Origin of the sequence: Neobacillus niacini (genome assembly GCF_023715785.1) — a bacterium.
Taxonomy (GTDB): domain Bacteria; phylum Bacillota; class Bacilli; order Bacillales; family Cytobacillaceae; genus Neobacillus; species Neobacillus niacini_E.
Genome location: NZ_JAMBOX010000022.1, coordinates 1 through 57,671 on the forward strand (window position 1 = coordinate 1; position 57,671 = coordinate 57,671).

Below are 57,671 nucleotides of genomic sequence, written 5' to 3' on the forward strand. Positions count from 1 at the left end.
CAGAAAAGCCTAATGAAAAATGGCTGACAGATGTGACCGAAATGAAGTACGGGGCCTCACAGAAGGCTTATTTGAGTGCGATTTTAGATTTGTACGACGGATCAATTGTAAGCTATGTTTTGGGCACATCCAACAACAATCCACTGGTATTTAAAACCCTGGATTTAGCATTGGAAGCGAACCCAGAAGCCACACCACTTCTCCACAGTGACCGAGGATTTCAATACACTTCCCCTGCATTCAAGAGGAAAATTGAGAAAGGAGAAATGATCCAAAGTATGTCAAGGGTGGGAAGGTGCATCGATAATGGGCCAATGGAGGCATTTTGGGGAACGTTGAAATGTGAGAAATATTATCTAAACAAGTACAGTACCTTTGAAGAGTTGAAAAAAGACATAGAGGAATACATATATTTTTATAATCATCAACGATTCCAAAAAAGACTAAACGGCCTTAGCCCTGTAGAATACAGGGCTAAAGCCGCCTAGTGTGCTTTATTTATTTCCACTGTCTACTTGACAGGGGGCAGTTCATTCAGTATGGTAGACTCTTTTGTAAAATTTAAGCCTTTTATATATTCTAGCAGAATCATGAAAATGAGTTCTACAGAATTTGGTAAAACTGAGAAAGAGATTCTAACCAACGCAGTAAAAAACAAATCGCATACTTTTATGGAAAGTACGGCAAAAGTTTTAAAAAATATGCAAGGATGATTATTAACATGGAGATGTACCATCCATGACATAGTTTTTACCACTGAATGACAAAAAGTGTACCTGAGAATGACAAACTGTTTCCACTTTGAATTGAAACTTTTTTGTTGCTATCGCTATTAATAGGTTATAATATAATTAGTAATTTCATAAATTAAAAAAGACCGAACATGCAGTAACATGTCCGGTCCAGCAATAGACGGTACCCTCAAAGGGGATCGGCTATGGGACGAAATAATCCGCCAAGAGCCGGTTAACTCAAGGGCGGATTATTTTTTATGGTTATGAAATGACAGAATCGCAATAACTAGACTAGCAAAAGATATCGCGAGCATCAATGCTTGAAAAACTGTCATTCAGCATCACCCCCTTTCTGTTTGGGAGTGTGCCGACCACCCTTGAGAAATCCTATTCTATTGCCATTATATTATACCATTTACCTCATTCCAAGAACATACGTTCCGAAAATATGCATATAATTTTTTTCGCAAATTACGTCTAATCTCTTTTAAAAAAATCAAACGATTGCCGCAACAACTTAATCAATAATCTTTTTGCTTAATCCGGGGATCCATTAATATAGCATAAAGATAGGATGGGGCTCTAAGATGTTGAATGACTGTTGTCTTTTGCAAAGGTACGTATTCTAAAGCCTTTTCAAACTGACTTTTTGCCACAATCTGATTGGTTGTCGTTAGCTTGATTGAATTTCCACTTACATCGTATGAAAATGGCTTGCCCGTTTTTTGAGTAAAAGTTTCTCCTTCATTAAGCAAAATTCTTTCCCATAATTTATTTATCATTCTTCCTCACCTTTGATTTGAAAGTAGCGTTTAGTACATCCTTCAACTTCGTAATTTATAATCCGACAAGGGCTTTGTCATCATTGTCAAATCCCAATTTTGGCCACCGTCTTTATTAGGTGGTCTTTTTTATAGTTTTTTATGCTTATTGTGGCTGATTCTTCCCCTGAAAAAAAGTCCAAAAATAAGTTTGTTGATTACATAATCATTTTCTTTGGCTTCCAAATGTCTGTAAAGCCATTTTCGAATGAGTAATGGTAAAGATCTTTAAGTTTATTACTTGTATAAACCTGCATATCTTCTCTTCTTCTTAACTCTGGTAAAGTAATTAACAGTTCATTCCGCTCAATGACCGTATCCAAGAATATTTTGCTGGCTAATTTATCGCTTTTTGATAAATTGCAAACGATACATGCAATCACTAGATTCCAAAGTTGGTCAGATTGAACAAAACTCCAGGGAATAAAGTGATCGACATGAGCCGTATCCTTTTTGATTGCTTTTCCGCAATAAAAACATTTTCCATTATAAAAAGAAGAAAGCACTTGGTAAAACTGATCAAGGGATGATCTTTTAGATACATTTTCTACTTTTAACAGCAGATGAGTGGTGTCTCCTTGTTCATTAAATTTTTCTAAAAATAAGGCAAGGTGATAGTTGGTTAAATAATTTAATACCTTTTGATACCGCTGCATAAAAGAGTAAAAGGTGCTATTCAATCTTATCTGTTCATTTCGATTATCAAAATCGTAAATAGTGCAGCTGGTATCACCATATAGGGCACCCATGACATTGATCTTACACTTACGCTTCACCTTAGTAATAATTTCTACCTGTAATTCATACGAAAGCTTATCAAACACAAGGGTATTTGGGATTTGATACTTTGATTGAACATCAAGCAGAATGTTTTGAACCTCAGCTTTTTTATCTGTCATATTAATCTGGTTTAAGTTATGGTGAATAACCAGATTCCAATATATTTTTGCAAAACTTGCAAAAAGACTGGAGTAACTTAACTCCAACTTATCATTTACATTGTATAAGTTTTCTAAAAGCGATTTAATTAACACAAATTTATAGGTGGTGGAATTCTTCGATTTGGATGAAAAAATATAATTAAAATGTCCCCATATTTCTTTATCTGTTAAATAAGCTGCTCTCATTTCACCAACTTGTAATTTATGGCTCATTACTTATCACCTGCAACATTAATTCAATACTCTTATTTATTTTCAACCTCGATTAAAAATATCCTCTCTTTAAAGCCCCCTCGCTTTTCAAACTTTATTTGACGGACTTTTTCAACCTCATCAATAGACGCGCCATGTGATTTTGCCAAAGCATGGATGATTTCCAACAAGTCAGCAAGCTCTTCAACAGCATCTTTATCATTTTCTGCATTCATGTATTCATTGAGTTCTTCAAAGCTCTTTCTTTTCAGTTCACTTATGTATTCTTCCTTATCTAGAATTCTAGTTGAACATTCCATACCCTTACCTGCAATTATCTCTGGAATACGGTCACGGACTAGTTTATTATAGGTAGGCATAGGGTAACCTCCAATCGAAGATTTCTCAAACTTAGAAAACGTATATTTGTTATATAAAACACTTACTGCCCGTTCCAATTGGAATCTATTAGCTGTCTATAAGGATACTATTTTTCATTAAACGAGGATTTGAGATCATCTATCCCCTGAATCCAAAATCCTCTTAACTTTAAAGAACTTGCAAGTTCGTCAATCACCACAATCCCAATTTCATTGTAAATAACTAAACTATACCTTTCCAATATTAATAATACTTAAACTACTCAAATATACTCTATTTAATTAATAGCAAATAAGTTGACAAAAAAACACACAGAAAAAAATCCTGTGCTAATTTACTATGTGCCATCCGCTTGTGTTATGGTATTTATGGATTAATTCATACCAAATCTTTTCAAATAAAAAATCGCTGTTTTTTGAGCAATTTCATCGTATAATTGCACTCTTTTATTTGCTTCTTCAACAACATCCTTTAATCCCCATTGTTCACCGTAATGAGCTATAAAATCTTCAATGGTTAATAAATTTGGATAACTTCTCAAAGCGTCAAATAAATAGCTTAAAGCGTCTCTACTGTTTACTAAACTTCTACAAACACTTGGTAATTCATTATTATGAACCCTAGTCATATTTCTAAAGCGATTAGGAGGATATCCCTCTCTTTGGTTATTTTTTATTACTTCCTCAACGGCTTCTCTTAAGTTATTAACTTTTGGTAATTTTTCCACCTTTACTCTCTCCTATTGCTTTAATTTCTAAAACTCCCATATTAAGGGTTCCCCCTCACCAGATTGTCCCTTACTTTCTTCAATAATTTCAATCACTTCTACTGAACACTCGAATAATAATTTAAGAAGAGCTAGCCCTTTAACTTGGTTTTCGTTAACTTTATCATGTGTATCCTGCCTTTTACATTCAGCGAAAAGAATTTCTGAGCAATCCGGTTTGTAAACCATCAAGTCAGGTTCTTCAATTCTAATATTGGGATAAAATGCAGGGTAAAAGTTCCTTCCTTTCTCAAACCTCTCATCGCCAAAATATTTGCGAAATATTGCCTCTGCCTTTGGATATTTCCCAAGTCTGTTCCCGCCAAATAAATTATAATTATGATGAATCCACTCGTAACCCAATGATTCGAAATACCTTCCAGCTATATATTCTCCAAACCCTCTCGAATGAGGCAAACCCTTACAATAAGAATCTATGCAGTCTTCTCTATTTCCTTCAACCCATTGATTAAGTTCATTTTTATTAAAAGTTAAAATTCGTGTTGGAATAATTACCTTCATTTAGTTGCTGACTCCTTTTTTCTTTATCGTTTAACAATAAGAAATGAAACGAAAATTTTATAATCAATGTGATATGTCACTCATTAATAGTTAAATGAACTTTTTTCTTTAATTCTGTTTTTAAGGTTTTTACATAAAACTCCAGATAGGTTTTAATTGGGTGCTGTACTAGTTAATCTTTTTGATTAAAGGTAACCCCATTATCTTTCTTATACTGTAATAGTGCTTTAATGGAAACAATAAGATATTCATCCGCTTGGTTCTCATTAATCCATTTTAAAATCACTTTACGCCAATATTGTTTGACTCCATTAATATATATTTCACCTGTGATTGGGTGAGAAAGAAGCATTTCTTTTACCTTTTGTTTTCTCTCTTTCTCTATCCTAGCGTCAATACTCTCGAAAGCAGATTCAGATGGCTTTTGACCATAATTAGAGTTACTGTAAAGATATTGTTTTGAATAGCGCTGTTCCCACCGATTCGGGTCAATCCCTATAGGACGTAGCGGCTAATCTAGCTCCTTCTCGCATTTCCTTTTCAATTTCTTCGTCTTCAATTTCTCTTGCTTTTTGTCTAAGTTTTAACCATTCTTCATGTTCCGCTTGTAAACGAGCCTGTTTCTTTTCTTCCTCTTCTCTTAATCTCGCTTGTTCCTCTTCCTTTTGGCGCTGCTCTAGCTCAAAATGTTGTTTCTTTACAATTAATATCTTTAGGAGATCATTTCGTTTATCTTCCTCATTCACATTAGAATAGGCAATTGATTATGTGTAGTATCCAATGTTAATGCTTTCTCTAACGGTATATTAGAAGAACTCAGCCTATAAAATGTCAAATTACGGTTATTATGAGATGTTTCTATAAAGCGATAAATCAATTCGATTAAAAATATCGACATAACACTCCTGTCCCTATTGATTCAAACCTGCGCAATCATTATATGTTGATTTATTTACTTGCATTATACCATTACAAATAATATTAAATAGAGCCAAAAAAAGCACCATTCGTTTCATGAATTTTTCGAAAGGAATAAGGAGTACATTGTCGAAATCCCGTTAATAAGGAGGTGAATTTATGACAACAAAACTAATAACCGCTCTTAGAGCCCAAACTGAGATTGGAAGGCTATAAAAATACGTAACTTTTGTAGAGGATTATCAAGCAGATACCTTGGAAAAATGGATTATCAAGGAGTTCGCATAAACGAACAGTATTACAAAAGTTGTAAAGATAGCAAACGCAAAAGGAATAACTCTTGACCAATCTTATGCAAAATCAGTTTTAAAAGGAAAAGCAAGTGACGACCTTCATAGAATGTTGAGGTGTGGCTACTTTGCGCGAATGAAACCTAAAAGTGACACTTTAATGATTTTGTCCGTTCTAAGAAATGAGACTTTCTTTGCTTTTTTTAATTGGCTTTGAAAATATAACCCTTCAAGGTATAAGAGTTTATTTCCACTTATTTTTAATACTTTGAAAAGTATTGATTGAATATATTTAATTTTCATTTATAATTATTTATGGATAATTTTGGATAAAAAATTTGAAACGGGTGATTTTAGATGTCTAATGAGAATTTCTTTCATGAACTACAAACCCATAGTGAAGCAAAACTAAAAATATTAGACAGCTACGTTGTACCTTGGATGAGGAAAATAACAATGGGGCCATTCGGTAAAAAAGCATTAGTAATTGATGGTTTTGCCGGAACCGGAAAATATAGTAATTCAGATGGGTCCTCTATTAGACTAATTAAACATGCCATTGAATTTTGTCATCAAGCTGACAGAAATGATTGGAAAAGACCTCAATTACTTATACTTCTAATAGAAGGAAATGAGGAAAACTATCTGCACCTACTGGAAAATATTCATGAAATTACATCATTAGACTTAAAAGGACAAGAAAATTACCTTCCTATACCAGATTATCCTTCAATACAGATAGCGTGTAGATATGGAAAATTTGAGGAGATATTAAAAGAAAGATTAGATAGAATAGAAAAAGGCTACACGTTGATACCAAGCTTTTGTTTTATTGATCCATTCGGATTTAAAGACACTCCATTTGATTTAATAAGGGCATATTTATCTAACCAAAAATCTGAAATTTTCTTAAACTTCATTTATGAAGAAACAAATAGATTTCTGACAGTGAAAAATGAGAAAGTTAAAGTACACATGCAAAGGCACTTTGGGGTCGATGAAATTGATTCTATTCAAGAGTTGGTGAAAGGAAAGCCTGCTCTTGAAAGAAAGCAGCTTATTGTAGACTTATACTCAAGACAATTGCTTGAAAATACTGATATTAAACATGTTCTATCTTTTGAAATTAAAAAAGATGGTCGTACAAAATTAATTCTTTTCTATGGCACAAAGAGCATAGAAGGTCTTAGGGTAATGAAAAATGCTATGTGGAAAGTCGATGATACAGGATTATATATGTTCGATGATAGAAAAGAGCCTGATCAAATTGAATTCCAATTTACAAAACAATTAAACGATGAAGTGCTAATGGATAACTTATGTCATATATTATCAAATTCCCTTTCTGGAAGAATTCTTAGTATAGAAGAAGTTGAAGTATTCGTATTAACTCAAACCATTTATCCACTTGAGAATTTCTGTAAAAAGGCTCTTAAGATAATTGAAAATAAAAATGGTTTTCACCAAGTAAAAAACTTGAGAAAAAAAAGAATTAAAGGTACTTTCCCTTCTGGGACAGTAATGCATTTCAAATAGAACATTTGTTCCCGCATTACTTCTATTGCATTATTTATCTGTTATAATATAGAAAAGGAGGGATAAATATGGTAGGAAGTTCTTCTATAGAATGGACCGAAGCGACATGGAACCCTGTAACAGGCTGTAACAAGGTTTCAGATGGTTGCAAACATTGTTATGCTGAAAGAATGGCTAAACGTCTTCATGCCATGGGTAATCGTAGATACAAAAATGGCTTTAATGTTACTCTTCATCATGACCTAATCGACGCTCCAAAAAAATGGATTAAGCCAAGAAAAATTTTTGTAAATTCGATGTCGGATTTGTTTCATGAACAAGTACCTTCAGAATTTATCGGACAAGTTTTCAAAACCATGAATGAAACTCCACAACACTCCTATCAAGTTCTAACTAAGCGTCCCGAAAGAATTTTAGAACTTTCTTGTGAGTTAAATTTCACCCCGAACATTTGGGTTGGAACCAGTGTTGAAAATGATAAAGCGAAGGGTAGAATTGATCAATTAAAAATGGTCCCTGCACATATAAGGTTCCTTTCCTGTGAGCCATTACTAGGTCCTTTAAATGAACTTAATTTAAAGGGAATCCATTGGGTAATTGTTGGTGGTGAATCGGGTCCTGGAGCAAGGTCAATGGAAGCTGATTGGGTAAGAACAATTAGAGATCAATGTAGTGAACAAAACGTTGCCTTTTTCTTTAAACAATGGGGTGGAGTTCAAAAACACCGATACGGAAGAGAATTAGACGATAAAACTTATGATGAATATCCAGTAAATACCCTTGCTAATTAGTTAAATTAGTTAAGGGTTTTTTTAATCAATTTATTTATTCTTTTCTCTTTAATTTGCTGATTAAAAAACCAGCTACTTTTTACATAGCTGAATGGCAACAACAATTCTGAAAACAAAAAAAGAGCCAACTATTCTTAGAATAATTGACAATTTTATTAATGATAATTGTGAGGAAATTCTGTGAAACAATTCTTTAGAGCGGTGACCAGACACGAGAGTAAGTTAGTATTCCTCCCCATCCTCAGCAACATATGACCATGAATAATATTTAGTGCTTTTTTCTGCGACTTCGCTTGCATTATTAAACCGTTCCTTAAGATATGCAGCAAGTGAAGGGTCTGTACAATACACAAAACACCCTTTTTGCCCTCGTGTCATTAATGTCCTATATGTATTCCGAATAATCTCATCGGCCAGATTAGCGGCTCTAATTGGATCTTCTTTTAGCATTTTTTTAATTCCTTTAAGGGAATTATCTGTCTTGGCACGTTTGGAGTGGTCAGTAATTACTCTACCATTCTGGTATCGTAGATCATCGCCAATAATAACCCCTACATAATCAAATTCCAATCCCTGGCAAGTATGGATACATCCACATTCATTAATCGAGTTTTCATCAATCGCCCAGGTATCCGAATTACCTAAGTTCCAACTCATCTTAAAATCAAATTTGGGTAATACAATGTCATAATAATTAGGATTACTCTTACCTTGCGTATCCCAGTTCCAGCAATATCCTGCGACTAAACGAGATTTATTGTTAATTTTGTTTAGTTGTGTAATTGTTTCTCGAAGATCATTTGGATTATCATAGACCCTAAAATCATATTGTCCTCCAATATCATTTACGTTCGCTGTTTCACGTATTTGAAGGACATCATCAATCCAAGCTAAATAGCCATCAGAACCATTACATCGAAACTGTGACTCTAATTCCATGATGCTCATATTGCCCCCAAATTCCCCCGCATATTTTTGTATATTAGCAATACTTCCCGCATCTTTTAAGGTTACCCGCTGACGTTCATCAATAAAAAAGATGGAGAATTTTGAGGCATTAATAATCTCTTTTGTTTGATTTTCACCCAAGTGTGAAAACATACCGGACTTCTCATTTAGGCGATGGGCTTCATCCACGATCAGGGCATCGAATTCATCCTTTGGAGCATCAACATAACTCCCAGATCCTTTAAACAGATTATCGATATGACCCTTTCTAAAATCCTGTTTTAGCTTCGTTGCATAAATATTCCTTGGTGCAGCATTCTTCGTGACATATTGACACACCATACTTTGACTTGTTAATTCAACCAATAAATTTATCGCCAAAACGGATTTGCCGGTGCCAGGACCACCTTTTACAACTAATACCTGCTTGGTATTTGTCCGTATCGCTTCTCTCGCAAGATACACGGCTTGTTCAAAGATCACTTTTTGATCATCAATCATAATAAACTCTTGATTGCCTTTAAGCATAGCACTTAAAGAATCCTGCAATGATTTTGAAGGTCTAATCCGCCCTTTTTCAATCTTATATAAATTTTCCTTATTGTCACCATATTGAATATACTTCTTGATAAAATTGCGTAGTTGAGTCGCCTGTCCTTTTACAAAAACAGGGGCTTGCTTTATGTAGTATTGATAAACCGGATCTGTAAGTGTATCCTTCTTACCTTGGTCGACATAGTTATGTAAATATGCACAAGGATATAGGTTTATTTCATCATTCTGTGCATTTTCATTATAATCCTTAATTAATGCGGCATAGGACCATGCTTGATATGAAGGATGTGTTGTTTCAACTAATCCGCGGTTTATTACGGTCTTTACAATAGCTTCCTTGCCTCTAATCACTTCCACTGATTGCCATTGTTTTAGTTCAACAATCACAACAGAATTCTTGTTTCCTTGCCTCCCTGAAATTAAAAAGTCCACCCGTTTAGATGTATATGGTATCTTAAATTCGATAGCAACACCTGCATCCTTTGGGATCTCGTTATCCATTAATACACGATGCATATATTGCATTGAATTATTCCATGCACGAACTTCTCTCTCGTTTATTCTTCCTATCTTCGAGTTATAGTTCTTTGAAATATTATTTACTAGTTCATCATGAAGGACATCTTCTAGAAATTCTGCTTTAGTTGCTTCATAAACAATCATAAGAATATCATTCCCTAATTATTTTCTTAACATTATTATTTAGCTTTTTTTAGTAATTAGCAAGAATATTTCCGAAATTATGTCTATGAGATGCTCTTATACTACTATTTTGAGAAACCATACAATTGTGCTAGTCCTCGGGAGTTATTCCTTTGCCAGCAGTAGTAGACTTGGGCTAAATCGTGCCGGCATAAACTTTGGATTTTCCAATGATTTTCCTACATAAATTGTTTCAGGCTCTTATGTTCCATGGTTTATTTGCTCTGACTCAACATCAATGGACAGCACCCTCAGCTTACATGGGAATGGCTCACCTTTTATAAAGTTTTTTACGGATCGATCGCCTAGGGGAGTATCCTCCTGATTCTCATCAGCCACACCCAGGCTTCTTATCACTGGATTCCCATTTAAATTGAAAACCAGTGCCAACAAGGTTTTCCTAATTTATAATAAAAAATCTTCCATTTCGGAAGACTTTTTTGTTTATCCGTATAAATGTATTATCCTTTTTAAACCAAAATCAGCTTTTTTCGTATCTTTTTTAGTAAATCGATCTTTCAGATTTCTTGATTCCTCCAACATGCTAACTTTCTAAATCTTGAATTAGAAGATGAAGAATGCCTTCTTGGTAACCAAATTTTTCATTTTGCAGCACTGCTGTAGCAAGCTCCCCTAAGATGGAGTTTTGCAATGATAGAAGTTTCCCTTGTCGGTCTTCCATCCCTACAATAGGTGTGGATATCTGATAGTCGTCTACTGTCATCCTCCACACATGCCCGTGTTCTCCGTATCGTTCTTTAAATCTTAAGGCCATACCAATGCCTTCCGGGTCAAAATCTCCACTGTAGTAAAGGTGGTGGCCGGATTCTGCAAGTAGGTCCATTAATTTCAACCCTGCCAATTTAAATTGCCCATGGGTGCAAATTAACGGCGCTTTGGGCACTGCATCCACAAGAGCCGAAAAGACACCCGAATTTTCCACAACAAAAACTTCCTTTTCCCCAGTGTAAGTTCTAACCTCATTCATCTTCAACAGTTCTCGAAGCGGAATATTTAAAACCGAACCAAATTTAGCCGCAGCCTGCCATACCGGATGCAAATTCCCATCCGAATACGCAACAAGATTGGCGGTCGTGACAAAATTGGCGATGTCATCCCTCAGCAGCTGATAGGAAAGCAACAGATCATTTATCGCTTCTGTTTGTGAAGGAGGAGACCCTTCACCACCACTCATGACATGTAATAAATGAATCCAGAGTTTCCCCCTTACCGTAACTAAATCCAATGAATGCGGATTCCCGCTCACACGCTGGCTGAATACCGGATACCGTTCCACTTTGTCAGGCAAAGACGTATAGGCATCGCATAAAAGCCGAACATCCTCCTCAAATCCCGGTTCGAGGATCAACCGCCAAATCCATAGTGTGTCAGGTGTTTTCTTTTCCAAATACCGAAACCAGATCGAAATGGCTTGATAATTCATCTTCAAAAGTTCCAGGATGTTTTTTTGCGAGGAAGCCAGTTCTTCCTTCTCTTCACGCTTGGACCGGATCGGTTCCCCGTAATAACCTTCGAGCAATTCAAACAATGATAAATCGGAAAAACGTGTTTTCGAAAGGCGTAATTCAAACTCAGTAAGGGATACAGTCCCTTTTCTGGCAAGATGATGGGGCGAGACTCCCATGAACAGGGCAATTTCCTCGAGCTCACCATGTGAAAAATTAGACAGTTTAACATTTCCCGCTATTCGGCCAAGTGATTCATATTTTGCACGGAAAAGCCGAAAAAGGGCTCTGAATCCCTCTTTCGACTGTAAGTAATTAATTGCTTCATTTAAATGTTCACTCAAACTGTCACGCCCCCTTCCGGTACTTCGACATTAAGAGCCTGTCCATCCCATTTGTAGCGAATCACGGTTACGTAATTGGCATTCTTCGGTCTTACCAGCTCACAGACCGACAAGGACTTTACAGTTTCATAGTCCCCCCAGAGCACCTGGGAGTTCATAATATAATTAAAATCCAGCTGTTCCACAATCTCGAACATTTCTTTTATATTATTCTCATCGACACCTGCAAAGGCTTCATCAAGTGAAATAATAAATGGCGCATGAGGTGCCGCTTCCTTATATCTAGAATAGCACGCGGTAAACAGCGGAATATACATAGCCATCGCCTTTTCCCCACCACTGAATTTGAAGAAATTATGGTTTGTCAATTCACGCCTTGGTTCATTCGGCCTTTCAAAATAAAGGACGAAAGAAAACCATTTCCGGTAATCCAATACCATTTTTAAAACCTGAAGCAAGGTTTGGCCTTCACCTTTTTCTTCCAACCAAGTTTTTGCTGCTTTGATTTTGGAACGGAAATGATTAGTGATTCGTTCAAGGTCATGGTCACTCAACAGCTTGGCGTCCCTTTTTAGCAAATCGATTAATTCCTTCGTATCGAGTTCCTGTTCGGCATCCGCGGTCCTCGGCCGCCATTTAATTGAAAACTTTAATCCCGATGATGTGTCACGGCTCTCCATCAATTCCTTCATCTGTTCGGTCCACTGTTCAGCCCTTCTAATTCTGCCGCGAAGCTTTTGGCCGACTGAGTTTAAGAGAATCTCCTCGTAAAGCTTTTTATCCATTTCGTCGAGCCTGTTCTCTTGTAGAGACCATTCTCGCACGACACTCTCATACAAATCGGCCGGGGGAATTTTCACGCCGCGCTGATCAAACTCAACGATATTCCGGGTGTTTTTTACCTTCCATTGTTCCAATACCGGTTTCCATTCTTCCTTGGTAACTTCACCCATCCACTGAGGGATGTCCGGCACGGAAGAATACATCCTCATCTTGTGCTCAATCAAATCAAACTGAAGGGTATGGAACTGTGTGGTCAAATGCCCCTCAAGCGTCGCTCTCTCTTTCTGTGATTTGTCTTTTAAAAATTCCTTCACAAACCTGTAGTCGAATGCATCCTGCTGCCCGCCATAGGCTCCGCGATTCCATTCCTTTCTAAGCGCCTCGTCCCACGCTCCCTCGATTTGACTCCAGAAGCTAAGCGATTCCTTTTGCTCGACTAATTTTTCGGCACGGTTGCGGCTTTTCTCCTTAAAGCCGGGCAATATTTCATTTACTTTCTTCAAGGAGACTTTCACACTATCAAGCTCTTGGGTCACCTTTTGGACTTCGCGCCGGATTTCCTCAGCCCCAACCAACTTAATCTGGTCCTCAATATGATCAATATTTTTTTCAATCTTTTCTTGCTGTTCCATTTTCACGTTCAATTCCCCGCTGTACTCCTCAATCTCGCCCCAGAGATCCTGAAGCAGATCCTTTTGGGTCGCAAAATCTGCAATGGTGCGGATGAATTTATCATGCTTTCGATGAAGTTCATTAAGTTCATTCTCATACTTACGGCCTTGCGTCATTGCATTCGAGTAAGCCTCCACCGTTTGTGGAAGTGAGATACCCTCGGTTAGATGAAATAAAGCCGCTTTAATCTGCTGCAGATTGCGGTCCAATTCCTTGATTTTCTCGGTAATAGCCGCGATCCTTTCAAGGAAAAATTTGACCTTATCCCCCGCTTTGTTCATTTCATTAAAAGAAAATCTTACGTCCGTACTCATCGGGAATGCCGACCATGCTTGCCTCGAATAGCTCAGTTGTTCCCCCAATCGGTGATCGTCCATTTGCAGGTTCGAGAGTTCAACCCTTAACTCGTCCATCTTCTCTACCAGCTTCTGGAGTAACTCCTCCCGGTACCGTTTCCTCGCCTCTCTCCCAATAAATCGGACCTCCTCAAGCGGAATCGCATGGCCCCGGAGACTCCCAAGCTGGTATGAGCCGTCTTCCTTAAGATATACAGGCGCCTCCCCATCCATTTCAATACTTTGCAGGATATCCTGCACGAGTTTGAGCGGGATTTTTGTCTGGGCAGCATCCGGACGCAAATAATCTGCCAAAGTGTAGGAAAGAAGCTTTGGGTCAGGAGCTAAAATACGGTCATGTTTGAGTTCTGTTTCCCCATTGACAATCAATGCATCCAGCATACCCGTTTCCGAAAGAGCACTTTCAATCCGCTTTTGCACGTCTGGTGATACATCTGGTAGGAACTCGACAACTTCATACAAAGGGGCATAGGGAATTGATTGCTCATCGAGAAGCTTCCTTGCCTCAATCGTAGCGGAATCCCGCTCAGGCTCGGGCTCCTTCTGGTCTTTCTTCGACTCCCATTCCTCTTTGAGTTTGTTCAGTTCTTCCTTGACAGTTTCTTCTTGGGATTTAATGTTTGATTGTTTAACCCTGATCCCATCCTCATACCGATGGACATACACTGCAAACAGGTCCTTTACCTGTTCGTACTCCACCTCGGAGAACAAATCATCGATGAGTCTCGCCATTTCCTGTAGTGTATTCGGCTGGATTTCGTAATGAGAATAGGTTTCCGACCACACATGGATGTCATGGATTAGTTTCAGCTTGTCCTCTTCCATCGTGTCCCGCCACTTCTGTTCCTCGTCCTGAGCCAAATCCCGCTCTTTTTCTGAATTACCAAGCTCTAAATTCTTCTCCTGAATCTTCTCTATTACTGCATCTCTTTTATGGATTTCTTTCAAGGCCGAATCAAGATTCATTAAATGTTGATGAATTTCCTTTTTCCAAAGGCCGAAAGAAAAATCACTCTCGAGATTCCGAAAGAAGTCTCCCACATTCTGATCGTGCTGGCTAAAGGCACTTTCTTCTGCTTCAAACGACAATTCCTCTGCAGACTCCCTCAGCGTACTCTTCTGTTCAGTAATCGATTGATCCAGTTCATCAATCCTATGTCTTGTTTCACGCTCTTTTTTCAAGAGACCGTCAATGCGCTTTTGACGGCTGTCGATTTCAGCTTGCAGTCCAGAAAGAGCAGCCTTCTTCTCGTTCAATTCCTTTTCCAATCCAAAAACTTTGTGACTTGAAAGCCTGTCCTTCTTTTCGGCAAGGGTGTCCTCACTGATGGCCAATTCACGCTGCTGTCCAGTCAAAAGTTCTATTTCCTCTGACAGATTACGGATTTCGTCCTCCAGGCTTAAAACCTCCTGTTCATCCTTTGTCCTTCGTTCCTTTGCCTGCATCCATTCGGCGAATATATCAGCGAGTATCCGAAAATTATATTGTTCATAGGCATCCTTCAGTTTTGCAAGTGCCTTGACTTCCCGCTCCAGCTGCTCCATTTGCTGCTTTGTCTGATCCATTTGTTCAATCGAATCCGACAAGTAGCGGAGGTCTTCATCAGTAAGCGGCGGCAAGGCCTCCTCAAGGATTTCATAAATAACAGTCGGCTTAAAGTCTTTCGAAAGTTTCGGGCTACGCAGCTGAATAAGAAGCTTAATCAAGTCATCATAGGCTTCAAGCGTTTCAAATCCAAATATATGCTTATTTACAAGGGCCATATACTCTTTATTCGAGCTTACCACTTCACCCCCGGCCCCGATTACCGTTTCAAGTTCTGTCTGGGAAAGTGGGAATTTTTCTTTTTTTCCGTCTCGGTTAACCCATTTAAAAAGCTGTAAATCATTGCCGATTCTCCGGTTATCGGTAATCGTGAATCCCCATGACTTCAATGCCTGATTCCGCTTTGCCTGCATACCTATCCCTGTTGTCAAATACTGTTGGGTACCTTCTTTTTTATATTCGATATACAAATAACCTGTTCGTTCATCACGGTTGGAAATTTCTTTTTCTCCTAAAAGATAATCGGCCATTCTCCTCGATTTCGACCCAAAAGGATCAAGCCGGTCAGGTGATTTTTTCCCGTCTAATAGTACTGGCAGGATACTTTGCATCGTTACAGACTTTCCCGAACCATTCGTTCCACGGAGAAGCAGCTTTCCGTCTTCGAAATCAAACACTTCGTCATCGTAATACCAAAAATTCAACAAACCCGCTCGGTTCAATTTCCATTTTTCCGTCATTTGATTCGCCCCTCCCTGCTTACTTCATAATCTGCCGGGTAAAATGCAGTAAGCCTTGCTGCTCCCGGAAGAATGGTCAGCATTCTTGTTTGTTCATCCCATTCTGCCATACTCCACTCTTCCCATACCTTGATAATTTGGCTAGCCGTTTCCTCGGGCGTTTCATCCCGATGCTTTTTGCTCCATCCGTGTCCGTACCTTTCCTTTGTTTTCCTAACCAGTATGTCAAAGGAAGCACGTGGGATTCGGAATGTACCGAACTCTGATATGTCGAGTGCTTCTCTATTTTCCCGAATCACAGACATCGTATGAAGCGCAGCATCCGTGATGCCTCTTGTATCAGGGAACAGGGTGTACCGCTTCTTCGGATCAGGAAGTGTTAGCATCGCAGCATTTTTAAACACCTCAAGCCGGAACGGGGTATGCTGTTCAAAGTCATCCCTGAGTCGGTTCCGGTAATTCCTAATATAGGCAAAATCCTGATCTTCTTCATTTTTTCGGTACACAAATGGGGACATCATCAATTTCCGATACACCCGTTTTCGCCTTTGATCGTCCGGCTGCCTGTTCCATTCTTGTATAAGGAGCTCGTCCATGGAGTCAAATTGGTACAAATCATCCGGGTACGACCTCATGAAATATCGGGAGTAGATGGTCACTTCGTATAGGACTTCTTCTTCGTCATTAACCTGGAACTGCTCCAAGTTTCCATCAATGGTCTTAATCAGGCGCAGATCCAGTACCTCTTTTAAAGCCCTGACAAGTGAACGCCTGTGCTGGTAATTTTTCCAATCAAGCGGAATCTCACCAGGGTACATCTCCTGGATTCTTTCAGCCAGATCAGAAAGCAAAAATTGCTCATCAATGCCTTTTTGTTCCGCAAAGGCCAGAGCACAGCAAAAGATTGCATAATCCAACGGGCTCTCGAACGATTGAATCCCCATCCAGCTTTGCGGCTCCACTGGTATTTTCTCAAGCTTGGCAAAATGCTGATGGATAATCAGTTCCATCCCGAACTTTTCCTGCAAATATCGTTTTAACAACTGTTCCCTGTTCCGAATCAGAAGATAGGCCTCAGGTTCCTCTTCGCGCAAAATCCAAAACTGTTCAAACAGTCTCCCAAGCGCTTCAACGGCTTTCTCATCAAACTCCAGTTCCCGTTCGCTCATGCTCCTCCCCCTTTCCTAAATAGCGGAATGTCACGGCAGGCATCGACAATTCTCCGTCCTCAGCCTTCAAAGTAATTCTTCGTTCAGGATCAAGCAGCACTTGAACCTGATCACCATACTCGGTCCTAATCGTTTGGTCAGCGCGGGCCATCGCTTTGCCAATCCAGGATAAAAATACTTTCCGAACAAACGAATTAACCATCGGCAAGTCTTCTAATACAATGTCCCTTCCAGTCCGGTAGCGATTAATCAATTCCTGTTCCCTCAGCCGTTGTTCCAGGTGTTCCTGTCTTGTCTGATTTTTCAATTGGGTATGATCCTCAAGGGCAGATGCCTTTGTCTTTTCCCGGTATTCACGGATTTTCGGGACCCGCTCATGACTCATCGGATCCTCATCCCAAACATCGATGTAAATGTCATCTGTCGGAATGTGGTCCGAATATATATGCTTTGTATGGCTCACACCGAACACAACCGATGACAGTTTATGGGCTTCTTCAGGGGATGGTAGCTTTAGGAACCAATTGGCGAGATGAAGATAATCCGTCTTCCTGCTCCGATGGAGCTGGCTTCTTTCTCCAAGCCGTTGGACAAGCCGGGTGATCCTTCTAATCGCATCATTCGTTTGCTGCTGCACATTTTCGTACTGGCTCTCCCCATTCTTATCACCAAGGAACCACGCCTTCACATTAAACCATGTTTCTTCAAGCTCAATAATAAGGTCCACATCTTGATTTAATTTTTCAAACCGGAACACTTTCTCCTGATGTTCGGCCACTTTTTTAAAAAACAACCTCATTTCATCACGACTCAATGAAATCATGATGTCCTGAATGCCTGAAGCCGTCCGCTGAAGGGCGATAATAAACTCGCGCAAATAAAGTGTGAATTGGTCCTTATATAATAAGAAAGCTTCTGACTTCATTTGTTCGGACGCATCTTCACTCCTTAAATACGCGAAGTAATCTGACGTGTTTTGAGTAATTTTCTTAAAATATGTCAGCAGGTCATCCCAATACTGGGCACACTCTTCCGGTGATTCATCTGCTGAACCCTTCATTTTCTCCAGCGTCTGATAAAGGCGCTCAAACTGTGTTTTTTCGAGGGATCCTCCAAACGTCTCGCTATCCTGCTCAAACTGGATCAGCATTCGTTCAAATTCCACGGTATAAGGGGTGATTTGGTAGCGGAAACGGCGCTTCTTGAACTCCTCCACCGTTTTTACTTTCCCGCTCTCCTGCTGGGCGCGAAGATTCCCCCACTTCACCAATGAGGTTAAATCATTATGTAGTTCGTCCAACTCATAATCCGAAAAAAATGGATACTCTTTTAAATAGGCGTACACTTCCTCAGGAAACAGGAACTCCCGCAACCGTTCATGCTGTTGATAAAAAAAACGAAGAATTGCGCGGTATTTATCGCTTTTTTCTGTCGACAAATACGTCGCTTCAACCACGCGCTTAAAGGGCATTTCCACTAGTCACACACTCCCATGTTGTATTCCTTATTTCCATTCTAGAACCAATGCTCTACCAATTGCCAGTAAAAATTTTGGAAGAATAGTAAATTTGACATAGCAATCAAGGACTTTCTGAATTCATTCGCGTTCAACTTAATTCCGGAGGTAACTGACAGGGTTTCACAAAGGTCACTCTTGCATTCACCAAGAGCATTAATTTTTGGGAATGAATCATATTATCATAGGGCAAGAAAAGACCCCCGACATTTTCGGCCGGAGGTTCACTTCTGATAACTTGAATTTATAGGTTTGCATTACAATTAGGTTAAATCAACTTATTCTCTTAAATTAAACCTTTTCTCTTTAACTCTTCAATCATTTTTAATTCTTCAGCGGTTGGAATTGGAGACTGTACTTCTTGAACTGGAAAGTCAGATTGATTTAACCCCCAATCATTTAGTAAGATTAACAACTCGTCAGAAATCCGAATATCTCTTTCTCGAATTTCATTTAGCCCCCAATCATTATGCTGGTTAGTAAGTTCGAGTTATTAGGTGGTGAATTTATGACAACAAAACTCATTACTATTCCAATGACACAAGCAGAAATAAGAAGGCTGCAGGAGTACATAACTTTGGTAGAGGAATATCAAGCAGATACCTTGGAAAAATGGATTATCAAGGAGTATGCTTACACTAATAGCATTACAGAAGTTGTTAAGTGGGCTGTGCCAAAGGAATGGCCCTTGACCAAACTTATGCAAAATCCGTTTTAAAAGGTAAAGCAAATGATGAACTTCATAAAATGTTGAGGTCTGGCTATTCGTACGACTGAGACCTAAAAAAGAGAGGCTTTTCTGAATTTATATGATTTGGTAACAAAGAGATTGTTCTTTGCTTTTATATAACCTAAAAAGACCACTTTCTAATGTGGTCTTAATTTTTTTCTATTCTATTGAAGCTACCCTAAAGGTAATTCCAAGGCCTTACCTTATCAACGAAAATAGTCTATCTGATATATAATTCCAATCAGCATTCAAATCAAGCGTTCTGATATAAATCATTTTGCCACCGATAGGGAACTTTGCATCAATCTCTTTGTTAATTGTCGGATATAAAAGCATTCCATTGGTTTCACCAGTAAAATCACTATTTGTAATGTATGCATGAATTTGATACAGATGGCCAGTCCGTATCCTTTCAACTTCTGTCCAATTACTCGAAACCAGTGTCTTGGCATAGTATTTTGTATCAATTATTAATTGTGTTTTTTCAATTTTATTTTCAACTACAATATCCGTCCTCATTTCAGGAAGTAAATATAAATTTTGCTCGTCCACATCCTCACCCAAATTCCACTTTATTTTTGGTGAGTGAACCAGATAAACCTCCTTATCCAAATGAGTACGATAAAAATTCATCACAAACTTTTCGTAAAGCGTAGACATTTGACGATCTCTAATAAAATCAGCAAATTCCATTTCTTTTCCTGCCTCATTAGAAATCAAACCTTTATATAATTATCTACTTTCACATTTCACTCACCTCCTTGATTTTCTAGCCACGCCACTATCTTTTCGAACGAGGCCTTATCATTGGCCAAATAATAGTAGCCATTTCTAGTGGTACCTTTAAACTCTTTCCAGACTGGGTTCATTCTATTAAAATCTACCTTTCCTAACGACCGCATCCGGTTGACGGTTTCACGCTTTCGTTCTTCTAAACTCGTTTTTTCCAAGCCTTTATTGGCATAGTAAGCGAGACTGATGAGCAATGGTTGACTGGCGATTATCGACTCATTGAAATCCCCTATTTTCTCAGGTGGATATAACCTGAATAGTTCTGAAAACCATGTGTTTACCAGTTTGATATAATCCTCGGAAGACAAATAGGTTTCATACCGGTCATTCACGTTTCGATATACCATTCTCCCAGAAATCGCAATCGCAACAATTTGACGCAGCTGAGAAAGGGAAAGAAGCTTTTTATTGGTCGGCCTTACCACGGCTCGTTTCTCGATTTCCACTCCGGCTGTTTTTAGCTGCCGGTTTGTTTTCAGAATGGTATTGGTGATGATGTTTAGCTCTTTCCGAGAATCGAAGGCAATCCGTTTCGAAAGTGCTACCTTTTTACCCTTAGTGTTCAGGTCGATATAGAGCTGGTCCGCTTCATCCTTGGTCAAGCCTTCAAAGATTTGCAGTGTCACCTCGGTGTTTTGGATAAAATGAAGCAGCTTGTAGCCTTTTTTCATTTCCTCCTCGTCCTCGCTTTTGGCGGCGCGAAACCCCAGTTCTTCCAATTGGCAAAACGCCTTCAGCCTTTGGTTGCCGTCAATCATTGTGAGCTCAGAAGGCTTGTTATTTTCCAAAACTGCTGTCGTTGCCACAAGTGGAGGAATATAAATCTGCTCCGTTAAAACGTTTTCAAGAATGTATTTTTTAAGCGCTCGCACATGCAGTTTGTTCACCTCACGCAATTTCAGTTGTCCCTTTTTCATGAGTGAGGAAAGCTCTTGAATACTGTAGGTTGTGACCGATTGTCGTTTGGAAAATACGTAATTTACAATCACGTTTACCCTATCCTTTCTTATTTAATATCGCTAAGAATTTCACGGCGGTCCGTTGAATCGCTGTTGAAGATGAATGGTGCGATATTTTTCTGGTCACAGGATCATAGAGATGGGAAAATATCGGGTCATCATGTTTCCATGAACAATGTTTTTTTAACAGACTAAGCTGCTTAATGGCTTCTAGATGGGAGATCGATTGATTCTTTGTTAGGTTATATACAACGAGGGCTAACGCCACTTGAATCCCGGAAAGGCCCGTGACAAACTTTGTGCGGTTTCCCATCTGCTTCGGGAATATCGCATGCCAGGAGTCAAAAAAGGCGTACGAAATCGTCATGACTTCCTCTTCGTTGTAGTGGTCCAAATTGGCATTGCCTTTTTTGACACTGATGTTTCCTTCAAATAAGGCAAGCAGGCATTTTCTCATGATGGTAAGCGAGGTGATGGCCGTGTTTTGGTTGGTCAGCCTGGATAGTTCGTGTTCAATTTCAAGGTGACGCTGCAGCTTTTTGGCTACGTTTCTCGTTAATTCCGTATAGATATCACGGTGATCGTATTGCATGATCATGCCGGTATGGGCTTCTTTCCGCTCGTTATTAATGTCTGTGAACAATTGCTTCTCTTCCTGCTGTGAGAGGTCTAAATAGACCTGCATGGTCACCGGATAATCTCTTAATTTATCAATATACCCTTGCAGTTTCTGTGCCTCTTGGTCATTGCCGGTTTCTTCAGCTGTTTCCTTTTGTGATTTTAAATGACTCAGTGCCGACGCCATCGCGGATGAGCGGTGCTGCCCGTCCAGTATGTACAGCTTGCTGCCCGGCTCCAGGGCCCAGCCGTGATCGGATTGTTTAACCGCTCCCCTTGCTGAGAATATAAATGGGGAAAAATAAAAATCCTTGTCCTTTAATGAAGCTAGGATAAACTGCCTGATTTCAGCGCGCCGGCCAGGATCCAATTTCCGCTGCACTTCTTCATCCACCTCAAACAATGCTTCCAACGTGGCAAAACGGATTTGTGTGGCCAGTATCTTTTTTCCAAATTGGTTATGGCCTTTTCCCTCAATAATCGTTTTAAAGTCATATTTCGACAATATTCATCACCCTCCCGAACTTATTATATGGATTTCTATATGTATAAGTAAATCGATTTTTCTGAATACTCTTCACTAAAACTCCGCCCATCCGCTTGTTCGCATTCCTATTTTCAGCAGAACCTTGACGGATTCCTAAAATTATTGTAATATTAATGACTTTTTAATAGGTTTCTATGTTTATGCGGACTATAGACCACAAATCACACGTTTTTAAGGATAAAGATGCAGGGAAATCCTATTTCAACATTATTTTTAAATTATTAACGGTTTCGACACTTTTTGGTCAACATTTGTCCATTTATAATCCAAAGCCTTGAAATGTCGGTGTATTCCCTTTTTGAAATATAAAAAACTTGGTTAAAAAGCTTAACCAAGTTCCTGAAAAATTCCACTTTAAAAGTCCTTTTGGCATTACCAAACTACATGCTGTAGATGTCCTTCCCCGAGATCCTATTCAAACCCATCAAACCCCCAGTTTGTCACCAACCCACTCCGACTCCATATGTTTATTTGGCTCCGTCTTGCCAAATTCTCATCGTCTTTGTATAGCTTCAGATATTTATAGGGAGGATTCATGATATATCCCACACGTGCAAGACCTTCTTGTAACAGCATCTCCTGAACCGATTTCCCGTCGACATAGACATAGGCCAGCAACCGCCCGTAAGCATCTCTCGTATTTCCCTGCTCCACTTCCAATGTGAGTAAGCCGCTCTGGACCAGCTCGTTATTCCGTTCAAACGCTTGCTTGGCATAGGGCTGGACACACGTGCCCGGCTTTTTCGATTCCGGTGTGCCGACTAACAAATAGCGCACAGTTTCGATTTTTCCCATTACGATTACTTTGATGGTATCGCCATCGATCGTTTCCACGAAGCTGACGGGGACTTGGCCTTCTGGCATAAAAACCACTTCTGAATGACTGTCCCTTTTCTTCTGCTGTTGGTTGACACCCGAATCAGTCTGTTCCGCATCTGGAAGATTTACCATGAACAGGGCAGCTGCGGTCAGGAGGGCCGTGCCGGCTAATTGTTTTCGCATCACCTTTCCATCTTGATCACGAGATTCCTTGCTCTTCCTTACAAAAGGAATTATAAAGACTGCGTATTTTCGGATTCGCAATCGATGCTGAAACATATGGAATCAGCGAGCGATCCTCTACTTCGCTTAACTGGGAAACCATAACCCGCTTTCCGCCATTTAGAAGCACGAATTTCCCCCAGTCCTTTATGGCGACCTCTCTTGTTTCGCGATTGTATCGAATCAACTCGTACTCCAAGCTGAAACGGTCCAGTAATGCTTGGGCTCTCTCAATCGAAACACCCAGTTCAAGAGCAGCTAGTATTTTTGAAATACGATAGATTCCGATACTAGTAGTTTGACTATTTGTTAGCATGTAAAGATAGAAAGTCCTCTCTTCTACACTCATCTTTTTAAAAATTGGATGATCCCAAATTTCCACATTGATTCCTCTACCATTTCCCATCTTTCACACTTCCCTTTTCATTATTTTTTAATAAACTTCCGGCAGCCTCTGAGGCTCCTGCTTGTGCCTAGAGATTAACGAACGCCCCATATTGCTTGTTAAAGCCAAGCTCAATCGTCCCGGTTGGTCCATTGCGGTGTTTTGCAAGGATGATTTCCATCTTGTTTTTCTTCGACGAATCGCTATTATAATAATCGTCGCGGTACAGAAACGCGATCAGGTCCGCATCCTGTTCAATTTGCCCGCTTTCGCGGAGATCTGAAAGGATTGGGTGTTTGTCATGTCTGGTTTCGACACCACGACTTAGCTGCGAAAGGGCGATAACGGTGACGTTCAGTTCCCTCGCCATTGTCTTGAGTGCCCGGCTGATTTCACTGATTTCTGCCTGGCGGTTACTGTATGTTTTTCGATCACCCTCGAGGAGCTGCAAATAGTCAATCACCACGAGCATCCGCCTACTCTCTCCATATTCCCTGCGCGCTTTGCGGACCTTCGACCTGATATACGCAACATCCATTCCAGCCCGGTCAAAGATATGGAGCTGCAGGTGTGATAGCTGGCCGATTCCATTGGCAAATTGTTCCCAATCCTCGTCACCAAACGACTTTTGGGGATTCCGCATTTTGAGGCTGTCGATTTGCCCAGTACTCCCGGTCATTCGCTTGACAAGCTGTTTCTTCGACATTTCCAATGAAAAAATCAGGCTCACGTCCTCTTCCGCCGCTTGAAGTGCCAAACTTAGCGCGAATGCCGTCTTCCCCATACTTGGCCGCGCCCCGATAATCACCAAATCGGAGGCTAGAAACCCTCCTGTCAGCCTGTCCAAATCATGAAAGCCGGAGGGGATTCCCACAAAATCGCCCTGATCCTGCTCGCACTCAACAAATAACTCGACCAATGATGAGGTGATCTCACCCGTGTCATCGTCAGTCTGATCTTCTTTAATCGTCATAAGCTCATGGATTCCGTCACTTAAGGTTTTCGCAATATCCTCACTGGTTGCCTGGTCGATTATTTTTTGTCCGGTTGCAATCGTTTTTCGTTTTTTATCGTACTCCTTGACTATTTTTTCATAGGAGTGAAAATGGGCTATACTTGGCACACTGCCTGCTAATTGGGAGATGTAGCTCATCCCGCCAGCGTTCTGGATTTGCTCTACCCCTATTTCATGAAGTAACGTAACCAAATCAACAGGCATTCCGTTTTCAACCAGGCTCCGAATGCCGGCATAGAGAAGTCTTAGATGCGGAATGTATAGCTGTTCCGGGAGAACATTACACTCTTTTACTAATTCACCGTCGAGGAAAAAGGACCCGACAAATGCTTCCTCCGCTTCCTGATTATAAGGTTCAAATGGTCCCATCCTGCTGCTCCCTTTCTATGCCTAATACTTTTCTTATATTGGCCAGTTCCTTTTGCACTACTTCGCTAGTTGCCGGCACATAATGACGGGTGGTGATGACCCTTGTTTCATCGGGGTCCGGTACAACCCCTGGTACACTGGGCTTTATGTAAAGCTCGGATACCTTAGGTGGAAATGGCGATTGCCGTACGTGTTTTAACAGATTCTCCTCCATGTCAACAAACGTAAGGTCCTTCACCGCATCATACCAAAGGTTCACTTTCTCTTGATCGAAACTAAACTGGTCATAGAACACCGAAATCATTTTCAATAATGCGAACGTTTCACGCTTATTCATCTAAATCAAAATCCTCCTCGGTTAGCTCTTTTTTCCATGACTTTTGGTTGCGGTAGGCCTCGAATTTCGAACCAAATAACGTTTCCGGCCGGAGGTATTTGCACATGACCGGGTCCTCCAGCCATTCCGCCGTTTTTAAATCGATCACCGCTTTGAAATCTTCCAGTGTAAACCCTTCTCTTGTCCTTGCCCGAATCAGTTCCTTTGTTTTCGGACTGCTTGGTTTGTAGGCTGCATTTGTCTTTTTATTCAGGTAGTGAATAACTTCGGCAACCGGTGTTTTCTCAGGTGCTGGTGCTGGTGCTGCTTGCTGTGGCATCGACTCGTCTTCGTTGTCATCCAACCACTCGTATAAGTCGACCTGAGTGTGGTTTGGTGGTTCTGTTCCTGTTGCGGTGGTCTCATGATCGGCTTGTTGTAGTTCCTCTGATGGGGTCATTGGCTTATCTTCTGTCAGTTCCTCCAACTGTTGGTAATCGATGGTATACCACTTGGTCTTATCCATCTTCGACCGATTCCAGTTCCCGGATAGCAGCAATCCTTGTTTCTCCAGCGAGTGAATCGTCCGTTTAATGGTACTTTCAGACCAGAATGGAAGCTGTTCCTGCCAATCCTTATACGTGTTGTAAATCCACTTCCGCCCTTGAATGACATGCCTGCTCGCATGGACCCAATAATGAATTTGCTGCAGAATCACAGCTTCGTGCAAGCCGATTTTTACTGCCAGTGATGGGATGATCATCACCGGGTTTTCGTTGATTAATAATTTACTCACCCTAATACCCTCCTCTTTTTCAATCGCCGATGGACTGGTTCGTGCTGGTTGAAGGGCTGACCCTTCCATCGGCTCATCGGCTTCACCTTCTATTTATCGATTTGGGCACAAAAAGGACAGGGGGGTTAAAATTTTTTTAGATGTGGGCCGGTTTCGTTACTCGGTGGGGTTTTATTGCTGAAAATGATCGTTTATTTGCGGAAAAGCTGCTTTTATTTGCGAAAATGACAGTTTTATTTGCGCAGTTGCGGTTTTTATTTGCGGTTTCGTATTTGAGGGGTAACTTTATATTTTTTTCTGTTGTATTCTTTGAAGTAATCTATGTGTTACTCTCTGGTATTGCTTGGTTCGGGATTGTTTCATCCATGAAGCAGACTGGATAGGTATACGGCTCATCTTGAAACGCACATGGCTCAACTTGCATTCTACATTCGTTCCATTTGGGTCGTGAGCAGTTCAAGATGGTGTAGGGAATCTTCCACTCTACACTCGCCCATAAAAAAAGTGCCAGGCACATTCCAATTTCTGGTGTGTCTGGCACTTAGTTAAATCTTTTAAGTTTAATTTTCAACTCTTTTTTCAAGGTTGAATATTCTTTTGTCCATTTTTGTTAGTCTATTGTTAATATAATCCACTTCGTTATCAAGATTCTTTTTCTGTAATTTTAGAAGACTAAGTACGTCATCTTTTTGTGAAGCCTCGATTCTTTTAACCGTATCAAATACCTGGTCAAGTTTATCTTCCATGTTATGTTGTCTTTCATCAATCTGTCCTAGTTGATTCTCCATGTTATGCTGTCTTTCATCAATCCGTCCTAGTTGATCCTCCATGTTATGTTGTCTTTCATCAATCCGTCCTAGTTGATCCTCCATGTTATGCTGTCTATTATCAATCTGTTCTAATTTATCTTCCATTCCTGCAAATCGTTCTTCCATGTTATGCTGTCTATCATCCATACGTTCTAGTTTTTCTTCCATTCTTTCCTGTCTATCATTCATTTTTTCTAACAAATCTAATATTTTGTTTTCCATTTTGTTCACCATCCATGAATTCATTATAATGTTTTTTACCATGCCTTGCTATTGTTTTAAGTCGTTTATCCTTTCTATCACTTGCCAAAATACTGGAATGATAAGGAAAATACTAACAATAGCACGTTAGATTCGCATGACATCAAGATATCCTTTCCTTTTATATTCCTCATATGAAATGAGATATATTTCTGGTACCTCACCGAACAAAACGGTGAATTTTCCGTCAAAATAAGAAACCAAATAGCTTTTATTCAAATCAACCTCATTATTATTTTTTAATTTTTCTTTATACTCATTTATTAACTCTTCAGTAATAGGGGTATCGATACTAAATAAATCCTTGGAACCATCTTTCATTGCAATTCTGAACATTCCGTAACCATTTGATTCTTCTACCCTTAATTTTATCTTGTTTTCCACTTCATCAAAGTATTGTTCACGAATATAAGTGTATCCGCAACAATAACAGTAGATGTACCTCTCCCCAATCTTATAATAATCCTCATCAATTGCTAAACCGCCACACTGAGGGCAAGCACGATTAACCATCATGGAAGCCATAATGAAATCCTCCCAAATTTATTATTTTTATCAATACCTGAAAAAAGAATTAGAGCTATCATAGGAAAAGTTATACTTAAGAATCGAGAGTATTAATAGTGAGTCTTTTGTTGAGGAAAACATACTTAAGTGGATTATGGTCAGTACTATTTTATTGAAAATAGAGATGTTTTTTGAAAAACACCTCCCGATAGGGATTTTAACCGCCGGAGAGAAGGACTCTAGAGAAAATGCATGACACGAATAAAAATCAGAAGTGAATAAAAGTGCAAACAATGTAGAATTATGGAGGTAATTGCAGATAATTGGAAAACCTATAAATAGTATAGCAATGAAGAAGCATCATTGAAATATTTTTTTAAAAATTTCAATATATTATGAGAGTATGATCCGATTAAGACGAAAACTGCCAATGCCAATACGGCAGTGTTAGTGCCTACGCGTTCTTACTATTCTGCTTATCTACTTTTCCCTGAGGACCCGAGCTGAAGATAGACGGAGAAATTTGCTTAATTGGTAATTTTCATTAAAAAAAGGCTTATATAGACGGAGAGATTCCGCCTATTGACTCGAAAAATATAAAATTGAAGGATTTTGCTTTGCATAACCGGAAAACCTCCCTTTATTTTCCCAATAACGAGCTCTATTCTGCATTTAACCGGAAACTCTCCGCTTTATTTTACTATTGTTGGTTACTTTATTAAGACCAAGACATCTTAATTAAAAAGAACAAAAATAATAAATCTATATTTTTCCAAAGTTAGACAATCTTTATTCATTTCGCCTTACGAAATGTCAATAAATCACTAACGATAATTATGGAAATATTCTGATATCAACTGCTATCCTATTATATAGAAACTAGTGTTTCTAAAACTTATTAAAGAAAGGAGTGTTACAGCCGTCTGTTTTACATCCAATATATTTAGGAGGGACAGTTACGCATGAAATTTATTAAAAAACCGTTCATTCTTTTATCAGCTTTAACCTTAACCCTGTCTTTGTACTCTTCAGCTATGGCCGATCAACCTGCACCTCAGGAGAAGTCAACTGCGTCCAATGTTAGCAATCCTGTTGTTACCGGGCCGATCCCGTCAAGTCCATTGGGAGATCCTTCCCACAATTACCCGCAGTTGGCGACAAGTATTGATTTAGACAAGTATGGGTACATAGAGGAGGAATTCTTTTTTGAAGGAAAAGCGGCACGCTATAGTACCGCCCAAGCGTATGAGATCGCCAATCCTATCTCCACTGATCATCCTTACAAATCACGTATGTTGGTTCGGCGTCCGGCATCACCGGAAAAGTTTAATGGGAAAGTCATTGTGGAATGGTTAAATGTTACGAGCGGATACAATCTAGATGCGATGTGGATGTCATCCTATGACCATTTCCTCAGGGAAGGATATGCCTATGTCGGAGTATCGGCACAGCGTGTTGGTGTTCACCAAGGGGATAAAGCAGGTGAACCAACAAGCGGCTTACGGGCATGGAGTCCGGTTCGGTATGCATCACTCGATGTCACCGATGGCGGCAAGGTTGTCGATGACGGGTTGGCTTTTGATATCTATTCGCAAGCAGCCCAAGCGGTCCTCCATCCAGTTGGAGTGAATCCGTTAGGCAATCTTAAGCCGGAGATGATGATTGCAGCAGGCGCCTCGCAATCCGAGAGTTATCTTGTGCGTTACTATAATAAGATCCATCCTCTGACCAATATCTTTGACGGTTACATGATGTACCTTGGAACTGGCAATAAACTGCGAACTGATCTTGATACGAAGGTCATTAAGGTCAATACAGAAAATGATTTGATTACGCTTGGGGAAGTGGCAGCACGGCAAGATGATTCCAATGTGCTTCGCACTTATGAAGTGGCAGGTGCGTCTCACGTAGGTGGCGGCTCGGACTACCGTACCAATATCCTGATTCGTGATCACCTCCCTGTAGCGGACATATCTGTTTGCCAAAAACCTGCATTAAGCCGTGTCCCGACTGGCTATGTTGTCAATGCCGCTTATGAGCACCTTGTTCGCTGGATTGAAGATGGCATTGCGCCGCCAAAGGGTGAACGAATCAAAGTCCAATCCACTTCCCCTGTTGTCATTGCTCGTGACAGTAACGGAAATGCCCTTGGTGGCATTCGTTTGCCACAGCATGCCGTACCAACTGCGACAAATACGGGTATGAATAGTGGAGGAGGTTTCTGCTACCTGTTTGGATCGCATGAACCGTTTAGTGCGGAAAAATTAAAGAGCCTTTATCGTAACCACGGCTCGTATGTATCGGCAGTTACCCAAGCTGCTAATGATGTCATTAAACAAGGGTTCCTGCTGAAAGAAGATGCAAAGAAAATCCGGGAGGAAGCCGCGCAATCAAAGGTTGGTAAATAGACTGCGTGTAATGTATTTGTTATGATCCGCACCGCTTTTGCGGTGCTATTTTTTATAAAGCTATGCTAAAGGTAATGGTAATTTTTATAATAAAAAGAGCACTCAATAGTTATTGAGTCCTCTTTTTAGATATATCGGTTAAAAATAGCCTATTGGGAAATTAAGTATTTTTCTTTAAATATTGGACTCAATTCGCTCCAAACATCAAATTTATTTCCATTTATATCATAGAAAACAAAGTTTCTTCCTGGGTGTCCTCTGTTTTCAATTTCTCCAACTCTAATTTGTTTTTCAATAAAATCTTTATGTATCGCTTCTAAAGCACTTAACCCGTTGACTTCAAATGTTAACGAAAAACGTTCTTCGCCGTGAATATCATAAAAATTGGAGCTTTGATTTTCATTAGACTTTATAAGAAATATGCTTTGATTAGCAAGGTTAAGGATTGCTTTATCTTCATCTTTATAACTCAATTCAGCCCCCAATTTGTTTACATACCATTCTGAAGAAAGTTCTACATTTGAAACTGGAATATAAGTTGTACCCACTCTTACTAATTTTTCACTCAATCATTTCTCCTCCTTATAAGTCCTCTATTCGGAAAATTCTGATAAACCAAGTTTATCATAAGTAACACACAGTCAGAACAGGCAACTTTCAACAATCATCTTGTTAACTGTATGTCGTCATTTCGAAGGCTGATTTGGTCTAAGAATTGTAACCAACTCAAATAATGGTCGAGGTATTTTGTTGTCACACCATTAAATCGATTTATCCAGCCTTCAAACGACTTAGTCATAAATACTCGCTAAGCATCTGTACAAAGAACATTGGTAGGAGATCGTTTAGAACCAATAGCTTTATCCAATCGGGCTTTTACAATCCGTCCCTGACCGACCACTTTTGAGCATGTCTTTGGTTATCCAAATAATTATAAATCAAAGACAGTTTCGCCTCTTTCCTATGCCATTTTGTCTTTTAGAGACTTGTTCAAAGACATTTCCTCCTCTTCTCCGGGGGATTTTGTCTTTGATTATCCAGATAATTACAAATAAAAGACAGTTTTGCCGCTTTCCTATGCCGTTTTGTCTTTTAGAGACTTGTTCAAAGACATTTTCCCCTCTTCTCAGGGGGATTTTGTCTTTGATTATCCAGATAATTACAAACAGAAGACGGTTTCCGCTCTTTCCTAGGTCGTTTTGTCTTCAAGAGGCTTGGTCAAAGACATGTTCCCCTTTTTTTTGGGGGATACTAATGGGAAAGTTTGGAGGTGTGAGCATGGTTTTATTGGCCTTCTTTAGCAGAGAAAAACGGCGAGAGAAAAGAATTCAAAGAGGAAAATGCCCTGATTGCTCAGGAAAAGGATTTTTTTCATCAGGTTTCGAATCTTTGCATGTCCAAGACTGCAACACTTGTTTGGGTACAGGAAAACCCGTAAAGGAATGACGACTTGCCTCTTTTCCTGTTAGAACAGAAAAAATTCACCTCACGCCACAGTCCTTGAAAACTGTGGTAATTTTTGTATTCTTAATTAACACGGGTTGGGTGAAAATTGTATAATAGGTTGATACATACAATATTCCGTTAGGAGGAATCTGCTGTGAAAATGGAACATGTGGGGATTGTGGTGAAAGATATGGACGAGTCTTTAGCGTTCTATCAAAACATCCTTGGTTTGGAATTAAGAAACAGAGAGCGGTTAAATGATTCTGTGGAGCTCGCGTTTTTATTTTTTCCAGAGCAGCCAAGTGTAGAGGTTGAACTCGTCTATGGCGGCCATGGTGAAGGCGAAGGAATCGTCAATCACTTGGCGTTTACAGTTGAAAACATAGAAGCTGAACTCGCTCGGTTAAAAGAGGCAGGCGTCAAATTGGTAGATGAAGAACCTCGAAGCCTTTTAAACGGTACTGTTAAAATCGCCTTTTTCCAAGGTCCGAATGGCGAGAAGCTGGAATTGGTTGAAGGGTAAGTTTATTGGGCAAAAAAATATTCTATAAGTAGCAGTATCTTTATTAAATGTAAAAAGAGCCAAAAATACGCGAGTAATGCATGAAAACTCACATATTTTGGGCTCTTCATTTTATTCCTTGTTGTGTTAAAGGGAAGTTTAAGTGCAAATATTCACAAGGTGTAAAGCTTTATTGACTTATAAATTTCCCATTTCGGTAATCAGCATATGCCTGTGCTATCTCTTCTTCTGTATTCATTACGAATGGTCCTCTTGCAACGACAGGCTCTTTTAATGGAACCCCAGCAAATAATACTAAGCGTAATTGATCGGTTGCTGTTACTTGGATCAAACTTGGTTCTGAACCTGCAGCACCTAACCATAATGCTTGTCCTTTTTTTGCTTGGACATTATTTCCTCCGAAAGAACCACTACCTTCCAAAACATATATAAACCCATTATAGTTGCCTGGTAAGTCTTGAATAACTGATGCACCATTTTCGATATTCATTTCTACAAATGTTACTGGTACATAGTTTAAAGTGTTTGACACTACAGAACCCGATGAACCAGAATATACTCGAATGTGTGCTCCTTCTTCGTGACGAATAGGGGCATCTTCTATATGAATGTTTTGGTAACGTGGCTCTACCATTTTATACTTCTGAGGAAGGTTAACCCAAAGCTGCAGGAGGTGTACACTTTCCCCTTCCCCTGGAGATTCATTATGAACAACGCCACGTCCTGCGGTCATAAATTGAAAATCACCACTTTGGAGTTTTCCACCTTCCCCCGTTACACTATCATAATGATTAATAGTGCCGTCTATTACATATGTGATTGTCTCCATACCACGATGTGGGTGAATATCAAATGCCCCTTTTTCAAATTTATCTTCCATTAGCAATAAAAACGGGTCATAATCTTTCCAATTTCCTGGTTCTAGGACTGCTCCAGCACGATGAACTGCACTTATTTTTCTTTCCTGAACTGTCCAAACCTTCTGTATATCACGAGAATGTAATTTGTTCATACCATTTCCCCCTGTGCTCTGTGTTCTGTCTCAATTGACATCAAAACTACTTTACGAATTGCCATATCCATTTGTTAAAAATCATATTTTTCTTCTCTTTTCTTGCGAATTTCTGTATATGTTTCTGTTAACAAAACGGTATCCTCCACTAACCTGTCTATTCGGAATAGTACATCATCATTTACAATTTCTTTACGATGAAAGTCTTTTTCCTCAATAAATACATAGGTTTGAACAATTTGTGCTTTCATATAGGCCAAGATCGGTTTTAATTGTTGTTCTGCTATTAAGTAATGCTTAGGAGTTCCAGCGGTTACAAGCATGCTGACAACTTTATCGCGAAATGCGTTTACAGGAAGTAAATCAAATATATTTTTTAATGTAGCCGGGATTGATGCCTGAAAAACAGGTGTACCAATGATAATGGCCTCTGCTTCCATTATTGTCTGTGTTATATATTTTGTATCGCCTTCATATTCCTTATAGTTACGACCATCACTGAACTGCACCTCATACTCAGCTAAATCAATTAATGTCACTTCAGCATCAGGATATTTTTTAGTAAGTGCCTCGACTGTATAGTTCATAGCCGTTCTTGTTTTTGAGCCGACTTTTGAGCCGGATAATCCTACAACTTTCATTGTCTCTTCCTCCTATTTTTTTGCTGTGTATTTCTTAATTGTTGGTAAAATTTCAGTTCCGATGAGTTCAATATTTTTCATTAATTTATCAAAAGGCACACCGCCAAAATCCATTTGTGCAATATAACGTTGATGACCAAATAGTTCATACTGATAAAGTATTTTTTCAATAATTTGCTGCGGACTACCGATATTCATTACATCTCGTGGGTCGACTCCCTGGGCAAATTGACGCTTTGGATAGCTTTGGCCGTTTATTAGTTGTAACCCCTGATTAACGTGGGGATATGACTCTTTCTGAGCCTGCTGTGTTGTTTCAGCTACGTAAAAGAAACCAGCAGTTGCAATTGGAAGCTCAGTTGGTTCAAATCCGCTCTGTTTTGCTGCTTCACGATAGGCATCTATAGAAATTTTGAAGGTAGATGCTTGACCACCTAAAGTAGCAAGAAACATTGGTACACCTGCCAATCCTGCCTTAATTGCACTAGCAGGTGGTCCACCCACTGCACGCCAAATCGGCAGGGAGCCGTTAAGCGGACGTGGGATGACCTTTGCATTTTTCAATGGAGCACGAAATTTTCCGCTCCAATTGACTACTTCCTCTTTGTTAATTTTCAATAATAACTCAAACTTTTCTTCGAATAACTCTTCATAATCTCGAAGGCTATAGCCCAATAATTCAAAGAGGCCTACCCTTGAAGCACGTCCGGCAATAATCTCGGTACGTCCATTCGATATCAAATCAATGGTCGCAAAATCCTCATATACACGCACTGGATCCGATGTACTGATAATCGTTGAAGAACTTGCAATTTTAATTTTTTCTGTCGCCTGAGCAATTGCTGCCAATACAACCGAATGTGCCTGAGTTGTAAAATATTCCTGATGACTTTCACCTACACTAAAAAAATCAATACCTGCTTGCTCGGCAAGCTTAGCTAATTCAATGATTTCCCGAATTCTTTGTTGAGCTGAAATACGCTCTCCTGCATGAGGATTGGGTATATGGTCTCCTAGTGTATAAATTCCAAATTCTAGACCCTTAGTTAGGTCGATTCGATATTTTTCCATATTAGTCAACCACCTTTTTATATAAAGTTGTTTTCTTTTTCTATTTACAATGTTATTATTGCTCATAATCACTAAATCAGGAAGTACGCACTTAAAAGTGGTATAGTATACAAAAGGATACTAAAGGAGAATAAAGAATGGAAAAAGAGCCAGAATTATGCCGGGTGGATGATGCTTTAGGTATTTTAGTTGGGAAATGGAAACCCATTATTTTGTTGTATTTATTGAAGAACGGTACTCAAAGATTCAGTGAATTAAAACGTAGTATGCCTGGAATTACCCAAAAGATGTTAACTAACCAATTACGCGAATTAGAAGATGAGGATATTATTCAGCGTGTTGTATATCCCCAAGTTCCTCCCAAAGTGGAATATTCTATTACTGACTACGGAAGGAGCTTGGAACCAATTTTAGAAGCCATGCACGAATGGGGAACAAAGCATACTTTGCATAAAATGAAGAAATTGAAACAAAAGAAAGTATAACAAAAAGCTACCAATATGAATATGGTAGCTTTAATTCTTCCCTCCTTCATTTTTATAAAGGCAACATGGTACGTGCCGAGCTATACATGGCTCAATTGGCCATTAATAAATCCATATGAAAGTAGGAAGAGCCAAAAATACGCAAGTAGAGTATAAAAACTTGCATACTTTTGGCTCTTTTTTATTCCATGTTGTTTTAAGCAGCCGTCATTCAACTATAAATTCTTCCTCAACAAAAATGCCATATTTCCTTTTTTGGTGAATCTTTGAATCACTTTTGACTAAAAATTATTAATTAAAAAAACAATAACTATTGAATGAATTATTAAAGGTATGTACCGCCTGCCCGTACTCTAACCTTTTCCTTTCAAACGGCAGAAGAACGTGATAGATAAGTTTGTCATGCAAAGTGAGGAATTTAACTCTTGCTATCGAATGTATAAGGAGTGAAAGAATGATGAATAAACCGGAAGTAGGAATTAAACCTTCAAAAAAATTTGCCAACGGAACCATACATGAGAACGGCTCTGGAAAATTTCAAATCCTTGATCGATTTCTAGAAAATAATGTCATCATGCTAAAATATCAATGGCTCGATTCAGGAGAAATTGAGGTGAACAAAGAAGTTAATATTAATGCAAGTATTTGGAAGTTCCAAAAAAGTCGCGGGTTGATTGATTCTCCAGAATATACATCTCATATAGATGCAGTTACACCTGCGGATAATCACGACTTACTTGAACAGCTACTAAATTTAGAAAGCGATGCTTCTAAGCAAAGACAAGATATTAAAGAACAGATAGACTTATTAAATGAAAAAGTTTTGCAACAATCAACCGCCATTAACCACTTAGTCGAACTTGTTACTCGCAACCAACAAATTCTTGCTGAATTTGTTAAAGAAAGAGAGTTAGTGAACAAGTTAATTGATAAAATTTAATTTGAAATTAATAATTCTCATCGATTCAAGGTCATGAATGTGGCAAGCAATACTAACTACAATTATGATCAAAGAAATGAATTATTCTTTCAAGAGCTCCAAGTGCATAGATTGAACTCGTCTATGGTGACATGTTGAAGGCGAAGGAATTGTCAACCACTTGGCGTTTACTTTTGAAAACATTGAAGCTGCACTCATTAAACTAAAGCCCCGTTAGCTTAAGTATCTTGTTTCACATACTCCCATGAAAGCCGTCCTCTTTATAGAGAAACGGCTCTTTAGAAATTATTTATTTTTCAAACGATTTAATTTCTCAGAAACATTAAATCTTCTCATTTCATCCTCTCCGAAAGAATATGGGGAGTTTTTGTCTGCTATCTTTTTTGCAACGCTTTAATAGCTAAATGTTCTTCATCTTTTTTTACATAAATATCATATTGTGTATTATCCTTAAATCGGGTATTTCGGCTATCAATGCCTCTGTATGGAGTTTCAATTTTTAACTTTATTCCTTCTGTTTTTAATATGGCAATTATCTTAAAGTATTCTACATTACCGTATGCAGTGTAAATTAATTTCCAATTCCTGTTTAATAAAGTTTGAATTAATGAAATAAAAATGAATACTAAAGCGAGAATACCAACTACTATATACATTCCGTTATTCCCCCTCGAACTTCCAATAATATCATTATATTTCTGTGAATATTATGTAATTCCTTCTTGAACTAAACTGCCCCCTTTTGTTCAAGAAGAGATATTATTTAGGACTATTGCGGATTTGTTCGAGTAACCTTTTTGCAGGATTGTATGTTTTATTTCATATTAGTAATCTATTTAGAAGTTAATTAAATGTATGACTTGTAACCGATTGGGGGACGTGAACTTGGCACTTTCATAGTTTGGTGTCACGCCGTTACATATGCGGTTGCAGCAGCCTTTTATACCGCGAACGAACCGGATTTCTAGTTTAATAAAAAATTCTCAGGGTAAAGAAATACTATGACCATGACCTAAGGAGATGTAGCAATGAGCATTAAAGCGCTAGTTTTAAATTGCAGTTTGAAAGACAGCACGCAGCAATCCAATACTCGTGCGCTGATTAACGAGATTGTAAAATTTTTTGATGAAAACAGAGCGGAGACAGAAGTGCTCAGGATGGCTGATTATAATATCGGCTTTGGAATTACCCATGAGGCAGTGAATGATAAGGATCAATGGCCAGAGATTTTTGAAAAAGTGAAGCAGGCGGATATCCTTTTGCTTGGCTCGCCGATTTGGCTTGGCGAACAGAGCAGCCTGGCCACTTTGGTTGTAGAAAGATTGTATGGTGGAAGCAGCCTTACAAACGAAAAAGGCCAGTACATTTACTATAACAAAGTGGGCGGAGTGGTTGTTACCGGGAATGAAGACGGTGCGAAAAACGTCTCAAGCTACCTAATTTACGCATTGTCGCATATTGGGTTTACGATTCCTCCCAATGTAGATACCTATTGGGTGGGGGAAGCGGGCCCTGGTCCATCCTTTATTGAGGCAAACGGGAGAGAGAACGATTTTACGATGCAACACGCAAAAAAAACTGCTTACAATTTACTGCATTTTGCCCGGTTGCTGAAAGAGTATCCGATTCCGGCAGAAGGAAATGTGAATGAAAGTCAATAGTAATGTGGCTTGAAAATTTGAATTTAAAACTCAAATAACATGCTAAACTAGCAGTCCGATTCAAATAGAATTGGATTGCTTCATTTTTTTAAAAAAATCCTACCCTATTATTAGTTTCATAAAGTTAATATAAAAGTTACTTTTTAAAATTTTCCATATATATTCTAAATTTATCATCAAACGTACTTAAACTAAACTGCCCCTTTACTTCAATAAGAAAGCCGCCGAAAATGGCAGCAAAATCTTCCGCAAACGCACCCAGTTAGTTCAATAACAAAAAAGTGATTGCAGTCACAATCCCTTTTCTAAAAACACCTTATACCCCCGAAATAACTTTTATATTATAAATACTCATTACTCACCGTGCTCTATAATAATATAGGTATCTTAATTATTTTTTTCTTGAAATCAATCATCGGAGTTGTTTCAGATGAGGTTTTTTTTAGTTCGATTACCCCAACATCAGTAATGCTAAAACGAGCTACATATTCATCATTATTATTAATAATTACAAATTCATCTTTGTTTTTAAATAAAGCAAAATTGAATTGCATTATGAGTTTCCAATTGTGGACTAAATTGTATTTTTCTAAAGGGATGATTTGTTCTTCCACCATCTTTTCTTCATTTGGCTTTTGTTTTTGTTTATTATCATTCCCCATCAATGACTTCTCCACCTCTCTTTTCTACTCATTAAGATAAACTATGAATGGTTTTGTCTCCGAGTGTGGATGTTTGTCCCAAAAATAAAAAAAGGGTCTATTAATAGCCCTGGAAAAGTGTTTGCATGTATTGCAGACACTTTTTTATTACTAATCATTGTGATGCCCCCTTAATGTTCCACTATCCAGCCCCCTTTGAACAAGAACTAATTTAGATTTAAAGTAAATTATATCAGGTCTCCTTCATCTAAAACAAACCTTTCTTACACTAACCTCCCGTTCGTATTTTTAATATTTATGCCGGCGTGCAGCTGCAATGATGGGCAACCAAAGTAATTCACTTAGGAACCAAGAAGAATTAAACCTAGCTTTCAATCAAAAAATGGATATGATTAAACAAAACCCGGATTTTGTATTCCCACAGTGGAAGCATTCGCTAATTCCTTTAATACTTTGGATGCATCATCATAATAATGAGATAAATTAACCAATTTGCTACCAGCAACATCGGTCAATTCTACTGAAGAACATTTTTATTCCACATTTTCTCTCTTTTCGGTAAAGGTTCCTTTCGGATAAAGATCAAACCTTAGCAGTTGAAGGACGTTTCACTGTGGGGGAACAAAATTTGATTGTAAATAGGCATGATTCAGCAAATACCAAAAAGCAAAAAGGGGAAAAAGATATTTCCATCTTTCCCCTTTTTATTAACAGTCTCATTCCACAGGTTATAAGAACCGGATGGGGCATCCTATATGTCCATCTCCCACCCCTTTTGTTCTTCTTGCTTCATCTGTTTTTCCGTTTGCTGAGGATAGGCGACTCGGAATTTATGTTGGTCAGCTGGGATGATTTCTACCAGTTTTGCAATTAAATCTTCCGGGTCAAACTGGTTCCTTAACCCTTCTTCCGCCTTTTTTATATCCTCTTTTCTCGTGAAGTTTTTCTTTTCATCGTACCATTTCCATAGCTCTTCTGCCGCGCGATCATTGAAGCCTGTTTTGAAGGCACCTGGGTTAATAGTGGCAACTTTCACTCCAAAACCTTGAAGCTCCGCCTTTAATGCATGAGCAATAGCTTCAATTGCATGCTTTGTTGCCGCATATGCACCGTTATAAGGAGATGCTACAATTCCAGAAATGGAACTCATAAAGACGATTTTTCCGCTTCCCTTTTCAACCATCTTCCTTGCGGCGATTTGTGCGGTTGCCAAAGTTGCGAAAACATTTACCTCAAAAAGTGCCCGAAATCGGTCCATCGGCACTTCCCCGAGCGGCCCTCGTTCATTAATGGCAGCATTTGCAACAAATACGTCAAAATCATACTTCTCAATCTGTTCCAAATCCAAAGGGTCTGTAATATCCACTTTAATAACTTCTATATCCAATCCCAGGTCATTTGCTTCCCACATAAGGTCTGTTTTTTGAGAAGTCAGCTCTGTTGTCGCAATCACCCGATGCCCTTTTTGGCAAGACCAATGGCAGCACCTCTGCCAAGCCCGGTGCCTGCACCAGTAATGAAAATTGTTTTGCCCATGTTAAATTCCTCCATTCGAGATAGCATGCCAATTTAATTTTTCCCAATAGCAGTAAGGCCATACCACATACAAAACATGGGCAACTCTACCGATTCTTTTAGGATCAATGACGTTTTCGACTGCCTTGTTTTGATGCGAAAAATTGTTCACAATAGATCCAATTTAACAGGGGTTGTATTTTTACATTCTTATTTCAATGTATCTTTTTGAATTGTTAAAAGCACATCAGAAAACTTCTTTTGTTCATCAAGTTGTGGCCAGTGAGCAGATTTATTAAACAAAAAAAACTGTTTTTTAGGTGAATCTAATATTTTATAGTATTGTTCTACTAATGGAAAGGCTGTATCATAATCATACTTTCCTTCACAAAAATAGATTGGTATTTTAAGTTTAGGAACTTCTTCAAAGGCATTAAAATTCTCTAATTGAGGAAGTATCATCGTCGAAGACCATTTATTTCCTTATGATAGTTTGATTAAGTCAACTAATCTATATTCTGGAGAAAACAGAACTGATAAGAGATGCTCCTTAGCAGTTTGGATTTTTCGAGAGAGTTAGGACATTAATTAAAACAATTGATAATGAACGAATATAATTTTTTTTCATTTACTAACCTCCTACTAATTTAGTATTTATATTTAACTGTTTAATCATCGACTTAGTAGTGTCAATAAGTCATAACTTTATAAATTGGATTATGACCTTTTGCTAATTTATCCATGACTCCTCTGTATTAATAAAGATGACTTTGTACGATGACGATAAATGTTTTAGCTTCGAGTTTTTAAAATCTATGTAAAATCGGACAAAAAAAGCTAACCCCTATACTAATACGGATTAGCCTTTTTCCCTTTTATTTTCTGCTGATAATAAACATTCCTCAATCGCCTTTGTTATTCTTTTCCGCTAAACTCAAAAATATTTATTCCCTCTGATGCCTCTGGTTCTTCAAAAAATTTAGTAACTTGAATAAACACCGCTTCCGTGTCAAAAGCTGCTCTTTCTGGTTGTTCGTTACGCCTTTGTGCAATTTGACGTAAGCATTGCTCGTTATTTAGATTAAGGAAAGTTAGTTGATGGCTTGCATTGATTTCTGATGCCATATCCAAAAACCACTTTCTAAGTTTTTGAGTGTTAGCTGGAAAATCCATTACTACATCTGTACCGACACTTAATATGTTTTGAACATGCTTTTTCACCAACGGCTTGAGCTGCGCTGAGAATTTTAGATAGTCTTCAAATGATGCAATCTGATTGGGATAAAGAGATGAAAGCCATTCATCCTCAGACAACAGTACCGCACGTTTATCTATCGCCAATTGTTTTGATTTAGTTGATTTTCCAGCTCCCATTTTCCCGCAGAAAAAGTATAGAGTCCCTAATTTTTTCATATTTTTTTACCCCCGCAATTATTTATGATTTATATCCAGTTTTTATTCTACCGATTTCATTTATTTTCCTTTTTTAACTAACCTGCCCTTTCGTATTATAAGGTCAGCCAGAAAATATTTCTGGTTGACCATTTTTTATATGGTCTTATTATAGCAGTAGCCAGGGTAGAACGTATCTGCCCGTGGGGCTTGACCCCGTCAGCTAAACCGTTCGCCCCCTACTTGTAGAAACATGATTGAGGCTGGTTGGGACTTAGATCTCGTATAACAAGCGAAGCTGTGACACTGCATGGAGGATTAGGGGTTACTGGCAATTCACAATTAGGAGGAGATTTATAATGAATCCAGTCGTAGGTCTGGATATATCTAAAGGCGAAAGTCAGGTTCAAGCATTTTTGGATAAAGGAAAACCATATCGAAAGAGCTTTAAAGTAGATCATACTCTTAAGGGGCTAAATTCACTTGTAACGTTTCTTGAGGATGTTAAAAATGAGTCAGGGAAGAAACCTTCGGTCATATTAGAGGCTACTGGGCATTATCAAACTTCAGTTGTTCAATACTTGGAAAAACGGGGATATTTATTAATTATCATTAATCCTTTGATTTCATATAAGGCAAGAGGTTCAAGTTTAAGAAAAGTAAAAACTGATGCCATTGATGCCTATCTCCTCTGTGAGTTGTTTTATAAAGAGGAATTTGAACCTTATAAAAAACGTGGTGTTCAGTTATTGAACCTTCGTAATCTCACAAGACAACATGAAAATATAACTGGCGTGATGATACAAACTAAACTTCAATTTCAGGCAGTGCTTGAGCAAGTTTTCCCTGAGTATATTGGAGTCTTTGGAGATTTATACTCTGTGGTGTCGCTCTTAACTCTTTCAGAGTTTCCCTCTTCAGAAGACATTTTGAAGGCTAGTGAAGAAACAATTTCAGAAAAAATATATGAAGTATGTAAAAGTCGGTCGATCAGGTGGGCAAAAGAAAAAGCAATTGAACTTAAAGCTGCGGCGTGCCGTAACCCTTTTGAAAAGACAGTTTATCAGAGTCATATTTTAAGCCTAGGTATGTTTATAAAGATGATTCTTCAGTATAAAGAGCATCTATCAAAGTTAGAGTCGGAGATAGATGCCCTCGCTAAGGAAATTGAAGAATATAATATCATCAAATCTATCCCTGGTATCGGAGAAAAGATCGCTGCAACGATAATTTCTGAAATTGGGGAAATAGATCGATTTAATGACCCAAAAAAGCTTGTAGCATTCGCTGGAGTCGATCCAAGTGTTTTTGAATCTGGTAAATTTTCTGCAACTAAAAATCGAATCACTAAAAGAGGATCGAGTAGACTTAGACATGCCTTGTATATGGCAGTTCGTTGTGCCATTCGTGATTGTCGTAAAAAGAAAACAACTGATGAAATCATCCCGCGAAACAAAAGAATGCGAGAGTTTTACGACAAGAAACGGGAAGAAGGAAAGCCATTTAAAGTAGCTGTTATAGCATGTGTAAATAAGCTTTTACATTGGATATTTGCCCTTTTAAAGAACAAAACTACTTTCCAAGATATAGCTTAGAACCTAAATCCAACTAAATAACACAAAACCTTCCAAAATTAGACTAACGGAGGGTTATTTGGTATACACATTTTTAGTATAACATGAGATATTTTAAGTTTTTAATGAAAAATATTGACAAACTATTAGCTGGTTTAGCACAACAAGCAAAAAGATCGCCGCAGCGGTCTCTTTCTTGAACTCTTGCACCCCGTTTGTTTAAGTACCTATCTTCACAAAGTTTTTTAAAAACTAAAAAATCAGCTATTCTCCAATTAAGTTATAACGCCAATTATTGCACCGTATAAATCTTCCTGGAGGATATTCAAATTCGCATTCAGAAATAAACTGAAAGTCAAGTTTCCGACAAATTGCATTAGAAGCAGGATTATCAATCGATGGGAATGCGTGGATGTATTTATATTTGTCTTCACTAGATGCTTCTTCAATTGCTAACTTTACCGCTTTTGTAGCTATTCCTTTCCCTTAAAAAGAGGGTAAAACGCTCCATCCAGTTTCATATACACTCTCATTATTCCAAGTAGTTTGCCAATACCCCACAGAACCTACTGGTTCTAATTCTGGTAACAATTTAATGCTAAACATACGTCCTCTATTTCCCAGCTCAAGATATCGTTCATGTCGATTCAAAATCTGCTCTTTACTCTCTGAACCTCCAAGATGCTGCATCATTTCTGGAGCGTTTATAAGAAAAAGTAAATCAAGGTCATTATCCTCCCAAGGCTTTATCTGAATGATATTGTTACTTGCCTCCAAGTTTTCCTCATCCCCTCACCACTTATTATTTACTCTTTCTTGACGAAAGCTAAAAATCCTCTTTTTAATCATATTGTTGTTTAACTAACCTGCCCCTTTACTTCAATAAGAAAGCCGCCGAAAATGGCAGCCATATCTTCCGCAAACGCCCCCGTTAGCCACCCATGAATCGAAAATCATTGCTTCACCACAGTGAATGAAAGTGGGATTTTTGTGGTCATACTGATATTGCGACATGAGGCTTAATTTTAGGCTCAGCTTTTTTTAAAAATTATAATTGCTGGGTCTACTTTAGTATTGTCTCTTTTAGATTTTAACTGTTTTGTACTTTCATGGTAGTTAAAGAAGGTCTATTAATTTCCATCTTTTTTATATGCTTATTTCAATCTATTATAAAACTAAAATAATGACCTAATAGATAGGAAAATACATATTACAGAAACAGCATAGAAGAGGAAAGCCGTTTTTAAATTCCTCCTAAATTTAATAGCGTAAGCACAAAAGAAGATAGCCGCAGCTAATTTGGAACAACTTCGTAAATAAGGATGATTTGAAAAAAATGAATTGCTTAAAATAATTGAAGCAAGGAAAGTTATAGAAATTAGTATTTTGAACCACAAAGGTTCATTCAGGAACATTTTAATCATAAATTTTATCCGTTGCATGAGGGTACAACTCCCTTCAATCTTACGATAAAAGAACCTAAACAAGGGAAACGGATTCCAAAATTTCTAACTGAGAGAGAAATTGAACATTTGAGGGAAGCCTGTTTTATCCACACCAACTACGCCACAGCTATGCCACACACCTATTAAACAACGGAGCTCCAATTGATGTTATTCAAAGTTTGCTTGGGCACGAAAAGAGCGAGACCACTAGGATTTATGCTCAGTTAAGCGGAAGTCTTAGAAGAGAATTTTATAGAAAATATTTTTAGAGATGGTTAGTAAAAGGCAACGGATATTCCGCTGCCTTTTCACTATTGCCCCCTATAGTTTAAGTACATTGTTTCACAAAGTTTTTAAATAGTTTAATTAAAATCATCTTGAGATAAGTCTGTATTGACTCCCATTGCGGCTCTAGAACCTTCCGCTGCTGCTATAATCACTTGTGAAGGAGCAATAACTGACGTATCTCCAGCGGCATATAGCCCTTCAATATTAGTTCTGCCAAATTGATCAGTTATAATTCCACCGAGCTCGTGTGTTTTACATCCTAAAGATTGACCGAAAGTGGTGGCTTGAATCCATTCAGGTGTCACAAATCCTCCATTCCTCTTTACCTCTTCACCATCCTCAAAAATTACAGCTTCTAAACTCCCATTTCCGCCAATAAGAGATTTAATTTTTTGCTCATATACTTTAATTCCTTTTCTTTGTAACATATTCTTTTGCTCTACGGTTAATATCTTCTTTCCATTGGTACAAACAATTAAGTCTTTGCTCCAATTGTAAACTGTTTTAGCCATATGGAAAGCAAAGTGGCTTTCTGAAATAATCATTAGCGGAAGGTCTTTCAACTCCCAGCCATCACAATAAGGACAGCTGAAAAGACTTTTTCCATAGAAATCCATAATGTTTTCTATTGCCGGATGAATTTCCTTAAGTCCTGTAGCAAAAATCACCTTCTTCCCTTTAATACATTCTCCTTTTTCGGTCACGACTTCGAAATGCATTCCCGTTTTTTTTACATCAATAATTTTTTCATTTCTTATCATGATAGAAGGATACTTGGCTATGTCCTGATGAGCAATTTCTCTAAATTCTCTTGGTTTAATTCCGTCTCTTGTAATAAATCCATGCGACTCTTGGGTAACTGCGTTTCTTGGAGAGTTATTGTCGAATAAAATCACATTTCTTCTTGCCCTGCCTAATACTAGTGCAGCGTTTAAACCCGCTGGACCTCCACCTACAATTACACAATCTAACATAATAATATACACTCCTTTTAATTAAATATATTAAAGATCTTTATTATCTATAATAGGAGGATAAAAAAAGAAATCATTTAATTATTCAGATGTCTTAGCTAAATCAGCCAGGGTTTGCCTCCTTAATTCTTCTTCCATTTTTTCTTCGGACTTCAACATTACTTTTTGGATCTGACATTGAGGTCCATGGTCTAATCCGCACTCAAACAATGATGACTTTCCCTCAATAGCAAAAATAATATCAAGAAAAGAAATGGATTCCCAGCCTCTTGTCAATGAATATCCACCATTTGCTCCTGACACAGAAGATACCATTCCTTCTTTTACAAGCTTGGTTAGGATTTTAGATAAGTAAGTTGGTGAAACATTCAGCTTTTCTGCTAGTGTCTGTACCCCTATTGGTTTGCTTGATTTTGACAAGGCTAAATTTAACATTGTATGAAGAGCATAATTAGTTGCTTTTGAGTACTTCAATGTATTCAACCCTTCCTATCTATTAAAGACTATAAGACTCTCTAATATCTATTATAATTGTGTAAAAACGATTGTCAAGATACATGCTTTATTCAACTAAACTGTACCGTTACTTCAATAAGGTTCAGCCAAAAGAAGCGTTAATCCTCCTGGGATCAACGCCCCGCGTTAGTTATACATAAAAACTTACACATTAATTGCATATTATATAAATGATGTAAAAAATAAGTCATTATTTCTTACCTTTTCGTTCTAAAAGTATAGGTGCTATATTTAGTAAGATAGAAACAATTGTCAAAAACCATAATGCTCTTTCCATACCAGGTACTACATCCTCTAAAGCTGCCCAATCTTTCACTTCTACCCACACCGATACAAGACTGTATTCTGCACAAAGTGTTAATGCTGTAAATGATAGTCCTACCGCCATAGCAAGCTTATAATCCTTTCCTACTTTATACATATAAAGATTTATAAAAGTTGCTACTATTGCAAAAACCCCAAATATCATAAATAACATTACTAACCTCCATATATTTTTATTTTTGTCGTGTCATAATACTAATGTGCATCATCTCAATTTTTTGCATTACTTTTTTATTAGATATTAATACGTCTAATCATATTTTACAGTAAATGCTCTTCCTTTTGTGATTTCTTATTGAACAAACCTGCCCGTTAGTCGAATAAGAAAAAAGGATAGCCGTAGCAATCCACTCTTGTACTCTTGCACCCGTTCGCTTAAGTACTTTCTTCCCAATACGTTCGTAGTGCAACTCCTTATTTCACCATATTGGTCAATTTCTTGTTTGCTTTTGGCGTTATTATTATTTTTAGAATTCAGCCAAGCTCTTGAACATATATTAATAAGAGGTGAATGAAATGGATAAACATCTACAGCAAACATTTGATTTCCGTTATTTGAAAATTGGTCAAATGGTCAATGGTGGAGTTTTGCAAATTGGCTGTGGAGCTGTTAAAAGTCCCCGCGTCGCTCCTGTTGGCTATACTACAGTAGGAACTTCATTAGTTGGTATTGCGGCTCCTTTAGAATTTGCTGTACCATTACAAGCAGCAGTAGGCAGAAATAATAAGATTTTACCTTTACCATCTTTAAGTAAGTAATCTACTAATGTATGACTTCCAGTATGAAGTCATTTTTAATTGTTAAGCTTTCTTTAAAGGGAACAAAATGAGTCAAATACGCATTATTCGTTTTTCTACTTCAACTAAACTGACACGTTAGCTCAACAAGAAAAAGATCCAACTGGTTTGCAGCTGGATCTTAAACTCTTGCCCTCCGTTAGCTTAAGTGAAATCCCTCACATTCTCCATAAGTTTTAATTACTAAAAATAACTTAAAGAGTTCAAGTTTAGACATTCCTAAAAAGATATAAACCAAATCCAAGGGTTTCTCTTCCATATTTTAAGTACATTTTTCTCCAACTTCTGATTCGTTCTAACATTTCAGGACAATCAGGATCTTTGGAGTTGTCATAACAATAATCCTCGATAGATTTGGAATATAACCATTCATATGAATCCCAATCATCTTCAGTGGAAACTGATGCCCATAAAGGTAATAGACCGTATTCCTGAGCTTTAAATATGTTCTCTGAGTGAGATAAAATATCGTGTTCATCTCCACCAAAAAACTCCATATATTCTTCATCGGGTTTTTTTCTCCAATAAAGCTCTCCTAAAATAATATATCCCCCTTTTTCAACTATATTTGTTAAAGCCTTTATAGTTTTAAAATAATCTCCTAAAGCGTGGGAAGAACCTATACAAATTCCCACATTAAACTGCTCCTTAAGTGACTTTATAGCTAAATTTGCATCTTGTGTAATGATTTCGATGTTATTTAAAGAACCCCTATTTTTTGCATTTACTCTTAATTGTTCTGTAAAATCTTCATATTGTTCGATTGCGGTACATTTAGAACCGTACTTTTCAACTATCCGGAGAAGAATTTCACCTTTTCCAGCACCTATGTCAATTACCTTATCATTAGCTGTTAATGAAAGTAATTCAACAACTTTATCAAGTTTAGCTGGATTAACTGGATTATAAAACGAATGATTTTTATGTGCTATTGCTGAAAACTTGTTTCTATCCAAATCAGAACCCCCAAAGATTATTACCTACCATTATATATTAAAAACTATATAGCAAAAACGTAAAAACTTCGTGTTCAACTAAACTGAACCGTTTGTTCAATAAGAAAAGAGCTGCCTCCGCAATTCCTTATTGAGCTCTCGTACCCATTAGTTTAAAAATACTATTGATTTGCTTTCTTGCTACTTACAACAAAAATAGCTCCTAAATTAAATCCAATTCCTATTAGATGCATAATATAGTTACCTGTCTTGCCAAAGTTATCTACAGTTAATCCTATTAAAAAACTCCCAAACAAAATAAGTAAAATAGCAAAAAATAACCTCAATTTTTTTCAATCCTCCCAACCGATTACAAAATCAATTCGGCATTCTTCTTGAATAAACCTGCCATTACTTCAATAAGAAAAATGTGTCTCCACCTTTTGTAGAAACCCACTCGTTAGTTTTATCCTGTTTCTTTTTTACTTAAAATGATATAAATAAGAGAGAAATTAAAGGAGGGAAAAGAATGGATTTATGGACAAGTGTTCTTCAAAAGATTGGCCAAAAATTATCCAAACCAAGTTTCGAAACCTGGTTTGCTGATACCAAACTGAAGTCACTGACGGCATCCTTACAATCAACACCAAAAATGACTTTGCGGCTGACTGGCTAGAACATCGCTATCTAACGTTAATCACTGAAACCGTAAAAGAAATAACTGGACAGGTCTACGAGATTGAATATATTTTTCCCGATCACGGACAGAAAAGGGTTCAACGTGATCAAGAAGGCACAAACCATCGCCATTTGGAAGAATTAGTAACTCACCTTGAGGGACAAATCAAAGAATTAAAGAATATGGTCAAGAAACAAGAAGACCGAATTAAAATTCTTGAGAATATGATTTTGGGTCAACAAAACCATTACACTGACCAAAAGTAGAATAAATTGCAACGAACAAATTATAGATGAGCATTTTATGACCATATAACGGCGTGTAACTAGGAACAGTTTTGACACGCTATTTTCTGTTTTATAAAGGTTTTTTGACTTGTAAAATCCAAAAATGTATTTTTTAACAAAAGCCCACATTACTTTAAGTGTACACTTTCACAATCTTTATGACTTTAATACAAGGCTCTTAAATGGTGAAAAAGAAGAATAAAAATCAGGAAAATCCTTTTTAAGGTTTCTCAACACTTGTTTAATTGACGTTTAACAGATGCTCTATATAAACAATCCCCATAAAAATTAGCCAGACCGATAATGGAATTGCCAAACTCTTGATAGCTTGAATAACTTATAATCTATATTATCCTTTTGCAGAACTCTATCAGTAATAAAAAACAATATGGAAGCACCTAAACTATAAAATAGCATTACAAGACCAAAAACAATGTGTAAAATGCCAGACATAATAATTTCAGATTTACCATTTTCTATTTTTATTGAAACAAATTGACCAATTTTATCACTAATAATAGAGGTTAAAACTCCGTAAATTAAAATAGCTGGAAAGCTGTACATCAAATAAACAGGCGTTGATAACACAACGGCAAATAAGTAATTGGGTACTGAAGTGATAGCTTCACCAAAAGGATTTGGTACTATTAGTCCCAACAAAATTGAAAATAAAGAATCAGAGACAGATGCCGAGATAATTTTTCTTGATATAATTTTGTCCACCTCCATAAATATTTCGATAAATTAAGGATCATTGCATTTTTCTTAAACATTACCGCTCGCAAGTAAAATATTGTTCTGAACAGTATCTGTACTATATGCGTTTTCCTTATCCTATTACTATACTGAATGAAATATTAAGTTTATCCCAAACCCAAGACTGAAAAATTCTATCTATTTCTATTTTTAGTGCTTCATCATCCAAATCCTCATCAATACCTAATTCTTTAAATGTAAATGTTTCTGTCGCCTCTGTACCTTCATATTTTGTACTATTAAATGAAAAAGTAACTATCTTATCCATTGGTTCATCCTCCTATTTAAATCTGTAAAATCGCCTTTATTTACAGTTTACCGTATTACTCCTTATTGCTAACCTGCCTTTTAGTTCAATAAAAAATGGCCACCGTAATGGTAGCCAGATTTTAAAGGAACGCACCAGTTAGTTTAACAAGTCTCTAGTTATTTTTTCTAAGAGCAAAAAATAAGGTTATTTTGTTTTCTGCTAATCACCTGTTTGCCAAATTTGATAACTCAGTGATTGCATATTCTAATTCATCCTTTGTGTTGTAAAAATGAGGTGCCATCCTTATTACATCTTTTCTCGCGGAAACAATAATATTTTTTTCTCTTAATATCCCCTCGACTTCTGGAGCATTACCTATATAAAAAGAGGTCAAACCTGAGCTACATTCAGTTGACAGTGGACCGGTAATTTGTAGTCCTTTCTGTATTCCAAATCCCCTGGTAAATTCAGCTAATTTTTTCAAATATGATTGAATATTATGTATTCCAACCTTAAGCAACAAATTTAAAGCCTCGTATGCAGCATAAATGCTAATAAAAGAAGGCGTACCCGTTTCGAAACGGCGAGCACCAGGTGCAAAAACAGAATTAAATATATCAAATTTTGTTACATTTTCTTGTCCAAACCATCCAGTAACCCTTGGTTCTAGCTTCTCAGCAAGTTCCTTCTTTATATACAGAAGAACAACTTGCTAAATGTACATAATTAGATAAAACAGGGAATAACGAACGATAAGAACTGTAAGGATTATCCATCTTTCATACCCCTTTTTTTCAAAAATTATATCGTATCTTCATAATTTTATGGTAATTCTAACGAGTATAACATAAAAATCCTATTTCCAATTTGTTTAAATTTGCTTATTGCAAACCGTTTGTTCAATAAGAAAAGGAGGTGCCGCAGCTACCTCCTTTGTTAAACTCAAGCCCCATTAGTTTAAGTACATTACTTCACAAACTTGTTTTTATTAAAATGACACCATCACTTAATTGATGATTCATACCTGTTCATTGAAAAACAAAATAGACTTTCCCGTTATGCTGGAAAAGCCCATTTAGACAAAAGCACCTAGAAATTACGCTTTAACAATCTTTGAAATACCTAGCTTGCTAACAAAAGCGGAACTAAACTTAACCACATGAAGGTATTAGCAAAACTATTTCATTCAATTGTTGTAGAACCTTCGCCAATTCTAAAATCCATTAAGTATACAGGAAAGGTATCCATCCCTTTTGGAATAATAATGTTCTGATATGAATTGACTGTACTATACAGTTCAATGGCAAAAATAAGTAATAACCACAAAGAGTTGATAAAATCCAGCCTTTTCTTGTCATCTTATTCCTCCTTTTTTTCTTAAGGAGGAATATTCTTCATTTAACAAAAGATTCCTTCTTCTACAAAGTCAATTAGAAAGCCCAATTCCCTTTACGGAAGATTGGCTCACGTGTACCATCAGGTAATTCACCATCAATATCCATATCCGCACAACCAATCATGAAATCAACATGAGTTATACTCGAATTAAGTTCTACTTCCTCACGTTGCTCCTTCGTCATTTTCTCTCCAGCTTCAATACAATTAGGGAAACCGAATCCTAATGCTAAATGGTTTGCAGCATTTTCATCAAATAATGTATTTAGGAAAAGTACGTTTGTGTTAGAAATAGGTGAGTCATGTGGAACCAGGGCTATTTCACCAAGATAATGGGAGCCTTCATCTGTTTCTACTAGGTTCTTTAATACTTCTTCTCCCTTCTTAGCTGTAATTTCAACAATTCGACCATTCTCAAAAGTTAATTTGAACTCATCAATTAAATTACCTGCATAGCTAAGTGGTTTTTTACTCGAAACGAAACCATTAACACCTGAACGTAATGGCGAAGTGAAAACTTCCTCAGTTGGCATATTCGCAACAAATTGAACACCATGTCGATTTTTGGTTCCACCACTTCTCCATAGATGTAGGGGATGAAGCTCAATCGTTAGATCTGTGCCTTCAGCTATGTAATGTAACTTCTTATATTTCTTTTCATTCAAATAAGTAACCTTTTGGAGCAAGTTTCCAATATGATCTTTCCATGCCTTTACAGGTTCAACTTCCCCTATACGTACTGAACTGAAGATTGCATCCCAAAGTTTGTCCAAGCTATTCGTTTCGCCTGTAAAAACCTTATCTGCCCAGGCTTGACTTGGAGCTGCGCAGATGACCCAACTAACATCATCATGCTGCTCTCGCCATTTTACCATGGCTTCTCCGCTTACTTTTTGGTAATTCGCAATACGATTTGGATCAGCTTTGGACAATAAATCCGGATCGTCGGAAACGATAAATAAAAATGCCGTATCCTTATCAATCAACATCTCGCGTTGAGTTCGCTCCCATTCAGGAAACTCTGTGAAAACATCATCTGATGCTCTCAAATAGCGTGAGAGTGTGATTTCAGGATCAGTATAGTCCACATACACATTTTTTGCACCTGCATTGTAAGCCTCGTGAGCGACAGCTCTAGCAAATGGAATCGCATCCACACTAGCTCTTACATAAAGGATTTGGTTCGGTTGAACGTTTAATCCCACTTTTACAACCAATTCTGCATAGCTATTCAATTTTTCCTCAAACGTTTTCAAAAATATCCCTCCATTCATTGTTATTTTATCATGAGTTCTTTGGAAAATTGTATTTTTCACTCTTAAACTAACCTGCCCGTTCAAAAGCAAGAGGTGTATTTGTCTTAAGATACCAGATTGTTTGGAATACTTCTCTTCATTTTCGCCAATAAAGATAATGGAGGCGATAAAAGTGATAGTATTTGAAGTTATATTAGCTTTGATTTTAGCTGGTGCTTTCTTGCATTTTCAATTGACCAAACGCAAAAATAACTACCAAGCATCTTTGTTAGCTCAACATATTAATACTAGTGAAGAAATGAAATGAACACTCGCAATGGGGTTGTATATGCGGTTTAAAACAGAAAACGTTGACAATGCACCTACCTATTCATCAACTTACATTAAACAGGATCCATTAATGTTCGAACATTTTGTTGCAGATGTTTTTGAAAAAGCAAAAGGTGGCTCCACTTGGGTCTCTCCTTCTTCTGGAGACTTCGGAGTGGACTTTGAACACCGAACTGAAGAAGGGTTATATTTGGGACAAGTTAAGTGTTATCAAAATGATGTTGCATTTGACCCAATTGCCCTTATTCACTCAAATATGGTAAAAATGAGAGCTAAGGGCGGTTATGTAATTACGACTAGCTCGTTTACAACTGCTGCAAGGCAATATGCTGAAGGATTAGACATTGAATTAATTGATGGAGTAAAACTTGTTGAACTATGGTTAAGTGGAATGGTAAATGTTGAACAGGAAATTAAAAGATTACTACCTGAATATATTTAATAATCGTTATCTGGTACCCTTACAGAGCAATTCTAAGAATTAGCTCTGTTTTTTTGTATTGATTTGGGGAAACTTTGACTTTGGTAATTTCTTATAAAAAATAAAAACTCCCAAAGTATTAGCTAGTTTACTTTTTTTGGAAATACCTGATCGTCATATTAAACTATAGCCCCCCGTTTGTTTAAGTGAAAATGTTCACAATTAGGAAACAATTTTATATCAAAATAGAGCCTTGTTTATTCATTGTTTACTTATCTAATTTTCGAATGTCCTAAGTATCACCACCTGCATCAGAGATAACCTATCTTATGGAGGTGCTAAACATGGGTCGAAAATTTGAAAAAAACCTTATTAAATTGCTTTATTTCTTTGGTATTAGTTCCTTTATTTACTTAATTAAAAAGCCACTTGCAAAGGACTGGCTCCTTGTTTTCTTTATAAAAAGTTATTATGCATCATTGGTCGATAACCTGGTTGTAAATAAAGGTTATGTTAAATATCCCATCCGATTTCCAAAACAAGTTAAAACAAGTGTGGTGTTTGACTACATCCTTTTCCCAATTTCTTGTGTCTTTTATAATCAACTGACAAAGGATTCTCGCATCCTTCAGTGCCTTTTAAAAGTTCTGTATTTCAGTGTACCGATGACTATTACTGAGCTATGGCTAGAAAAAAATACACAGCTTGTTAAATATAAAAAGGGGTGGAATTGGAAAACCACTTTTTATTCGCTTTCTTTTTCCTTTTTATTGGTCAGATTTTCAATGTATGTTATAAGACGTCTCTTCAATAATAAATACGATTTTTCTGAAGATGGAGGTTCATAATCAACAAAAGAGTAAAAAGGATAAGGCATTTATTCTTCCTTTCGTATTATAAGTTCAACCAGATATTTCTGGTTGAACATTTTTTTAGCTACAAGAAAAACAAAACCGCCGCAGCAATCATCCTCAGCCATCACAATAGATGAATTTCCCCCACTTTATGAATATTCCAACCATTTAAAGAATTTACCAATTATAAAAAAACTTAAAGAATGTTTCTCCTCCTATTTTGGAACAATACATTTGATTGTATTAACGAATAAGGAGGTTAGTTAGAAATGGATAATCAAAAATTAGCCGATCATGAATCATTGGATTTACATGAAGTTATTAATTTCAAAACCCTTTGCTTAGCGAAATCAAAACTAATGCAAGGACTGGTATTTGATCATGATTTGAGAACATTAATGCAAAAAGATGTTGAACAATCCATGCAAGCACTTGGAGAATTGCAGGCAATTTATCAACGTGCACCTTTTGAAGCGCCTGTTCCTCAAAACCGGCCAACACCAATAATCAATTGAAAGGAAGGCAAATTCATTGAACCATGACTATTTAGACCCTATAAACTCGCTACACGTACCAGAGTTAGCAGATACCACATTTGCGATGGATTTACTTCTTCGTGCCAAAGAAGGTGTGCGCAATATTGCAGTTGCATTAACGGAGTCCGCGTCACCTGATGTTAGAACCCTCTTACGAAACCAGTTAATGCAAGGGATTGCCATGCACCAAGAAATTACAGAATTAATGATTAGTAAAAAATGGTTCCATCCATACGAATTAAGTGAACAATATCAATTAGACCAACTCTCTGCCAACAATACTTTGATGATTGGCAAAATGAATCTATTTCCTGTTGAGACCAATAGAAAAGGTATGTTTGACCGGACACCTGATGAACACTAACACTGGAGGCTGTATCCAATGAAGGCGGTAACGTATCAAGGTATTAAAAATGTTGTAGTCAAAGAAGTTCCAGATCCAAAGATTGAAAAACCAGATGACATGATTATTAAAGTAACGAGTACAGCTATATGTGGTTCTGATTTACATTTAATTCATGGCATGATTCCTAACCTGCAAGAAAACTATGTTATTGGCCATGAACCAATGGGAATCGTCGAAGAAGTTGGTCCAGGTGTGACTAAACTAAAAAAGGGAGATCGAGTCATTATCCCCTTTAATATAGCATGTGGTGAATGCCATTACTGTAAAAACCATTTGGAAAGCCAATGTGATAATTCAAATGATAATGGTGATATGGGTGCCTATTTCGGATATTCTGGTACGACAGGTGGCTATCCAGGTGGGCAAGCTGAATATTTAAGAGTGCCATTTGCCAACTTTACTCATTTCAAAATTCCAGAGACTTGCGAAGAACCAGATGAAAAGTTAGCAGTTATTGCCGATGCGATGACTACTGGTTTTTGGAGTGTTGACAATGCAGGTGTAAAGGATGGAGATACAGTTATTGTTCTTGGCTGTGGTCCGGTTGGTCTTTTTGCTCAAAAATTCTGTTGGTTAAAAGGGGCAAAGCGAGTCATTGCCGTTGATTATGTCAATTATCGCCTGCAGCACGCCAAGCGCACCAACAAAGTAGAAATTGTTAACTTTGAGGACCATGAGAATGTAGGAAGTTACCTGAAGGAAATCACCAAAGGCGGCGCTGATGTTGTCATTGATGCAGTTGGTATGGACGGTAAAATGACTGATATGGAGTTCCTTGCAAGCGGAATGAAGCTTCAAGGCGGAGCATTAAGTGCGGTTATCATGGCTTCACAAGCAGTGCGTAAAGGCGGGACAATTCAAGTTACTGGTGTTTACGGCGGCAGATATAATGGTTTCCCTCTTGGAGATATTATGCAGCGAAATATCAATATCCGCTCCGGTCAAGCACCTGTGATTCATTATATGCCATATATGTTTGAATTAGTTTCGACCGGAAAAATTGATCCAGGAGATGTCGTAAGTCATGTGCTTCCACTTAGTGAAGCAAAGCGTGGCTATGAGATTTTTGACACAAAAATGGATGATTGTATAAAAGTCGTGTTGAAACCTTGAGGAAGGAGGTATAAAAAATGAACTATGCCTTACATGAAGTTCTTGAGGTCCATGAGATAGCTGCATTTAAGACCACTTGTTTAACTAAATCCAAAACGATGAAAGCGTTAGTTACAGATCAGCTATTAAAAGATATTATGCAGCAAGACATTGATGTATCTACGAGACAATTACAAGAATATGCTTCTATCCTTTCCAACGCTAAGCAGTAAATTAGGAGATGAATGAACATGAATCCAATCATTGAAACTTTAACGGGCATGGACGGACTATCGGATCAAGTCGTTGCAATGGATCTACTCATTTCAGCTAAAAGTGGAATTAGAAATTATGCCATGGCGGTTACGGAGGCAGGAACACCGGAAATTAAAGAAATGCTCACTCGCCATTTGGTGGAAGCCCTTGATATGCATGAACAAATATCCGAATATATGGTAGAAAAAGGATGGTACCATGCTTGGGATACAAACGAACAGATCAGTTTGGATTTAAATAATATCAATACAGCATTGAACTTACCGACATTATAAAAATTTCCAGGAACAGTTTAACACTCACCAAATAAACTGTTCCTATTAAACCATTTTGAGTTTATTTGGCAGAAGTAAATAAAGTTAATCCTTCTTGCTTACTCGTGTTTGTTTTGCACTATTTAATGAAAACAATTTATTGACTATTTTATGAAAAGGTCGGAGCAGGAAATTCATCAATTTTGATACGAAGTAAACTATAAGGTTTCTGTCGTAAGTCTTTTCCATAATGAAATCTAGGCTGTCGATGTAATTGGTTCACAATGACATACAAATATTGATCCGGACCAATTGAAAAAGTATCCGGCCACAAAATTCTCGGATCATGTGCGATAGTTTCCATTATGCCATTTGGCAATATCTTACGGATACTGTTGTTTTCATAATCTCCAGCATAAACAGTTCCTTTTGCAT

At 37.8% G+C, this 57,671-nt stretch carries 62 protein-coding genes and 4 pseudogenes (1 of these 66 running past the window's edge); 22 read left to right on the plus strand and 44 right to left on the minus strand.

Translation table 11 applies throughout. The annotated features are described in order from the left end of the window. A partial coding sequence (locus M3234_RS25600) for an IS3 family transposase (RefSeq protein ID WP_262307389.1) occupies positions 1 to 488 on the plus strand: 488 nt, incomplete at its 5' end. Positions 489 to 982: 494 nt separating this feature from the next. Here M3234_RS25600 and M3234_RS29780 read toward each other — a convergent pair. The 8 genes from M3234_RS29780 to M3234_RS25635 all read right to left on the minus strand — a co-directional run bounded on the left by M3234_RS29780 (position 983) and on the right by M3234_RS25635 (position 5,103). Further along, positions 983 to 1,069, minus strand: coding sequence for a putative holin-like toxin (locus tag M3234_RS29780; protein ID WP_396953995.1), 87 nt, complete (start codon positions 1,067 to 1,069; stop codon positions 983 to 985). A 186-nt stretch (positions 1,070 to 1,255) separates the two neighbouring features. Then, positions 1,256 to 1,516, minus strand: a complete 261-nt coding sequence (locus M3234_RS25605) for a hypothetical protein (RefSeq protein ID WP_262307390.1) — start codon at positions 1,514 to 1,516, stop codon at positions 1,256 to 1,258. Between the two features lie 197 nt (positions 1,517 to 1,713). Continuing rightward, positions 1,714 to 2,709: an HNH endonuclease gene (locus M3234_RS25610; protein ID WP_262307391.1), complete on the minus strand. Its 996-nt coding sequence runs from the start codon at positions 2,707 to 2,709 to the stop codon at positions 1,714 to 1,716. 32 nt (positions 2,710 to 2,741) lie between these two features. Continuing rightward, positions 2,742 to 3,068 carry a nucleoside triphosphate pyrophosphohydrolase gene (locus M3234_RS25615; RefSeq protein ID WP_262307392.1) on the minus strand — a complete coding sequence of 109 codons (327 nt, stop codon included), beginning with the start codon at positions 3,066 to 3,068 and terminating at the stop codon, positions 2,742 to 2,744. Positions 3,069 to 3,442: 374 nt separating this feature from the next. After that, a complete protein-coding gene (locus M3234_RS25620; protein ID WP_262307393.1) occupies positions 3,443 to 3,796 on the minus strand; it encodes a hypothetical protein in 354 nt (117 codons plus the stop codon). Between the two features lie 27 nt (positions 3,797 to 3,823). Next, the gene (locus M3234_RS25625; protein ID WP_262307394.1) at positions 3,824 to 4,357 is read right to left on the minus strand and encodes a hypothetical protein; all 534 of its coding nucleotides are present in this window, start codon (positions 4,355 to 4,357) and stop codon (positions 3,824 to 3,826) included. A gap of 172 nt (positions 4,358 to 4,529) precedes the next feature. After that, complete coding sequence (locus M3234_RS25630) at positions 4,530 to 4,709, minus strand: hypothetical protein (protein ID WP_262307395.1); 180 nt, start codon at positions 4,707 to 4,709, stop codon at positions 4,530 to 4,532. A 136-nt stretch (positions 4,710 to 4,845) separates the two neighbouring features. After that, entirely contained in the window at positions 4,846 to 5,103 is a 258-nt protein-coding gene (locus M3234_RS25635) for a hypothetical protein (protein WP_262307396.1), read from the minus strand. An 819-nt stretch (positions 5,104 to 5,922) separates the two neighbouring features. Here M3234_RS25635 and tcmP point away from each other — a divergent pair. Next, positions 5,923 to 7,101, plus strand: coding sequence for a three-Cys-motif partner protein TcmP (gene tcmP / locus M3234_RS25640; protein WP_262307397.1), 1,179 nt, complete (start codon positions 5,923 to 5,925; stop codon positions 7,099 to 7,101). 68 nt (positions 7,102 to 7,169) lie between these two features. After that, the gene (locus M3234_RS25645; protein WP_262307398.1) at positions 7,170 to 7,892 is read left to right on the plus strand and encodes a DUF5131 family protein; all 723 of its coding nucleotides are present in this window, start codon (positions 7,170 to 7,172) and stop codon (positions 7,890 to 7,892) included. A gap of 222 nt (positions 7,893 to 8,114) precedes the next feature. On the opposite strand, the gene M3234_RS25650 is transcribed toward M3234_RS25645, so the two are convergent. The 5 genes from M3234_RS25650 to M3234_RS25670 form a co-directional block, all read right to left on the minus strand. Continuing rightward, the gene (locus M3234_RS25650) at positions 8,115 to 10,058 is read right to left on the minus strand and encodes a DUF2075 domain-containing protein (protein ID WP_262307399.1); all 1,944 of its coding nucleotides are present in this window, start codon (positions 10,056 to 10,058) and stop codon (positions 8,115 to 8,117) included. Positions 10,059 to 10,641: 583 nt separating this feature from the next. After that, entirely contained in the window at positions 10,642 to 11,907 is a 1,266-nt protein-coding gene (locus M3234_RS25655; protein ID WP_262307400.1) for a TIGR02679 family protein, read from the minus strand. Beyond that, entirely contained in the window at positions 11,904 to 16,004 is a 4,101-nt protein-coding gene (locus tag M3234_RS25660) for a TIGR02680 family protein (RefSeq protein ID WP_262307401.1), read from the minus strand. The genes M3234_RS25655 and M3234_RS25660 overlap by 4 nt, the downstream gene beginning before the upstream one ends. Continuing rightward, on the minus strand, positions 16,001 to 17,173 hold the full coding sequence (locus M3234_RS25665) for a TIGR02678 family protein (protein WP_262307402.1): 1,173 nt from the start codon (positions 17,171 to 17,173) through the stop codon (positions 16,001 to 16,003). Before M3234_RS25665 ends, M3234_RS25660 begins: the two co-directional genes overlap by 4 nt. After that, positions 17,148 to 18,644: a TIGR02677 family protein gene (locus tag M3234_RS25670; protein WP_262307463.1), complete on the minus strand. Its 1,497-nt coding sequence runs from the start codon at positions 18,642 to 18,644 to the stop codon at positions 17,148 to 17,150. The genes M3234_RS25665 and M3234_RS25670 overlap by 26 nt, the downstream gene beginning before the upstream one ends. A gap of 553 nt (positions 18,645 to 19,197) precedes the next feature. Here M3234_RS25670 and M3234_RS25675 point away from each other — a divergent pair. Then, positions 19,198 to 19,407, plus strand: a complete 210-nt coding sequence (locus tag M3234_RS25675; protein ID WP_262307403.1) for a hypothetical protein — start codon at positions 19,198 to 19,200, stop codon at positions 19,405 to 19,407. A 210-nt stretch (positions 19,408 to 19,617) separates the two neighbouring features. Here M3234_RS25675 and M3234_RS25680 read toward each other — a convergent pair whose 3' ends face one another. The 10 genes from M3234_RS25680 to M3234_RS25725 all read right to left on the minus strand — a co-directional run bounded on the left by M3234_RS25680 (position 19,618) and on the right by M3234_RS25725 (position 27,852). Then, entirely contained in the window at positions 19,618 to 20,112 is a 495-nt protein-coding gene (locus tag M3234_RS25680; RefSeq protein WP_262307404.1) for a 5-methylcytosine restriction system specificity protein McrC, read from the minus strand. A 56-nt stretch (positions 20,113 to 20,168) separates the two neighbouring features. Continuing rightward, positions 20,169 to 21,200 (minus strand): DNA sulfur modification protein DndB, encoded by a 1,032-nt coding sequence (locus M3234_RS25685; RefSeq protein WP_262307405.1) that lies wholly within the window; start codon positions 21,198 to 21,200, stop codon positions 20,169 to 20,171. A gap of 7 nt (positions 21,201 to 21,207) precedes the next feature. Beyond that, positions 21,208 to 22,293 (minus strand): DNA sulfur modification protein DndB, encoded by a 1,086-nt coding sequence (locus tag M3234_RS25690; protein WP_262307406.1) that lies wholly within the window; start codon positions 22,291 to 22,293, stop codon positions 21,208 to 21,210. A gap of 453 nt (positions 22,294 to 22,746) precedes the next feature. Continuing rightward, positions 22,747 to 23,337 carry a thermonuclease family protein gene (locus M3234_RS25695; RefSeq protein ID WP_285858750.1) on the minus strand — a complete coding sequence of 197 codons (591 nt, stop codon included), beginning with the start codon at positions 23,335 to 23,337 and terminating at the stop codon, positions 22,747 to 22,749. A gap of 16 nt (positions 23,338 to 23,353) precedes the next feature. Continuing rightward, positions 23,354 to 23,782, minus strand: coding sequence for a hypothetical protein (locus tag M3234_RS25700; RefSeq protein ID WP_262307407.1), 429 nt, complete (start codon positions 23,780 to 23,782; stop codon positions 23,354 to 23,356). A gap of 67 nt (positions 23,783 to 23,849) precedes the next feature. Further along, positions 23,850 to 25,145 carry a replicative DNA helicase gene (gene dnaB / locus M3234_RS25705; RefSeq protein ID WP_262307408.1) on the minus strand — a complete coding sequence of 432 codons (1,296 nt, stop codon included), beginning with the start codon at positions 25,143 to 25,145 and terminating at the stop codon, positions 23,850 to 23,852. Then, positions 25,132 to 25,482: a replicative helicase loader/inhibitor gene (locus M3234_RS25710; RefSeq protein ID WP_262307409.1), complete on the minus strand. Its 351-nt coding sequence runs from the start codon at positions 25,480 to 25,482 to the stop codon at positions 25,132 to 25,134. The genes dnaB and M3234_RS25710 overlap by 14 nt, the downstream gene beginning before the upstream one ends. Next, the gene (locus tag M3234_RS25715; protein ID WP_262307410.1) at positions 25,475 to 26,257 is read right to left on the minus strand and encodes a conserved phage C-terminal domain-containing protein; all 783 of its coding nucleotides are present in this window, start codon (positions 26,255 to 26,257) and stop codon (positions 25,475 to 25,477) included. Before M3234_RS25715 ends, M3234_RS25710 begins: the two co-directional genes overlap by 8 nt. Positions 26,258 to 26,817: 560 nt before the next feature. Then, the gene (locus tag M3234_RS25720) at positions 26,818 to 27,288 is read right to left on the minus strand and encodes a hypothetical protein (RefSeq protein WP_262307411.1); all 471 of its coding nucleotides are present in this window, start codon (positions 27,286 to 27,288) and stop codon (positions 26,818 to 26,820) included. 126 nt (positions 27,289 to 27,414) lie between these two features. Then, positions 27,415 to 27,852 (minus strand): hypothetical protein, encoded by a 438-nt coding sequence (locus M3234_RS25725; protein WP_262307412.1) that lies wholly within the window; start codon positions 27,850 to 27,852, stop codon positions 27,415 to 27,417. A 944-nt stretch (positions 27,853 to 28,796) separates the two neighbouring features. Here M3234_RS25725 and M3234_RS25730 point away from each other — a divergent pair. Then, complete coding sequence (locus M3234_RS25730) at positions 28,797 to 30,242, plus strand: alpha/beta hydrolase domain-containing protein (RefSeq protein WP_262307413.1); 1,446 nt, start codon at positions 28,797 to 28,799, stop codon at positions 30,240 to 30,242. Positions 30,243 to 30,391: 149 nt separating this feature from the next. Here the strand turns inward: M3234_RS25730 and M3234_RS25735 are convergent, their stop codons facing one another. Both M3234_RS25735 and M3234_RS25740 read right to left on the minus strand, forming a co-directional pair. After that, complete coding sequence (locus M3234_RS25735) at positions 30,392 to 30,811, minus strand: VOC family protein (protein WP_262307414.1); 420 nt, start codon at positions 30,809 to 30,811, stop codon at positions 30,392 to 30,394. Between the two features lie 72 nt (positions 30,812 to 30,883). Further along, positions 30,884 to 31,155: pseudogene (locus M3234_RS25740) on the minus strand (IS1595 family transposase); the annotation flags it as partial. 341 nt (positions 31,156 to 31,496) lie between these two features. Between M3234_RS25740 and M3234_RS25745 the strand changes: the two are divergent. Together M3234_RS25745 and M3234_RS25750 are read left to right on the plus strand one after the other, a co-directional pair. Next, complete coding sequence (locus M3234_RS25745) at positions 31,497 to 31,688, plus strand: hypothetical protein (protein ID WP_262307415.1); 192 nt, start codon at positions 31,497 to 31,499, stop codon at positions 31,686 to 31,688. Between the two features lie 160 nt (positions 31,689 to 31,848). Then, a complete protein-coding gene (locus M3234_RS25750) occupies positions 31,849 to 32,211 on the plus strand; it encodes a VOC family protein (protein WP_262307464.1) in 363 nt (120 codons plus the stop codon). Positions 32,212 to 32,380: 169 nt separating this feature from the next. On the opposite strand, the gene M3234_RS25755 is transcribed toward M3234_RS25750, so the two are convergent. The 3 genes from M3234_RS25755 to M3234_RS25765 all read right to left on the minus strand — a co-directional run bounded on the left by M3234_RS25755 (position 32,381) and on the right by M3234_RS25765 (position 34,935). Beyond that, positions 32,381 to 33,223, minus strand: coding sequence for a pirin family protein (locus M3234_RS25755; protein ID WP_262307416.1), 843 nt, complete (start codon positions 33,221 to 33,223; stop codon positions 32,381 to 32,383). A 74-nt stretch (positions 33,224 to 33,297) separates the two neighbouring features. Continuing rightward, on the minus strand, positions 33,298 to 33,864 hold the full coding sequence (locus M3234_RS25760; protein ID WP_262307417.1) for an NADPH-dependent FMN reductase: 567 nt from the start codon (positions 33,862 to 33,864) through the stop codon (positions 33,298 to 33,300). A gap of 12 nt (positions 33,865 to 33,876) precedes the next feature. Further along, the gene (locus tag M3234_RS25765) at positions 33,877 to 34,935 is read right to left on the minus strand and encodes an LLM class flavin-dependent oxidoreductase (RefSeq protein WP_262307418.1); all 1,059 of its coding nucleotides are present in this window, start codon (positions 34,933 to 34,935) and stop codon (positions 33,877 to 33,879) included. A gap of 137 nt (positions 34,936 to 35,072) precedes the next feature. Here M3234_RS25765 and M3234_RS25770 point away from each other — a divergent pair, with 137 nt between their 5' ends. Together M3234_RS25770 and M3234_RS25775 are read left to right on the plus strand one after the other, a co-directional pair. After that, a complete protein-coding gene (locus tag M3234_RS25770; protein ID WP_262307419.1) occupies positions 35,073 to 35,420 on the plus strand; it encodes a winged helix-turn-helix transcriptional regulator in 348 nt (115 codons plus the stop codon). A 454-nt stretch (positions 35,421 to 35,874) separates the two neighbouring features. Then, positions 35,875 to 36,360 (plus strand): hypothetical protein, encoded by a 486-nt coding sequence (locus tag M3234_RS25775; protein ID WP_262307420.1) that lies wholly within the window; start codon positions 35,875 to 35,877, stop codon positions 36,358 to 36,360. Between the two features lie 374 nt (positions 36,361 to 36,734). Here the strand turns inward: M3234_RS25775 and M3234_RS25780 are convergent, their stop codons facing one another. Then, positions 36,735 to 37,016, minus strand: a complete 282-nt coding sequence (locus M3234_RS25780; protein WP_262307421.1) for a hypothetical protein — start codon at positions 37,014 to 37,016, stop codon at positions 36,735 to 36,737. Between the two features lie 372 nt (positions 37,017 to 37,388). Between M3234_RS25780 and M3234_RS25785 the strand changes: the two genes are divergently transcribed. Next, positions 37,389 to 38,021: a flavodoxin family protein gene (locus M3234_RS25785; protein WP_285858752.1), complete on the plus strand. Its 633-nt coding sequence runs from the start codon at positions 37,389 to 37,391 to the stop codon at positions 38,019 to 38,021. Positions 38,022 to 38,389: 368 nt separating this feature from the next. Here M3234_RS25785 and M3234_RS25790 read toward each other — a convergent pair whose 3' ends face one another. From M3234_RS25790 to M3234_RS25805, 4 genes and pseudogenes are all read right to left on the minus strand, one after another. After that, entirely contained in the window at positions 38,390 to 38,686 is a 297-nt protein-coding gene (locus M3234_RS25790) for a hypothetical protein (protein WP_262307422.1), read from the minus strand. Positions 38,687 to 39,434: 748 nt separating this feature from the next. Continuing rightward, positions 39,435 to 40,219, minus strand: a pseudogene (locus tag M3234_RS25795) (SDR family oxidoreductase). 189 nt (positions 40,220 to 40,408) lie between these two features. Then, positions 40,409 to 40,660 (minus strand): alpha/beta fold hydrolase, encoded by a 252-nt coding sequence (locus M3234_RS25800; protein WP_262307423.1) that lies wholly within the window; start codon positions 40,658 to 40,660, stop codon positions 40,409 to 40,411. A 453-nt stretch (positions 40,661 to 41,113) separates the two neighbouring features. Beyond that, positions 41,114 to 41,611, minus strand: a complete 498-nt coding sequence (locus M3234_RS25805) for a P-loop nucleotide/nucleoside kinase family protein (RefSeq protein WP_262307424.1) — start codon at positions 41,609 to 41,611, stop codon at positions 41,114 to 41,116. A 338-nt stretch (positions 41,612 to 41,949) separates the two neighbouring features. On the opposite strand from M3234_RS25805, the gene M3234_RS25810 reads away from it, so the two are divergent. Continuing rightward, positions 41,950 to 43,185: an IS110 family RNA-guided transposase gene (locus M3234_RS25810; protein WP_262307425.1), complete on the plus strand. Its 1,236-nt coding sequence runs from the start codon at positions 41,950 to 41,952 to the stop codon at positions 43,183 to 43,185. A 243-nt stretch (positions 43,186 to 43,428) separates the two neighbouring features. Here the strand turns inward: M3234_RS25810 and M3234_RS25815 are convergent. Then, positions 43,429 to 43,941 (minus strand): annotated as a pseudogene (locus M3234_RS25815) (GNAT family N-acetyltransferase). 772 nt (positions 43,942 to 44,713) lie between these two features. Here M3234_RS25815 and M3234_RS25820 point away from each other — a divergent pair. Beyond that, positions 44,714 to 44,878, plus strand: a pseudogene (locus M3234_RS25820) (tyrosine-type recombinase/integrase); the annotation flags it as partial. 93 nt (positions 44,879 to 44,971) lie between these two features. Here M3234_RS25820 and M3234_RS25825 read toward each other — a convergent pair. The 3 genes from M3234_RS25825 to M3234_RS25835 form a co-directional block, all read right to left on the minus strand. Next, positions 44,972 to 45,874 (minus strand): NAD(P)/FAD-dependent oxidoreductase, encoded by a 903-nt coding sequence (locus tag M3234_RS25825; RefSeq protein WP_262307466.1) that lies wholly within the window; start codon positions 45,872 to 45,874, stop codon positions 44,972 to 44,974. Positions 45,875 to 45,952: 78 nt separating this feature from the next. Then, positions 45,953 to 46,345 (minus strand): Rrf2 family transcriptional regulator, encoded by a 393-nt coding sequence (locus M3234_RS25830; protein ID WP_066303669.1) that lies wholly within the window; start codon positions 46,343 to 46,345, stop codon positions 45,953 to 45,955. Between the two features lie 232 nt (positions 46,346 to 46,577). Continuing rightward, positions 46,578 to 46,865, minus strand: coding sequence for a hypothetical protein (locus tag M3234_RS25835; protein ID WP_262307426.1), 288 nt, complete (start codon positions 46,863 to 46,865; stop codon positions 46,578 to 46,580). Positions 46,866 to 47,227: 362 nt separating this feature from the next. On the opposite strand from M3234_RS25835, the gene M3234_RS25840 reads away from it, so the two are divergent. Continuing rightward, positions 47,228 to 47,470 carry a hypothetical protein gene (locus tag M3234_RS25840; protein ID WP_262307427.1) on the plus strand — a complete coding sequence of 81 codons (243 nt, stop codon included), beginning with the start codon at positions 47,228 to 47,230 and terminating at the stop codon, positions 47,468 to 47,470. 248 nt (positions 47,471 to 47,718) lie between these two features. Here M3234_RS25840 and M3234_RS25845 read toward each other — a convergent pair whose 3' ends face one another. Together M3234_RS25845 and M3234_RS25850 are read right to left on the minus strand one after the other, a co-directional pair. Next, positions 47,719 to 48,465: an SAM-dependent methyltransferase gene (locus tag M3234_RS25845; RefSeq protein ID WP_262307428.1), complete on the minus strand. Its 747-nt coding sequence runs from the start codon at positions 48,463 to 48,465 to the stop codon at positions 47,719 to 47,721. A gap of 161 nt (positions 48,466 to 48,626) precedes the next feature. Next, positions 48,627 to 48,791: a serine kinase gene (locus M3234_RS25850; RefSeq protein ID WP_262307429.1), complete on the minus strand. Its 165-nt coding sequence runs from the start codon at positions 48,789 to 48,791 to the stop codon at positions 48,627 to 48,629. Positions 48,792 to 48,973: 182 nt separating this feature from the next. Here M3234_RS25850 and M3234_RS25855 point away from each other — a divergent pair, with 182 nt between their 5' ends. Beyond that, on the plus strand, positions 48,974 to 49,120 hold the full coding sequence (locus M3234_RS25855) for a DnaA N-terminal domain-containing protein (RefSeq protein WP_262307430.1): 147 nt from the start codon (positions 48,974 to 48,976) through the stop codon (positions 49,118 to 49,120). A 578-nt stretch (positions 49,121 to 49,698) separates the two neighbouring features. Here the strand turns inward: M3234_RS25855 and M3234_RS25860 are convergent. The 4 genes from M3234_RS25860 to M3234_RS25875 all read right to left on the minus strand — a co-directional run bounded on the left by M3234_RS25860 (position 49,699) and on the right by M3234_RS25875 (position 53,067). Further along, positions 49,699 to 50,133, minus strand: a complete 435-nt coding sequence (locus M3234_RS25860) for a hypothetical protein (protein ID WP_262307431.1) — start codon at positions 50,131 to 50,133, stop codon at positions 49,699 to 49,701. 106 nt (positions 50,134 to 50,239) lie between these two features. Continuing rightward, positions 50,240 to 50,434 (minus strand): hypothetical protein, encoded by a 195-nt coding sequence (locus M3234_RS25865; protein WP_262307432.1) that lies wholly within the window; start codon positions 50,432 to 50,434, stop codon positions 50,240 to 50,242. A gap of 205 nt (positions 50,435 to 50,639) precedes the next feature. Beyond that, entirely contained in the window at positions 50,640 to 51,116 is a 477-nt protein-coding gene (locus M3234_RS25870; protein WP_285858794.1) for an aminotransferase class V-fold PLP-dependent enzyme, read from the minus strand. 730 nt (positions 51,117 to 51,846) lie between these two features. Then, positions 51,847 to 53,067 (minus strand): aminopeptidase, encoded by a 1,221-nt coding sequence (locus M3234_RS25875; protein ID WP_262307433.1) that lies wholly within the window; start codon positions 53,065 to 53,067, stop codon positions 51,847 to 51,849. A gap of 172 nt (positions 53,068 to 53,239) precedes the next feature. Here M3234_RS25875 and M3234_RS29410 point away from each other — a divergent pair, with 172 nt between their 5' ends. From M3234_RS29410 to M3234_RS25910, 8 genes are all read left to right on the plus strand, one after another. Then, complete coding sequence (locus M3234_RS29410; protein ID WP_285858758.1) at positions 53,240 to 53,374, plus strand: hypothetical protein; 135 nt, start codon at positions 53,240 to 53,242, stop codon at positions 53,372 to 53,374. Positions 53,375 to 53,395: 21 nt separating this feature from the next. Continuing rightward, entirely contained in the window at positions 53,396 to 53,839 is a 444-nt protein-coding gene (locus M3234_RS25880; RefSeq protein ID WP_262307434.1) for a restriction endonuclease, read from the plus strand. Positions 53,840 to 54,162: 323 nt separating this feature from the next. Continuing rightward, the gene (locus M3234_RS25885) at positions 54,163 to 54,666 is read left to right on the plus strand and encodes a CBO0543 family protein (protein ID WP_262307435.1); all 504 of its coding nucleotides are present in this window, start codon (positions 54,163 to 54,165) and stop codon (positions 54,664 to 54,666) included. 275 nt (positions 54,667 to 54,941) lie between these two features. Then, positions 54,942 to 55,187, plus strand: coding sequence for a spore gernimation protein GerQ (locus M3234_RS25890; protein ID WP_262307436.1), 246 nt, complete (start codon positions 54,942 to 54,944; stop codon positions 55,185 to 55,187). Positions 55,188 to 55,203: 16 nt separating this feature from the next. Next, positions 55,204 to 55,572, plus strand: coding sequence for a spore coat protein (locus M3234_RS25895; protein ID WP_262307437.1), 369 nt, complete (start codon positions 55,204 to 55,206; stop codon positions 55,570 to 55,572). Positions 55,573 to 55,590: 18 nt separating this feature from the next. Continuing rightward, positions 55,591 to 56,727, plus strand: a complete 1,137-nt coding sequence (locus M3234_RS25900; protein WP_262307438.1) for a zinc-dependent alcohol dehydrogenase — start codon at positions 55,591 to 55,593, stop codon at positions 56,725 to 56,727. Between the two features lie 17 nt (positions 56,728 to 56,744). After that, positions 56,745 to 56,939 (plus strand): hypothetical protein, encoded by a 195-nt coding sequence (locus M3234_RS25905; RefSeq protein WP_262307439.1) that lies wholly within the window; start codon positions 56,745 to 56,747, stop codon positions 56,937 to 56,939. 18 nt (positions 56,940 to 56,957) lie between these two features. Then, positions 56,958 to 57,257, plus strand: coding sequence for a spore coat protein (locus tag M3234_RS25910; protein WP_262307440.1), 300 nt, complete (start codon positions 56,958 to 56,960; stop codon positions 57,255 to 57,257). A gap of 148 nt (positions 57,258 to 57,405) precedes the next feature. Here M3234_RS25910 and M3234_RS25915 read toward each other — a convergent pair whose 3' ends face one another. Then, a protein-coding gene (locus M3234_RS25915; protein WP_262307441.1) for a major royal jelly family protein crosses the window boundary here: on the minus strand, positions 57,406 to 57,671 show its 3' portion. 832 nt of this gene lie beyond the right edge of the window; the window shows 266 of its 1,098 coding nt (coding positions 833–1,098); its start codon lies beyond the right edge, outside the window; it ends in the stop codon at positions 57,406 to 57,408.

Coding starts and splice junctions, on each gene's coding strand:
- M3234_RS25700 (WP_262307407.1), bottom strand. CDS start 23,782: ATGGGAAATGGTAGAGGAATCAATGTGGAAATTTGGGATCATCCAATT.
- M3234_RS25780 (WP_262307421.1), bottom strand. CDS start 37,016: ATGTATATAGTAGTTGGTATTCTCGCTTTAGTATTCATTTTTATTTCA.
- dnaB (WP_262307408.1), bottom strand. CDS start 25,145: ATGGGACCATTTGAACCTTATAATCAGGAAGCGGAGGAAGCATTTGTC.
- M3234_RS25610 (WP_262307391.1), bottom strand. CDS start 2,709: ATGAGCCATAAATTACAAGTTGGTGAAATGAGAGCAGCTTATTTAACA.
- M3234_RS25650 (WP_262307399.1), bottom strand. CDS start 10,058: ATGATTGTTTATGAAGCAACTAAAGCAGAATTTCTAGAAGATGTCCTT.
- M3234_RS25785 (WP_285858752.1), top strand. CDS start 37,389: ATGAGCATTAAAGCGCTAGTTTTAAATTGCAGTTTGAAAGACAGCACG.
- M3234_RS25680 (WP_262307404.1), bottom strand. CDS start 20,112: ATGGAATTTGCTGATTTTATTAGAGATCGTCAAATGTCTACGCTTTAC.
- M3234_RS25765 (WP_262307418.1), bottom strand. CDS start 34,935: ATGGAAAAATATCGAATCGACCTAACTAAGGGTCTAGAATTTGGAATT.
- M3234_RS25675 (WP_262307403.1), top strand. CDS start 19,198: ATGACAACAAAACTCATTACTATTCCAATGACACAAGCAGAAATAAGA.
- M3234_RS25695 (WP_285858750.1), bottom strand. CDS start 23,337: ATGCGAAAACAATTAGCCGGCACGGCCCTCCTGACCGCAGCTGCCCTG.
- M3234_RS25615 (WP_262307392.1), bottom strand. CDS start 3,068: ATGCCTACCTATAATAAACTAGTCCGTGACCGTATTCCAGAGATAATT.
- M3234_RS25645 (WP_262307398.1), top strand. CDS start 7,170: ATGGTAGGAAGTTCTTCTATAGAATGGACCGAAGCGACATGGAACCCT.
- M3234_RS25910 (WP_262307440.1), top strand. CDS start 56,958: ATGAATCCAATCATTGAAACTTTAACGGGCATGGACGGACTATCGGAT.
- M3234_RS25905 (WP_262307439.1), top strand. CDS start 56,745: ATGAACTATGCCTTACATGAAGTTCTTGAGGTCCATGAGATAGCTGCA.
- M3234_RS25630 (WP_262307395.1), bottom strand. CDS start 4,709: ATGCTTCTTTCTCACCCAATCACAGGTGAAATATATATTAATGGAGTC.
- M3234_RS25810 (WP_262307425.1), top strand. CDS start 41,950: ATGAATCCAGTCGTAGGTCTGGATATATCTAAAGGCGAAAGTCAGGTT.
- M3234_RS25900 (WP_262307438.1), top strand. CDS start 55,591: ATGAAGGCGGTAACGTATCAAGGTATTAAAAATGTTGTAGTCAAAGAA.
- M3234_RS25660 (WP_262307401.1), bottom strand. CDS start 16,004: ATGACGGAAAAATGGAAATTGAACCGAGCGGGTTTGTTGAATTTTTGG.
- M3234_RS25770 (WP_262307419.1), top strand. CDS start 35,073: ATGGAAAAAGAGCCAGAATTATGCCGGGTGGATGATGCTTTAGGTATT.
- M3234_RS25710 (WP_262307409.1), bottom strand. CDS start 25,482: ATGAATAAGCGTGAAACGTTCGCATTATTGAAAATGATTTCGGTGTTC.
- M3234_RS25720 (WP_262307411.1), bottom strand. CDS start 27,288: ATGGAAAACAAAATATTAGATTTGTTAGAAAAAATGAATGATAGACAG.
- M3234_RS25890 (WP_262307436.1), top strand. CDS start 54,942: ATGGATAATCAAAAATTAGCCGATCATGAATCATTGGATTTACATGAA.
- M3234_RS25745 (WP_262307415.1), top strand. CDS start 31,497: ATGGGAAAGTTTGGAGGTGTGAGCATGGTTTTATTGGCCTTCTTTAGC.
- tcmP (WP_262307397.1), top strand. CDS start 5,923: ATGTCTAATGAGAATTTCTTTCATGAACTACAAACCCATAGTGAAGCA.
- M3234_RS25725 (WP_262307412.1), bottom strand. CDS start 27,852: ATGGCTTCCATGATGGTTAATCGTGCTTGCCCTCAGTGTGGCGGTTTA.
- M3234_RS29780 (WP_396953995.1), bottom strand. CDS start 1,069: ATGACAGTTTTTCAAGCATTGATGCTCGCGATATCTTTTGCTAGTCTA.
- M3234_RS25755 (WP_262307416.1), bottom strand. CDS start 33,223: ATGAACAAATTACATTCTCGTGATATACAGAAGGTTTGGACAGTTCAG.
- M3234_RS25775 (WP_262307420.1), top strand. CDS start 35,875: ATGATGAATAAACCGGAAGTAGGAATTAAACCTTCAAAAAAATTTGCC.
- M3234_RS25670 (WP_262307463.1), bottom strand. CDS start 18,644: ATGCCCTTTAAGCGCGTGGTTGAAGCGACGTATTTGTCGACAGAAAAA.
- M3234_RS25855 (WP_262307430.1), top strand. CDS start 48,974: ATGGATTTATGGACAAGTGTTCTTCAAAAGATTGGCCAAAAATTATCC.
- M3234_RS25665 (WP_262307402.1), bottom strand. CDS start 17,173: ATGAGCGAACGGGAACTGGAGTTTGATGAGAAAGCCGTTGAAGCGCTT.
- M3234_RS25730 (WP_262307413.1), top strand. CDS start 28,797: ATGAAATTTATTAAAAAACCGTTCATTCTTTTATCAGCTTTAACCTTA.
- M3234_RS25605 (WP_262307390.1), bottom strand. CDS start 1,516: ATGATAAATAAATTATGGGAAAGAATTTTGCTTAATGAAGGAGAAACT.
- M3234_RS25800 (WP_262307423.1), bottom strand. CDS start 40,660: ATGATACTTCCTCAATTAGAGAATTTTAATGCCTTTGAAGAAGTTCCT.
- M3234_RS25885 (WP_262307435.1), top strand. CDS start 54,163: ATGGGTCGAAAATTTGAAAAAAACCTTATTAAATTGCTTTATTTCTTT.
- M3234_RS25835 (WP_262307426.1), bottom strand. CDS start 46,865: ATGTTATTTATGATATTTGGGGTTTTTGCAATAGTAGCAACTTTTATA.
- M3234_RS25840 (WP_262307427.1), top strand. CDS start 47,228: ATGGATAAACATCTACAGCAAACATTTGATTTCCGTTATTTGAAAATT.
- M3234_RS25865 (WP_262307432.1), bottom strand. CDS start 50,434: ATGGATAAGATAGTTACTTTTTCATTTAATAGTACAAAATATGAAGGT.
- M3234_RS25805 (WP_262307424.1), bottom strand. CDS start 41,611: ATGAAAAAATTAGGGACTCTATACTTTTTCTGCGGGAAAATGGGAGCT.
- M3234_RS25880 (WP_262307434.1), top strand. CDS start 53,396: ATGCGGTTTAAAACAGAAAACGTTGACAATGCACCTACCTATTCATCA.
- M3234_RS25760 (WP_262307417.1), bottom strand. CDS start 33,864: ATGAAAGTTGTAGGATTATCCGGCTCAAAAGTCGGCTCAAAAACAAGA.
- M3234_RS25750 (WP_262307464.1), top strand. CDS start 31,849: ATGGAACATGTGGGGATTGTGGTGAAAGATATGGACGAGTCTTTAGCG.
- M3234_RS25625 (WP_262307394.1), bottom strand. CDS start 4,357: ATGAAGGTAATTATTCCAACACGAATTTTAACTTTTAATAAAAATGAA.